Below are 56,833 nucleotides of genomic sequence, written 5' to 3'. Positions count from 1 at the left end.
GAACTTCACGAACGAGCCGTATCCGAGCTCCCACGGATTGAGGTAGTAGTCCTCGATGCTGTCGGCGACGAACGAGCCCGCGAGGGCGTTGATGGCCTCGTAGCCCGTGGCCGGGAGCCACTCGCGGTAGGCGCGCTCGGCGTCCCCGGTGTAGATGGCCGGCAGCGGCGAGGGGATCCAGCCGGACTCGAGGGTGTTCGAGGAGTAGGCCCGCGAGCCGCACGGCTCGATCCCGAACTCGGCCCCCGCGGAGAGCACGGCATCGCGAACGGCTCCGTGCTGGTCGTACGGGCCCCAGATCTCCAGCCCGGGGGCGCCGGCCATGCCGTGGCGGAGCGTGCGGACCGGCTGCCCCGCGATCTCGAGGTGGCCCATGTGGAAGAACCTGACCTTCTCCACCGTGCCGCCCGCGAGCTTCTCGATGACCTGCCACGCGTTGGGCCCCTGGACCTGGAACCGATAGTACTTGCGCGTTACGGCCTGCCCGTAGGGGCGCGAGGGCGAGCGGTCGTCGTAGACGTACTCGACGTCGTACCCGCCGGTCTCGGCGTGGAACTGGAGCCAGTTGGCCACCGGGTTCCGGCCGACGAACACATACTCGTCCTCGGCCTCGTGGAACAGGATCCCGTCCCCGATCACGCCGCCGTTGGAGGCGACGGGGACGAACTGCTTCGCGGTGTCCACGGGGAAGTCGGCGAAGCTGTTGATGCCCGTGTCAGAGAGCAGGCGCAGGGCATCAGGGCCCTTGAGGAAGAAGTTGACCATGTGGTGGGTCTGGTCATACAGCACGGCCGTCTCGCGCCAGGCCTTCTGCTCGCGCCGCCAGTTGGTGAACTCCGCCGGGACCACGGGGTAGATGTAGGTGCCGAGCTGGGAGTTGCGCAGGAGCTCGACGGTTGCCCGGGGCGTGCCGCCCGCGGCGTCCAGCACGTCTTGGAGGTTCTTCGCGGCCATGGCGGCCTCCTTCATGAGGGGTTCACGACGGGATTGGTGACAATAATGTATTGGATGCCTTGACCGCAGGCTAGGGGAGTGGTTGTCTGGCCACAGGAGGCGATCCTGCTATGACCGAATCACTTGCTGACGCCCTGAGCCGGGCCGGCGGTCCCGTCGAACTGCTCCGGAACCAGGACTGGCCGGCCTTCACGTTCCCGGTGGCCCCCGAGTTCACCAACTGGCGCGACGAGCAGCGCGCCTGGAACACGACCGTGGCCCTCATGGACCAGTCGCACCACATGACCCAGCTGTTCCTCGGCGGCGCAGACCTGATCGGGCTGCTCGCATCCATCTCGCCGAACACGTTCGCGACGTTCCGCCCGGGAGTCGCGAAGCAGCTCATCGCCGTCAACCGGGACGGCTACCTCATCGGGGACGGCATCCTCTTCTACCACGCGCCCGCGGCAGAGGACCCCGAGGGCCTCGTGCTCATCGGCCACCACATCCTCATCGACTGGGTCCGCTTCAACATCGAGAAGGCGCAGGCCGCCGGCGAGGACGTCTCGGCGCGGCTCGAACCCAACTCCCACATGCGCCAGGGCCCGCCCACGTTCTACCGCTACGAGCTCCAGGGCCCCCGGGCGGACGAGGTCATGGAGAAGGTGTTCGGCGGCCCGGCCCCGGACCTCAAGTTCTTTCACATCGGCAGCGTCGAGATCGCGGGACGGCCCGTCAGGGCGCTCCGCCACGGCATGGCCGGCCAGCCCGGGTTCGAGTTCTACGGCCCCTGGGAGGACAACGAGGCCGTGCTCAACGCGCTCATGGAGGCCGGGGAGGAATTCGGCATCCGCCGCGTCGGCGCGAAGGCCTACTCGGCCTCCCCGCTCGAGTCCGGCTGGGTGCCCACGCCGTTCCCAGCGATCTTCGACGACGACTTCGCCGAGTACCGCGAGTGGCTTCGCGCGGCTCGGGCCGGCTCGATCGGCGGCTCCCTCTACTCCGAGGATGTCCACGACTACTACATGACCCCCTACGACATAGGCCTCGGTAGGTCCGTCCGGTTCGACCACGAGTTCCACGGCCGCGCCGCCCTCGAGCAGCACGCGGAGAACCAGCGCCGCCGCAAGGCCACGCTGCTGTGGAACGCCGAGGACGTCGCCGCCGTCGTGCGCTCGCAGATGGAGCCGGGAACGCCGGGGAAGTACCTCGACTTCCCCAAGGCCAGGTACGGGCTGTTCCAGATGGACGAGGTGCTCCGGGACGGGAAGCGGGTGGGCATCTCGACAGACGCGGGCTACGTGGCCTTCGACCAGCTCTACATGTCCCTCGCGACACTGGACGCGGACGTGCCGGACGGCGCCGAGGTCGAGGTGGTGTGGGGCGAGAACCCGGTCTCGCGCAAGGCGTCCGTCGACGCCGAGCACCGCCAGATGCGCATCCGCGCCACGGTCGCACCCGCCCCGTACCACGAGTTCGCCCGGACCGTGTACCGGGCCGACGGCTAGCGCCGGGACCAAGGATGGCGCCATGACCGACTTCACCTCGTTCGATGTGGCCCATATGGGCAACGTCGAGCTGCTGACCCCGACGTTCGAGAAGAGCCTGTGGTTCTTCCAGGACCTGCTCGCCATGCGGATCGTGGCCGAGACGGGCGCCGCCGGGAAGCGCTCCGTCTACCTGCGCACGTGGGACGAGTACCAGCTCTACACCCTCAAGCTCACCGCGTCCGACGACGCGGGCGTGGGCCGCACGACGTTCCGCACCTCGAGCGCCGAGGCGCTCGAGCGGAGGGTCGCGGCGATCGAGGAGATGGGCCTGGGCGTCGGGTGGGAGGACGGGGAGGTCGGCACCGGCCGGACCTACGCGTTCCGCGATCCCGACGGGCACGACATGGGGATCTACTACGAGACCGAGCGGTACCAGGCCACGGACGACAGGCCCGCGCTGAAGAACCAGGCCTCGGCCTTCCCCGGCCGAGGCGTGAACGCGCGGCGCCTCGACCACATCAACTACCTCGCGAAGGACGTCGTGGCCAACGGCGAATTCGTGGCGAAGGCGCTGGCCGGGCGCGAGTCAGAGCGCATCAGGCTCGACGACGGCGGCTACGCGGCCTGGTGGTTCCACTTCAACAACAAGTCCTACGACATCGTCTACTCCGACGACTGGCTCAAGCACGGCAACCGCCTGCACCACGTCGCCTTCGCCCCGGACACCCGCGAGGACATCCTCAAAGCCGCGGACATCTTCCTCGAGAACGGGATCCACATCGAGTCCGGACCGCACAAGCACGCGATCAACCAGACCTTCTTCCTCTATGTCTGGGAGCCGGGCGGGAACCGGATCGAGCTCGCCAACGCGGGCGCGAGGCTCCTGCTCGACCCCGACTCGCCCGTGGTCGAGTGGAGCCAGGAGGAGCGCCGGAAGGGCCAGGCCTGGGGGATGAAGACCATCGAGACGTTCCACACCCACGGCACACCCATCGTGAGGCAGTAAGAACCGTCCAACAGGAACAGGTCAGCAAGGAGCCAGGAGGCAGGCCATGACCGAGACACTCAACACCAAGGCACCCGTCACGACGGGGCTGTACATCGGCGGACGCGAGCGCCAGACGGACGCGACGCTCGAGGTGGCGGATCCCGGGAAGCCGGGCACCGTCGTCGGGCACGCCGCCGCCGCGAGCCAGGCCGACGTCGAAGACGCGATCGCCGCAGCGAAGGCCGCGTACCCCGCGTGGAGCGCCCTGAGCCCGCAGGAGCGCGCCGCGCAGATGGCCTCGGCGATCGCCGGGATCGCCGAGGCCCGCGACGAGGACGCGGCGATCCTCTCCCAGGAGAACGGCAAGATCCGGATGGAGGCGTGGGTCGACTCGCTCGTGTTCGAGATCCGGTGGAACCTCGCCCTCGCCCTCGCCGACGAGGTGGATGCGGGCAAGGTGCTCGACCCCGCACCCGGCATCCCGGTCACGACGACGGTCGGGTACCAGCCGCTCGGCGTGGTCACCGTCATCGTGCCGTTCAACTGGCCGATCGCCATCCTCGGCGCCTCCCTTCCACACGCCCTGCTCGCCGGCAACACCGCCATCGTGAAGCCGCCGCCCACCACGCCCCTGGCCACGACGCGCGTCGTCCAGCGCGTGGCGGAGAAGCTGCCGCCCGGCGTCCTGAACGTCGTGACCGGCAAGGACGCGGACATGTCCGCGCTCATCACGAGCCCGGACATCGCGAAGGTGTGCTTCACGGGGAGCGTGGCCGGCGGGAAGCGCATCATGCAGATGGCCTCGGGCTCGCTCACGCGGGTGACGCTCGAGCTGGGAGGCAACGATCCCGCCGTCGTGCTCGAGGACGCCACGCTCGACGACGCGGAGCTCGACCGCCTCTACGCGGCGGTGTTCGACACGATCGGCCAGATCTGCATGAATGCCAAGCGGATCTACGTGCACCGTTCGCGGATGGACGATGTCGTCGCAGGCCTCGCCGCGCGGCTCGAGCGGGCCGTGATCGGCTACGGGCTCGACGAGGGCGCCACGATGGGACCCCTCCACTCGCCCGTGCAGAAGGCGTTCGTCGCCGAGCTCATCGAGGAGGCCAAGGCCTCCGGCGCCGAGGTCCGGGAGTTCGGGGAGCTGCCGTCGGATCCCGAGCTGGCAGGGGGCAACTTCCTCCGCCCGGCGATCGTGATCGACCCCGATCCCTCGCTGCGGGTCGTGACGCACGAGCAGTTCGGGCCGGTCATCCCCGTCCTGCCGTTCGACACCGAGGAGGAGGCCGTTGCGGCAGCGAACGACACGTGGGCGGGGCTCTGCGGCTCCGTCTGGTCCGCCGACCCGGAGCATGCGAACCGGATCGGGCGCCAGCTCGAGTGCGGCTATGTCTGGGTCAACGACCACGGGGCCACCCGGCTCGACCTGCGCGCGCCGTTCGGCGGCATGAAGCAGTCCGGGTTCGGCCGCGAGCAGGGGATCGAGGGCGTCCGGGCGTTCCAGGACACGCGCTCCATCGCCCACCTCGACCCGGACGCGCTCGCCGCGGGCTGAACCGGCCGCCGTTGTGGGCGCGGTGCGGCAAGGGAAGCACCGCGCCCACAACATACCTATGGACATTCCCTATCGACATAGGTAAATTCATCAGGGGGCGCAGTGAGGCGCCTCACAGAAGGAGAGACGGACATGGCCCGCAGTGCATCCACGGCGAATCGCGCCGCATCCCTCGAACTCATGGAGGACTTCTCCCTCGAGATGACCGGCAAGGACGTCCCAGGCCTCCTCGAGGCCAAGGACCGCATCCCCGCCGGGACGAGGATCAACGTCACCTTCCTCGGCAATGAGGACCTCGAGATGCGCGTCGCGGCCGCCAAGGCCGCGCTGGAGAACGGATTCGTCCCCGTCCCGCACGTCTCCGCCCGCCGCCTGAAGTCCCAGGGCCAGCTCGAGGAGTTCCTCGGCCGGCTGCAGGAGATCGGCGCGTCCGAGCGGATCTTCGTGATCGGCGGCGACCCCGTGACGCCCGAGGGCCCCTACCAGGACTCCCACGCCGTGATCGCGAGCGGCGTCCTGCAGAACTTCGGCGTGCGGGAGGTGGGCGTCGGCGGCTACCCCGAGGGCCACCCGGACATCACCCACGACCTGCTCGAGGGCGCCCTCCTCGACAAGGCGGCGGCGCTGCGGGACCAGGGCCTCAAGATGTTCGTAATCACCCAGTTCGCCTTCGACACGGACCCGGTGACGGCATGGATCGACGCCGCGCGCGCCAACGGCATCGACGCGATGATCCGCGTGGGCACGCCCGGCCCCGCGGGAATCAAGCGGCTGCTGAACTTCGCGCGCCGCTTCGGCGTAGGCGCCAACGCCATGATCGTGAAGAAGTACGGCTTCTCGCTCACCAACCTGATGGGCGACGCCGGTCCCGACCGCTTCGTGGACGACCTCGCCGCCGCGCTCGCCTCGCCCCGGAGCGCCGGGCCCGCAGGCGGGGACGCCCTCGCAGGGCCAGCGGCCGGAGAGGGCATCGCCGGCCGGGTCGGCCTGCACTTCTACACGTTCGGCGGCCTCGCGGCCACGGCCGACTGGGCCCGCGCCTTCGTCGCCGAGCGGAGCTGACGCGCAGATGGCGGTGCACACGGAGGCGTGGAAGGACCAGGCCTGCCTGATCGTGCACGGGCCGGACAGGCCCGGCATCGTCGCCGCCGTCGCGGGCCTCGTCACCCGCAACGGGGGCAACATCCTCACCTTGGACCAGTACTCCTCCGACCCGGTGGGCGGTGACTTCTTCCAGCGCGTCGAGTTCGTCCGGCCGGACCTCGCCGCGGCGCTGCCCGAGATCGAGGAGGATCTGGCCCGCACGCTCGGGCCGATGGGGATGGAGTTCACCCTCACCGACCGGTCCGTGCCCAAGCGGATGGCCATCATGGTCTCCACCTCGGACCACTGCCTCCTCGAGCTCCTGTGGCGCCACCGCCGCGGCGAGCTGCCGGTGACCATCCCCATGGTGATCTCGAACCACACGAATACGGCGGAGGACGTCCGCTCGTTCGGCGTCCCGTTCTTCCATGTCCCGTCCTCGGGACCGGACAAGTCGGCCGCGGAGGCCGAGATCCTCAGGCTGCTGCACGGCAACGTCGACTTCGTGGTCCTCGCCCGCTACATGCAGATCATCTCGTCCGACTTCCTCGACCGCATCGGCGTCCCGCTCATCAACATCCACCATTCCTTCCTGCCGGCCTTCATCGGCGCCGCGCCGTACCGCAAGGCCAAGGAGCGTGGAGTGAAGCTCATCGGCGCCACAGCGCACTACGTGACCAAGGACCTCGACGAGGGCCCCATCATCGAGCAGGACGTGGCCCGTGCGACCCACGCCCACACGGCTGCCGATTTGGCGGCCCGAGGGGCCTACGTGGAGCGGGCCGTGCTCTCGCGCGCCGTCCAGTGGCACGCCGAGGACCGGGTCATCCGGCACGGCAACCACACCATCGTCTTCTAGATCCCATCCATCCCAGACAGAACGAGAGGTTCACCGTGGCACCGAAGAATCTGCAGGAAGTCTTGGACGCGTCGAAGAGCACAGTCGACCTCCTGCGCAACTCCCAGATCGGCTCGTACATCTACCCCGTGGTCCCCGCCGACTTCCAGAACTGGATCAAGGAGCAGCAGGCATGGCGCGACACCGCCGTGCTCTACGACCAGTCGCACCACATGGACAACCTGTTCATGAAGGGCTCCGACGCCATCAAGCTCATCACGGCGACCGCGATCAACTCGACCGCGAACTTCCCCGTCAACAGGGCCAAGCAGTACGTCCCGGTGGCCTCCAACGGCGGCGTGATCGGTGACGGCATCCTCTTCCGCGAGGCCGAGGACGAGTACGTGTACGTAGGCCGCTCGCCCGCGGCGAACTGGCTCCTGTTCCACGGCGAGACGGGCGGCTACGGCAACCTCGACATCACCGTGGACCGCCGCTCGCCCTCCCGGCCGTACGGCCACGCCGTGTCCCGGCAGTACTACCGCTTCCAGATCCAGGGTCCTGCGGCATGGCAGGTGATCGAGAAGCTCAACGGCGGCGAGCTCGAGCAGCTGAAGTTCTTCAACATGTCCACCATGGGCATCGAGGGCACCAACGTGCGCACCCTCCGGCACGGCATGGCGGGCGCTCCTGGCCTGGAGATCTGGGGCCCGTACGAGGACCATGACCGCATCCGGGATGCGATCGTCGAGGCGGGTGCAGAGTTCGGGCTCGTGCCCGTGGGCTCCCGCGCCTACCCGTCCAACACGCTCGAGTCCGGATGGATCCCGTCGCCGCTGCCGGCGATCTACACGGGCGAGGCAGAGCGGGCGTACCGCGAATGGCTCCCCGCGGACGGCTACGAGGCCACCGCCACGCTTGCGGGATCCTTCGTCTCGGACCGGATCGAGGACTACTACCTGACCCCGTGGGAGCTCGGCTACGGCTCGTTCGTGAAGTTCGACCATGACTTCGTCGGCCGGGACGCGCTCGAGAAGGTCGATCCCGCCACCCAGCGGCGCAAGGTCACCCTCGCGTGGAACGCCGAGGACATGACGAAGCTCTTCGGCTCCCTGTTCGACGTCGACGGGCCGCACTACAAGTTCTTCGACCTGCCCCTGGCGAACTACGGTTCAGCCAACTACGACTCGGTCGTCGACGCGGGCGGGAACGTCGTCGGCTTCTCGATGTTCACCGGGTACAGCGCGAACGAGCGCACCGCGCTCTCCCTCGGGACGGTCAATCCGGACGTGCCCGAGGGCGCCGAGGTCAAGGTCGTCTGGGGCGAGCCGGACGGCGGCACGAGCAAGGCCGCCGTCGAGCCCCACGAGCAGCTCGAGGTGCGCGCCGTCGTGAGCCCGGTGCCCTACTCGGCCGTGGCCCGCTCGGAGTACCACGGAGGGTGGCGGACGGGCTACAAGACCGCATGAGCCTGCGCTTCGCCCTGCTCGCGCTGCTGCGGGTCGGGCCCCTCTCGGGGTACGACCTGCAGAAGCAGTTCGCCCTCTCGGTGGGTCACGTCTGGCATGCTCCCGACTCCCAGATCTATCCCGAGCTGCGCAAGATGGAGGCCGAGGGCCTGGTCGAGGGCGAGGAGCAGGCGAGGGGCCAGCGCGGCACGCGCCGCGTGTACCACGTGACCGACGCGGGGGAGAGGGCCTTCCAGGAGTGGATGCGCAGCCCTCTCGAGTACGCTCGGGTCCGCGATCCCGCCCACCTGCGGGCCGCCTACCTGGAGGCGAGCACGCCCGCGGCCGCGCGCGAGTTCTTCCGCGCCCACATTGCCCAGTGGGAGGGGGAGCTCGCGCAGTGGGAGGGGGAGCTGAAGCGGATCGCGGCGCTGGACAATCCGATGCTGGCCAGGCGCCTCGCCGCAACTCCGCCGCCTGACCGGGAGCGGACCGTCGCGTTCAAGCGGTTCACGTACGAGGGGCTCGTGGAGCGGGCCCGGGGCGAGATCGACTGGGCGCGTCGCGGCCTCGCGCTCGTCGACGGGCTCGAAGCGGCCGACGGCGAGTGGGCCGGCTCGGGCGCCAACGGCGCCTGAGCCGGGCGATTCCTCTGCGCCCCCTATTCGGTGTTGGCGTGCGCCGCCTTGGCGGCTGCGTTGTCCACGTGCCTCCGGCCGGCCAGGAGCAGGCACACCGCGTCGAGGACCAGATGGGTGGCCTGGTCGAACAGGCTCGAGAGCGGTTGGACGCTCGCAGCCTCGCCGGGCCGGCGGTGCTTGGTGGCGGCGGGGACCACGAGCACCGCTTCGGCCAGCTGCGCGAGGGGAGAGCCGGCGTCGCTCGTCACGGCGCGGACCCGCGCCCCGGCCTCGGCCGCGGCTCGCGCGATCTGGACGGTGTGGCCCGTGGTGCCCGAGCCGGAGACGGCGACCAGAAGGTCCCCCGGGCCGATGGCCGGCGTGGTGCTCTCACCCACCACGTAGGCGGTCAGGCCCAGGTGCATCAGGCGCATAGCGAAGGCCTTCGCCATGAACCCCGAGCGGCCCTCGCCCGTGACGAAGACGCGGGGCGCGTCCCCGAGGGCGAGCACCATCCCCTCAAGCTCGGCGCGGTCGACGCGCTCGAGGACGGGGTCCAGTTCGCGGGCAATGGTGGTCAGCGGATCATCGGCCACTGGGGGTCCTTCCAAGGGTATCGATGTGCTCGCGGAGCTGCTGCGCAGCGGCAAGGGGATCGGCAGCGCCCGTCACGGCGCTGCCCACGATGACGCGCAGGCGCGGGATGCCGGCGAGGGCGGGCAGGTCGTCCGGGCCCAGCCCGCCGGCCAGAGCAAGCCTCCGCCCCTCCGCCCACTCCCCGAGCAGGCTCGCCGGGCCTTCCTGCGCGGACTGGACGTCCTTGGCCACGTGGGCGGCGAGGACGACCTCGTCCGGGAGGTCCGCCGCGAGCTGCGCCCGCCGCTCCTCGGTGGTGGCCATGAGGTCGACGACGGTCTCCGCCCCGTAGTCGCGGGCGGTCCGCACCGCCTTGTCGAGGGTGGCATCATGGGCGACGCCGAGCACGGTCGCGGCCCGTGCCCCCGCCTCGAACGCCATGCGGCACTCGGTCTCGGCGTCGTCGGCCGTCTTCAGGTCGGCCAGGACGGGCGTCGCTCCCGCCGCCGCGACGATCTCCCGGACCAGATCCATGCCGTGCGCCTTGATGAGCGAGGTCCCCACTTCGATCATGTCGGCAGACGGCGCGAGGTCCCCGGCAAGCGCGAGGGCCCTGGCCCGGGGAAGGCGGTCGAGTGCTATCTGGAGCTCCATGCGGGTCCTCCTAGGATGCCGGCGCCAGAGTGGCGGCGGCGATGAAGGCGGCGAGCTGTGCGCGGGTGGGCAGCCCGTCCCGGTCGCCGCGGTGGGTGGTGGCCAGAGCGCCCACGGCGCATGCGCGCTCGAGGGCTGCGGCGTCGCCGAGCCCGTCGAGGTAGGCGCTGATCAGCCCGGCGGCGAATCCGTCGCCGGCACCGACGGTGTCCACGGGCTGGACCCGGAAGCCCGCGTGGTCCAGCCGGCCCGCACCGGTGTGCAGGGAGGCGCCGGCCGCGCCGTCCTTGACGGCGACCCGGGAGGCGCCGAGGGCCAGATAGAAGTCCGCGATGCCGTCCGCGGTGTCCCGCCCGGTCAGCAGCCGCCCTTCCGCGCGCCCGGGCAGGACCCAGTCGGCTCGGGCGGCGACGGCGTTGGTGGCCTCGACCAGCTCGGCCTCGCTGTTCCAGAGGACCGGCCGGATGTTCGGGTCGAAGGAGACCGTGGCCCCGTGCGCACGCGCCACGTCGAGGGCCCGCAGGGCGAACGCGCGGGTATCGGGCGAGAGCGCGAGCGGGATGCCGGTGAGGTGGAGGTGCCGCGCGGAGGCGATGGCCGCGTCCGTCGCGTCGGTCGCCGTGAGCCTGCTGCCCGCCGATCCCTTGCGGAAGTAGCGCACCTCCGGGTCGCCGCCCGGGGCGAGTTCCTTGAGCTGGAAGCCCGTGGGGGCGGTGGCGTCCACGGTGGCTGCCCCCGTGTCCACGCCCTCGGCGCGGAGGGCGTCGAGGGCGTAGACGCCGAACGGATCGTCCCCTACGCGCCCGATCCATCCGCTGCGGTGGCCGAGCCGCGCGAGGCCGATGGCGATGTTGGTCTCCGCGCCGGCCAGTCCCCGCTCGAACGTGGTCACCTCGTTCAACGGTCCCGGCGTGCACGCCATGAACATCGCCATGACCTCGCCGAACGTGATCGCGTCCAGTGTGCCGCTCATGCCGCGGCCTCCTGCCGGGGCCACGCCTGGACGGGATTGCCGATCTCTCCCAAGCCCTCGATGCGCACGGTCACCGAGTCGCCGGGGCGCAGTGCCGCGTCCGCCCCCGGCGCACCGGTCAGGATCACGTCGCCCGGGCCGAGGGGCATGAGCGCTGCGAGGTAGGCGAGGATCTCGCCCGGGTCACGGGCGAGGCCCGCCGTGGAGGCACGGCTGGCCTCGGCGCCGTTGACCGCCACCGTGATCTCGAGGTCTGCCGCCTCGAGGTCCGTGTCGATCCAGGGACCGACGGGGGTGAAGGTGTGCCGGCTCTTCGCCGACGTCCACAGCGGGTCGTCCCGCTGGGCGCGCCGGTCCGTGACGTCGTTGGCCACGGTGACGCCGAGGACGCAGGAGAGCAGCTGCGAGGCCCGCACCCCTGACGTCTCCCGGCCGATCACGAGGGCGAGCTCGCCCTCGGCAACCGGTGTGCCGCCGTCGTCCGCCAGCCGCACGGCGTCGCCCGGGCCGACGACCGTGCGCGCGGCCTTGAGGAAGGCGGCAGGGGGCCGCTCCCTGTCCGCAGCACCGGTGTTGTGGGCCATGCCGACCACCGTGCGGGGCTCGACCGGCGCGAGCAGGCGCGCGGCGCCGGCCGGGATCCGGGTCCCGGTGCGCCTGAGCACGGGCGCGAAGGGATCGGCCAGTTCGGCGAACCCACCGTCCTCCCAGCTCGCGTACCCGATCCTGCCCGCGTCGGCGATCCTGCACAGCCGCATCTCAGGACTCCGCGGTGCGCAGCGAGGACCGGTTCGACGCGGCAGCGCGCGGCCGGACGAGGGGGATGAGCACGGCGGATCCTGCGAGGCTCGCGGCCATGAGCAGGAAGGAGGCGCTGCTCGAGCCTGTGGCGCCGTCGAGCCACCCCACGAAGTAGGAGCCGACGAAGCCGCCGAGGGCGCCGAGGGAGTTCACCAGCGCGATGGCCGGTCCTGCCACGTCGCGGGGCATGAGCTCCGGGATGGCCGCGAAGAACGGCCCGTACGGGGCGTACATGGCCGCACCCGCGATCACGAGGAGCACGAAGGCCGCCCAGAAGTTCTTGGGCCCGATGAGGTAGGAGCCGTAGAACGCGATGGCGCTGACTGCCAGCCATGGCCAGACGTACCGGTTGCGGTGGCCCGAGAGGTCAGAGAGCCGGCTGTTGACCACCATGAAGATCACGGCGAAGACGTACGGGATGGCCGAGATGAGGCCGGTCATCCCGATCCCCTCGCCGCTCGCGGCCTTCACGATCGAGGGCAGCCAGAAGACGAACCCGTAGACGCCGAGGCTCCACAGGAAGTACTGCACCGAGAGGATCACGACGTTGCGGGACCGCAGTGCGCTCCACAGCGAGGCCGCCGGCGCCATCGAACGCTGCTCAGCGTCCAGGGCGTCCTCGACATAGCTGCGCTCGTCCTTGCCGAGCCATGCGGCCTCATGCGGGCGGTCGGCGACGAGCGCCCGGAACACGAAGGCCCAGATGATGGCCGGAACGCCCTCGATGATGAACATCCACCGCCACGACGTGGCCTCGACGAGGTAGCCGGAGACGGCGGTCAGCCACAGGACGGTGACGGGGTTGCCGAGGATCAGGTAGGTGTTGGCCCGGCCTCGCTCGGCCTTCGTGAACCAGTGGCTCAGGAAGATCACCATCGCGGGGAGCACGGCGGCCTCGACGACGCCGAGCAGGAAGCGCACCACCATGAGCCATGGGACGGAGGAGACCACGCCCTGCAGGGAGGCGAGGACGCCCCAGGCGATCAGGCTCCAGAAGATCAGGTTCCGTGCGCTGCGGCGCTCGGCGTAGACGCCCGCGGGGACCTGGAACAGGAAGTAGCCGAGGAAGAACAGGGCACCCAGGAGGGCGGAGACGCCCGCATCCAGGTGCAGGTCCGTCTTCATCCCGCCGGCCACGCCGATCGAGTAGTTCGAGCGATCCAGATAGGCCAGCGAGTACGTGACGAACGCGATGGGGAGGAGCCGCGCCCAGCGCGCGCGGCCCGGCGAAGCTGTGGCCGCGTGGACAAATCCGTGCCGCGTGGCGGAGTGCTCGGTCATGAGATCACCTCAGTGTGATGTTCCATATGTGTGATGTTCCATATGGTGGAATGGCTTGTCGCCACCCGGAATCTAGTGTGCGCGACGTCACCGGGGGCGCACAAGGGGTTTCGGTCATCTTCTTCCATTTTTCGGTATCTGCTCCCATATCGTGGAATGCCTCTGGCATACTGGGGCCATGACCCAGACACCTCCCGACATGGTGGGGAAGGCCCTGCTGCTCCTGACCCTGCTCGGCGACTACCCGGATGGAGCGTCCCTCTCCGAGGTGGCGAGGAGGGCCGGATTCCCGCTGAGTACCGCCCACCGGCTCGCCGCGGCTCTCGTCCGCGACGGCTACGCCGCGGTCGACGACGTCAGCCGGCGCTACAGCCTCGGCCTCCAGACCTTCGCCCTCGCCAGCAGGGTCGCCCACCGCCACGGCTTCGCCGGGTCCGCGCTCCCCGTCCTCCGCGCGCTCGCCGACCGGACGGCCGAGAGCGCTCTGATGTCGGTGATCGACGGCCACCACCAGCTCTACGTCCACCACGTCCAAGGCAGCCATTCGGTCAGTGTCAGCGGCGAGCCCGGCCGGCGCGGCCCGCTGCACTGCACATCGATGGGCAAGGTGCTTGTGGCCTTTGCCCCGGACGCCGCCCGCAAGGAGCTCGTGGAATCCCTCGAACTCACCCCCTACACGTCCCACACCGTGGTGGACCGCGAGCAGTTCCGGGACGAGATCGGCCGGGTTGCGGACCAAGGCTACGCCATCGCGGACGAGGAGCACGAGGCTGGAATCCGGGCGATCGGCGTGCCGGTGGAAAATCCCGACGGCATCGCCGTCGCCGCACTGTCCGTCGCGGCGCCCGCCTATCGGGTGAGCCGGGAGAAGCTCCTGGACTACCTCCCGGCGCTGCGGGAGGCCGCCCGGGAACTGACCGTGCTCCTTCCGCCCCGGTGACGCCCAGCGCCGCCACGGCAGGCGCAGGGGAGTGCTCGAAGAGGGGGTTGACGCGGCCTCGCGAGATTTATAAAATCGAGTTACAAATTAATCGGCCGGCCTGAGAACCCCCAGCACTCAGGCCGGCGCCCGTCAGCAGGTGTCCTGGCAGCCCTCACCCGGAGGCCAGGGCACCGTGCCGACCCGGCTTCCCCGACCGCGCGCACCCCACGGCCTTCCTCTCCTCCTGCGGCTCCGCCGCCCCCCGAAAGACCCCGGCCATGACCACTGAACCAGCACCCCGCGCCGCCCACTCCTACGGTTGGGTCCCGGACGTTCCGGACCAGCGCGACTACCTCTACTCCGTGCCGCGTGAAGTCCTCGGAGCGCTTCCGGCCTCCGTCGACCTGACGCCGGGCTGTCCGCCGGTCTACGATCAGGGCCAGCTCGGCTCGTGCACCGGCAACTCGATCGCCGCGGCCCTCGAGTTCGACGCCGACAAGCAGGGCATCGCGGGGTACACGACCCCGTCGAGGCTCTTTATCTACTACAACGAGCGCGTCATGGAGCACACCGTGGCGAGCGATTCCGGCGCCCAGATCCGGGACGGCGTCAAGTCCGTCGGATCCCAGGGCGCATGCCCCGAGGCCGAATGGGGCTATGACATCACGAAGTTCACGGTCAAGCCGCCGGAGCAGTGCTACATCGACGCGAAGCAGCACCGTGCCATCGCCTATCAGCGCGTGAGCCGGAGCCTTCCGCAGATGCAGGGCTGCCTCGCCGACGGCTACCCGTTCGTCTTCGGCTTCACGGTCTACGAATCCTTTGAGAGCCAGCAGGTGGCGCAGACCGGCGTGGCGCCGATGCCGGGCCCGAACGAGCAGGCCCTCGGCGGCCACGCCGTCCTCGCCGTCGGGTACGACAACGCGAGCCAGACGTTCCGCGTCCGCAACTCGTGGGGCACCGGGTGGGGGCAGGCGGGCTACTTCACGCTGCCGTACCAGTACCTGCTCTCCACCGGGCTCTCGAGCGACTTCTGGACCATCCGCACGCTCAGCTGACCGGCTGCAGCCTCAGCCGACCCGGCCCTCGGGCGGCGAGAGCCGTTCGAGGCGCCGGGCCCAGCTCGGCGCGTGCTCCGGGCGCGGCCCGATGGCGATGAACCGGGCCGGGATCCGCTGGAGGAACCGCGCCCGGTTCAGCAGGCGCAGGGGCAGCGGGAGTGTCGTGGCCGAGGTCGCGAGCGCGCCCCGCAGGGCGCGGTTCACGATGCCGCGGTGGGCCGCCCGTTGGAAGGCCTGCACGAGCTTGGTCGGCAGGAGCCTGCGCTTCTGGACCTGCGCGAGCACCTCCTCCGGCACGGGGCCAGAGGCGTGGCGCATCCATTGGCCGACGATCCGCGACGCGGCGACCGCGTCCTGGATAGCCAGGTTGATGCCCACCCCGCCCACGGGCGACATCGCGTGGGCTGCGTCGCCGATGAGCAGGAGGCCGTCCTGGTACCACTGGTCGAGCAGGTCCACCCTCACGCTGAGGAGCCGGACGTCGTCCAGGGACGCCGGATACTCGTCCAGGCGCTCCGCCATCCACGGCAGGAGCCGCGCGAGGCGGCTGCGGAACGCCGGCAGGCCCTCCGCCCGCAGCGCAGCATCCTGGCCCTTCGCGATGAGGTACCCGCACTGCCACTCGGTGCCGCGGTCGATCATGATCATGAACTCGCGCCCCGAGAGCCGGCCGACCCCGCCGTTCGGGTCGCCTTCCCGGCGAGGCACCCGGAACCACCAGACGTCCACAGGGGCGCCGAACTCCCGTGCCGTGAGTCCGGCCTGGGCGCGGACGGTGGACCAGCGTCCGTCGCAGGCCACGACGAGGTCCGCGGCCAGCGTGTGGTCCTGGGAACCTCCCTCAGTCCCCGGGTAGTCGCGCCACCGCACCCCGGCGACCCGGCCGGCGTCGTGCGTGAGGCCCACCGCCTTCGCCGAGCGGAGCAGCGTGAAGTGCGGCTCGCGCGCGGCGGCCTCGGCGAGCATCTCGAGGAAGTCCCACTGCGGCACGAGCGCGATGTGCGGGTGGAGGCCGGGCAGGTAGCGGACGAGGTCCGCGAGCCGTACGGTGCCGGCGTCGAGCTGGATCTCGACCTCGTCCAAGAGCCGGTGGGGCAGTGCCTCGAACGCGGAGCCGAGGCCGAGCTCGTCGAGCAGGGCCAGGGTCGAGGCGTGGACCGTGTCGCCGCGGAAGTCGCGCAGGAAGTCCGGATGCTTCTCGAGCACCACGGTGTCGATCCCGCCGCGGGCCAGGAGCAGGCCCAGGACCATGCCGGCGGGGCCGCCGCCGACCACTGCCACGCGGGTCCGCTCAGGTGCAGCCATGCCCCCAGAGTACGACGCTCGGAGCCTCAGCCGGAGGGCCCGCACACCCGCAGCCGGAGGGCCCGAGCAGGAAGACGACTGCAGGACGGGACCCCGCACTGTTGTGGGGTCCCGTCCCGCTCACAGTGGGGTCAGTTCTTGATGTAGCCGTTCGGGTTCAGCACGTACTTGGTCGCCGCGCCCTTGTCGAACTCCTCGTAGCCCTGCGGGGCGTCCTCGAGGCCGATGGCCTTGGCGTTGACGTTCTTCCCGATCGAGACGCGGTCGTGGAGGATCGCCATCATCAGTCCGCGGTTGTACTTCATCACCGGGCACTGGCCGGTGGTGAAGGAGAGCGACTTGGCCCACCCGGTGCCGAGGCTCAGGGACAGCGAGCCCTTCTTGGCGTTCTCGTCGATGCCGCCCGGGTCGCCTGTGACGTAGAGGCCCGGGATGCCGAGCGCGCCGCCGGCCGCGGTGATGTCCATGAGGTCGTTGAGCACGGTTGCGGGTGCCTCCTTGGCGCCGGCGCCGTGGCCCTTGGCCTCGAAGCCCACGGCGTCGATGCCGCAGTCCACGAGGGGCTCGCCCAGGATCTGCTCGATGTGCTCCGCCGGTCCGCCTTTCGTTAGGTCCGCCGTCTCGCAGCCGAAGCTGGCGGCCTGCTTGAGCCGGTCCTCATTCATGTCGCCGACGATCACGACCGCGGCTCCCAGCAGGAGAGCGCTCGTCGCCGCTGCCAGGCCCACCGGTCCGGCACCGGCCACGTAGACGGTCGATCCGACGCCCACACCGGCAGTGACTGCCCCGTGGAACCCGGTCGGGAAGATGTCCGAGAGCATGGTCAGGTCCATGATCTTCTCGAGCGCCTGGTCCTTGTCCGGGAACTTGAGGCAGTTGAAGTCGGCGTACGGCACGAGGACGTAGTTCGCCTGCCCTCCGACCCAGCCGCCCATGTCCACGTACCCGTACGCGGAGCCGGGCCGGTCAGGATTGACGTTGAGGCAGATGCCGGTCTTGCGCTCCTTGCAGTTCTTGCAGCGCCCGCAGGCGATGTTGAACGGCACCGAGACGAGGTCTCCGACCTTGATGAACTCGGCATCGGGGCCGGTCTCGACGACCTCGCCGGTGATCTCGTGCCCGAGCACGAGGTTCGGCGGAGCCGTGGTGCGGCCGCGGACCATGTGCTGGTCGGAGCCGCAGATGTTGGTCGCCACGGTCTTGACGATGACGCCGTGGGGCACCTTGCGCCCCACGTTGGCCGGGTTGACACCCGGCCCGTCCTTGAGTTCGAAGGTGGGGTAGTCGATGTCGATGACCTCGACCTTTCCCGGCTCCTTGTAGGCGACTGCCCTGTTCTCGCTTGCCATATCTACCAGGTACCTCTCTGCTCCAGTGAAGCAGGAGCCCCCGCCCCTGCACTTCTGATTCAGCGGAACCGTCTGCGACGCCTGCAGCGGCCTGGGTGGGCTCGCGTGACTAGCGCTGGTGTCGTTGTGGCGGTCCTCCGAACCTAGGCGAGTGGCTCTGGGGGGTCAAGGGTCCGCGGTGACCTAGAGGGCTCCGGCGCCGAGGGGCCAGCCGGTCACCTTCTTGGGACGCGGCGGGGCGTACGTGCGGACCTTCGAGGTGGAGAGCCCCAGCCGGACCAGGCCCTCCGCCACTGACACCGCGGCCGCGACGCCGTCGACCACGGGCACCCCGCAGCGCTCGCGGATCTGGGCGTCGAGACCGCTCATCCCACCGCAGCCGAGCACGATCACCTCGGCCCGGTCCTCGTGCACGGCCGCCTCAGCCTGCGCGACGATCTCCTTCACGGCGCGCTCCGGGTCCAGCTCGAGCTCGAGGACGCCGAGCCCGGACGCGCGCACGGAGGCGCAGCGGGCGTCGAGCCCCGCGAGCCTGAGGCGGTCCTCGATGAGCGGCACCGCGCGGTCGAGCGTGGTGACCACCGAGTACTTGTGGCCCAGGTACATGGCGGTGGCGGCCGCGGCCTCCGTGATGTCCACGACCGGGACGTCGAGCAGTTCCTGGAGCCCCTCGCGCCCGTGCTCGCCGTAGCCGGCCTGGACGACGGCGTCGAACTCGCCGTCGTAGCGGGTCACCGCGTCCATGACGGCCACTGCGGCGAGATAGGACTCGAAGTTCCCTTCGCAGGAGTCAGCCCCGATGGTCGGGGTGATGCCGATGATCTCCGTGCCCGGCGACGCGGCCCCACGGGCGGCCTGGGCGATCGAGTCGGTCATGGACTGGGTGGTGTTGACGTTGGCGACGAGGATGCGCATCGCGGATTCCTTCTGCTGGCAAGGGGCTGTGGTGAGGCACGACGGCGGCGGGCTGGCCGGCGGAGGCGGGGCCGCCGTCGTGCGCTGGGTGCTGACGAGCGGTCAGTGCGCGCTGGGGACTGCGATGGCCTCGCCGTCGACATCCTCGAAGGTGCCGCGCGAGCGGTTGAGGACCACGAAGTTGACGGCCGCGATGCCCGCGCCGAAGAACCAGGAGAAGGAGCTGAGCGCACCGAGGGCCGGGATGAAGGCGATCGCGAGGGCCACGGCCGCCGCGGGGACGAGCGCAGCGACCGCCTTCGGGTTGATGCCCTTCGCGTAGTGGTACGCGCCTCCGCGGTCTTCCGAGTACAGCTGGGGGACGTTGACCCTGCCGCGGCGGACCAGCCAGTAGTCCGCCATGATCACGCCGAACAGCGGGCCGAGCAGGCCACCGAGGCCGCCGAGGAAGTACACGATGACCACAGGGTTGTTGTAGAGGTTCCAGGGCAGGATCACGAGGCCGATCACGGCGGAGACGAGCGCGGCCCTGCGGAAGTTGAGGCGCCGCGGGAAGAGGTTCGTCAGGGCGTAGGTCGGCGCCACGAAGTTGGCCATGAGGTTCACGGCGACGGTCAGGACCAGCAGGGCCGCACTCGCGGCGGCGAGCAGGAACGTGTTGGGGATCGACGCGACCACGTCCGAGGGGCTTTCGATGATCCGCCCGTCGATCTTGAACTGGGCGCCGGCGAGGACGACGGCGATGGCGCCGAAGAGGAGCATGTTGATCGGGATGCCCCAGAAGTTGCCCTTGACGATCGACTTCTTGGACTTTGCCGAGCGGGTGAAGTCGCAGAAGTTCAGGACGAACGTGCCGTAGATCGACACCCAGAGGGCGCCGCCGCCGAGGATGTGCAGCCACATGTCCCCGCCGGAGAGGTCCTTGCCGGTGCTCCAGGCGATCGAGAAGCCGGCCTTGGCGAACATCCACACGGCCAGGGCGAGCATGGTCGCGAGGATGATCGGCCCGGCGAACGCCTCGTACTTGCGGATCATCTCCATGCCGTAGGAGACGATCACGACCTGCACGATCCACAGGCCCACGAAGGCGATCCAGCCCAGTGGCGAGAGGCCAAGGACGGAGCCGGCGTCGAGGGGCTTGAGGCCGGGGGCCACGGCGATGAGGAGGACGCGGAGCACCACGGAGGCGAGGTATGTCTGGATCCCGAACCAGGCCACGGCCACGCCGCCGCGGATGAGGGCCGCGATCTGGGCACCGTGGATGCCGAAGGCGATCCGGCTCATGACGGGGAACGGGATGCCCGTCTTCTGGCCCATGAATCCCGAGAGGTTCAGGAGGGCGAAGAGGAGGACGGCGCCGACCCCGAGGGCGGCGAGGACCTGCCATGCGCCGAGGCCCAGCGCGAAGAGGCCGATGGCGAAGGCATAGTTGCCGAGGCTGTGCACGTCGTTGGCCCAGAGGGTGAAGATCGAGTAGGCGGTCCAGGTGCGGCCCTCACGCTGCGTGGGGGCGAGGTCGGTGTTGTACAGGCGCGGGCTCAGGCCGGCCGGCAGGCTGTGCGCGTGGGCGGTCTCGCGGGCTTCTGCGTGGGTCACGTCGTGGGCCTCCAGCGTGGGGACGACGGTGTCCGTGGTGCTGTCCATGATGAACTCTCTGCGGTCGGGACATGTAGGGGCGCGCAACTTGATGATCCGCCGGCCCATGGGTTGCTCGGGGCGCAGCGGGTCCGTCCGAGGACGTGTGGCGCGAGTCTCGGGGTGGTGTGACCGTCGTCTCGCTTTGGTATTCCAAAGCTAGCGGTTTGGTATCCCAGTCCGCAAGGGTTATCAGTGAAGACCCTTCAGACGCCGAAACGCCGCACCAGGGTCGGCCGGCATTCCGAGGGGAATGGCGGCCGCGCTGATGCGGCGTTTCGGCGTTTCGGGAGGGCCTCAGTGATCAGGCCGGGAGGTGCAGCTGCTGGCCCGGGAAGATCAGGTTGGGGTCCGAGATGACGTTGGCGTTCGCGTCAGCGAGGGCCTGCCACCCGCCCTTCACGTTCAGCTTCTGGGCGATCTGGCTCAGGGTGTCGCCGGCGACGACGGTGTAGGTCGAGCCGCTGACCTGGACGGGCGCGGCGTGGCGGGCGGGAGCCTGCTGCACCGGTGCCTGCTGGACGGGAGCGGCCTGCTTGACCGGTGCCTGCTGGACCGGGGCGGCCTGGACCTGGACGGGCGTCGGGTTGGCGCCGGCCGTGCCGTAGAGGCCGAGCTTGGCCGAGCATGCGGGCCATGCGCCCCAGCCCTGGCCCGCGAGGACGCGCTCCGCGACAGCGATCTGCTGGTCGCGCGTGGCGTTCTGGGGGGCGCCGACGCCGCCATAGGCGGCCCAGGTGCTCGGGGTGAACTGGAGGCCGCCGGAGAAGCCGTTGCCGGTGTTGATGGCCCAGTTGCCCGAGGACTCGCACTGAGCGAGGGCATCCCAAGTCGAGCCGGAAGCGGCGTTGGCCGCGGGGGCGCCGAGGGCGGCAGCGCTGAGCGCGGCACCGCCTGCGGCGACGACGGCGAGGGAACGACGGGCAGCAGTAAGCGTAATCTTCTTCATAAGAGTTCTCAGATGCTCGGGACTCCACCGGCACTCGCCCCGTCCCCGGGACTTCAACGTGCGCCGCCGGCCCCTGACGATTCGAAGGTCAGGTCAATGGTGGCTGCGCAGACGGCGGCGAACGGTGGACGGCAGCACCCGGCATATGTGGCCCACGGCTGCGGGCCGTCGGGCTTTATGTGCCCCGCTGCGGGTTGCAGGGCAGGGGGTTCGTTACCGAACCGATACCTACCGTAGGGTATTAATCCGCCGTTGCAAAATCGTGACCAAAGATCGGGGTCTTCCGGCCCTACTCAAGCAGGCCTCGGACGTCCTCGGCGGTGAGGGACGAGGAGAACATCGCGTCCTCGTCCATGACGGAGGAGAAGAGGGCAGCTTTCTTCTCCTTGAGCTGCATGACCTTCTCCTCGATGGTCCCCTTTGCCACGAGACGGTACGTCATGACGCGGCGTGTCTGCCCGATGCGGTGGGCGCGGTCGACCGCCTGTGCCTCCGCCGCCGGATTCCACCACGGGTCCAGTAGGAAGCAGTAATCCGCCTCAGTCAGGTTCAGGCCGAAGCCGCCCGCTTTGAGGGAGATGAGGAAGACCGGGGCGGCGCCCTCCTTGAACCGCGAGACCACGTCACCGCGCTTGCGCGTGGACCCGTCCAGGTACTCGTAGGCGATCCCCGCCGCATCGAGCCTCGCGGCGGCCTTCTTGAGGAAGGAGGTGAACTGGCTGAACACGAGGGCGCGGTGCCCCTCCGCCACCACGTCGTCCAGCTGCTCGAGGAGGGCGTCGAGCTTCGCCGGGGACACGCCGTCGTGCGCCTCGTCGACGAGGGAGGGGTCCAGCGCCATGAGCCGCAGCAGCGTGAGCGAGCGGAAGACGATGAACCGGTTGCGGTCCAGGTCCTCGACGAGCCCCAGCACCTTCTCGCGCTCGCGCTGCAGGTACTGCTGGTACAGCTTGCGGTGCCGCGGGTCGAGGTCGACGTCGACCCGCTGCTCGAGCTTCTCCGGCAGTTCCTTCGCCACTGCCTCCTTGGTGCGCCGCAGCATGAGCGGCCGCACCCGGCGGCGGAGCCTGGCCAGGCGCCCGGCGTCGCCGCTCTTCTCGATGGGCTTGGCGAACTCCTGCCCGAAGTGGCTGGCGGCCGGGAACAGCCCCGGGGCGACGATCGCGAAGAGCGACCACAGCTCCATGAGGTTGTTCTCGAGCGGTGTGCCCGTGAGGGCGAGCTTGAACGGCACCTCCATGTCACGCGCGAACTGGTGTGCTTTCGTGGCGCGGTTCTTGAGGAACTGCGCCTCGTCCATCACCACGCCCGCCCAGGGGAGCGCGGCGTACGCCTCGTAGTCGAGGCGGAAGAGCGCATAGCTTGTCACGACGATGTCGGCCCCGGCTGCGGAGTCGGCGACCGGTGTACCCGACTTGCCCTGCGTATCCGTGAGCGCCACGGTGCGCAGTCCCGGAGCGAAGCGCGCGGCCTCCGCCTCCCAGTTCGCGACGACGGAGGTCGGGGCCACGACCAGGAACGGGCCGCTCCCGCTCGGGGCCGATCCCTGCTCCTTGGCGTGCAGGATGAGCGCGAGCGTCTGGAGGGTCTTGCCCAGGCCCATGTCGTCCGCGAGGACGCCGCCGAGGCCGTGGCGCCACAGGAAGGCGAGCCACTGGAAGCCGTCGTCCTGGTAGGGCCGCAGCGTGGCGTTGAGGCCGTTCGGCACCGGCACGCGGTCCAAGGCGTCTGGGTCTAGCAGCCCGGAGACCGTCTGCTTCCACCGCGGAGCCTCGACCGTCTCGCCCGCGAGTTCGGCGATCTCGTCCCACAGCCCGGCCTGGAACACGCTCAGCTTCGGCGCATTCTTCCCCGACGGGCCCTCCACGCGCCACTCGCGCAGCTCGTGCGAGGAGTCGATGAGCTCCTTGAGGCGCTGGATCTCGGGGGTGTCGATGCGGAACCAGGACTTGTCCGGCAGCATGACCTTGCTGCGGCCCTTCGCCAGGGCCGTGAAGACATCCTGGAACGGGATGCTGCGGCCCTCGATCGTGACCATGAGGCCGAGGTCGAACCAGTCGTTCTTGTCGGACTCCACGGTGCTCAGCACGAGCTTCGGGGTCCCTTCGAGCTGGCGGTAGTCCGGCCGTGTCCCCTCGATGCGGACCTCGACCCCCTCGAGGGCCGCGAGTGCCGGCAGAGTGTTCTCGGACGCCTCTGCCGTCGCGAGCCCCTCGAGCCGGGCAGGTCCGATCGGGTTCCCGCGCAGGGGGCCATCGTCGAGGACCGCGGCCACCCTGAGGGCGGTGGCCGCCTCGGCTGCGGCGTCGCGGCGGATGCCCTCGCCCGGGGCCGGGACGAGCGGCAGCTGCCGGGCGCCGTCGCCCGCGGGGTACTCCCAATGCCACGCGAGGCGCAGCACGTCACCGGGTTCGAAGGCTGCGGTGAGCACGAGCACGGGCGGCAGGACCGGCGGAAGGTCGAGCGCGGCGTCGGCCGTGAGCGCCACCGACCGCGCGAGGTCCGGGTAGAACTCGGCGAGGAACGCGTCGCGGTCCGCGGCGGGGATCTGCACACCCTCGGGCGCCGTGAGCAGCGCCCGGTCCCGCTCGCCGAGGCGTGACTCGGACTGGGCGAGGATGATCGCCTCCTCGCGCTCCCCGGTGCGCACGACGGCGTACACGCCGTGGTCGGCGATCGTTCCGGCGTGCTGGATCGGCACCGGGACGCCGTCCACCGTGAGAGTCGGGACCAGGCGGAGCGCGCCGTCGTCCTCTCCGGGGAGCGCGTCGAGCCCCACGGCCGCCGTGCCCTCGCCGAGGAGGACGGTGGTGCCCTTCGCCGCGCCGAGGAGCTCGACGCCGACCGAGCGGCCCGCATCCAGGAGCGTCCACAGGAGGGGGCTCGTGAACTCGTCGAGGTAGAGCCAGGGATCGTTGCCGTTCCAGTAGCCGGAGGCGGTGCCGAGACGCAGGGCCTGGATCTCGCGGAAGAGCTCGAAGTGCGGGGCGAAGAAGGCGCCCAGATGGTCGGGGCGCCCGAACGTGGTCCAGGAGATGTCCCCCCGCAGCCACCTGCCCGTGGTGGGGTTCAGCTCGACCGGCCGCACGCCCAGCCGGTAGTCCGGGCGGCTCCTCGAGGGGGACCGTCCGAAGCGGCTGCCGAGCCGGGCCTGGAGGTCGCGGAGCTCGAACTGGAGCCCCAGGCGCCGTGCTGCGCCGCGCCGCTCTCCCTCGGCCCCCGGGTCGATGATGCGCCGGAGCTCGCGCATCCACTCCGGCTCCGCCTTGCGGGCCGCGTTCTCCCTGGCCGCGTCCGCCCGCAGCCGCTGGGCGTTCCCCGTGAGGACGACGGCGGCCATGTGCTTGCAGTCCTCCGTGACCGGGCACGTGCACCAGCCCCCGGCGTAGCGGTAGGTGCCGTGCTGCGGCTGCAGGTACACGCCGACCTCGTACGGCTCGTCCTCCGTGCCGAACACCTGGGCGGTGACCTCGTTGATCTCGGGGTGCCAGGCGAGGTGCTCCACACGGCCCTCCCGCGCGTAGGCATGGGCGCGGGACATGGCGGCGGCGCCGACCCGGTTCACCATTCCGGCGACGTCCACGAGCGGAGGGACGCCCTGCGCGCCCGTGCCCGAGGGGGAGGGGTACGGGATGGAGGCCATGCCTTCATCGTCCCATGGGCGGCCGACAGTTCTGGATCCGGGGCTGGCCACCCGCGGGGTGCGCGGCGCCGAGGGCCGTGGCAACTTAACCACGGGTTGTGGACCTTGCCCCACGCCGTGGCGCGGGGCAAAGTCCACAACCTGTGGTGGAATGCCGACTAGCCACAGCCTGGGCCGACGGGGTTGGCGGCGCAGTCGTCGGCGTAGAGCTTGACCTCGGAGCGCCAGACGCTGAGGGCCTTCGACGCACTGGGAACCCGGGCCGTGCCGGCGACCGGTTGGAACGCTCCGCCGTCCACCGAGAACTCCCCGGTGAAGACGGTGGCGAGGCCAACGCTCACGTCACCCGTCTGCGTATAGGCGTGGCTTGTCACCGTCTTCTCTCCCCACCGGGCCTCGGGGATCGGGCCGCCCGGGGCGCTTGTGACGAGGGAGGCGCCGTCGCCGTAGGACCAGTGGTATTCGGTGGCCTTGACCCTGATCTCGACCTTCCGGCCCAGGATGTCGATCGTGAAGGACTGGTCTGCCGGCTCGGCGTAGATGTTGGTCTCCGCGCCCTTGAGCGTGTGGCGGCCCGGCTGCGAGCCCAGTTCCGGGGCCTTGATGGGCAGCTCGCGCAGCTGCTTCTCGGTCACGGTGATGACGACGTCGCCCGGCCGCTCCGGCGGCTTCCCCGGATACAGGCACGCCTGCTCGAGCCGCTCCCACGCTGCGCCGGGCGTCCGGGTGTCGAGCCTCTCCCAGACGACCATCCGGCCGTCCGGTTCGGCGCTGCAGCGGGCGTCGAGTGCGGCGCAGGCGGTCCCGCTGAGCGTATCGGTATTCTGTGCACAGGCAGGAGCATAGGAATATACGAAGGTCTCGGCGACGCCTTCAGTTTTGGGGAACTCAACCTTTGCGGTCCCGTCTCGCGTCCCATTTAGCGCAGCTGTTTGATTGTCAAAGTAGCCATCAATTTCTGCTGCATTTGCTGTGGAGTTGATGCAGGTAGTGGTTAGCGCTATGGCGAGGAAGAATAGGACAAAGCGCCTCACGCTTGCCCCAGCTGACGTGCGGTCCAAGCCCCATTCGTATAAGACGCATAGATCGCCTTCGGCTTTCCGTTGTTTCCACCGCTTCTTTCTTTGGTAAGCTTCCCATCAGCATCGAACCACCTTGAGGTCCCTTCCTCCAGCATGAAGTAACCGACCGCTTGCCCTGCTGGGTCGAGCTTCATATCGGAGCTGAATCCAGTCGAGAGCCACCGCGGTCCGACGGTCCAGCCTCCTGCCCGAGAATCGGCCAGATATCCGTTACATACTTTGCAGCCGGAGTCGGAAATGGCTTCGAGCGGCCCCGAATCGCCGGTCTCGAGAGAGTACGTTGCCGTGTCGAACCAGTACTGCGTGAATGCCTTGAACCCCGCCTCGGTGTTCTCTTTGGCGGCTGCGGGCAGTTCCGGCTTGGGGAGATTGCGGGCCGGCCCGGTGGAGCTGGCCGGCGTCGGCCGCGCGTCCGGGGCAGGGGACGCGGTCCCCGAGGCCGCGGCGCTCGGCGTGCCCTGCGCTTCGGGGCCGCTGGTGCCGGCGCCGCAGGCGGTCAGCCCGAGGGTTCCGGCAAGGGCGAGAGTGGACAGGGCAGAGCGAAGTGTGCGGCGACGGTTCGCCATTGACATCCCCCGAGGTCGTTGGTGTGCCGCCGGAGCAGGTGCGGTGCGCCGGGGCGGGTCTTCGGCAGTCTACAAGGATGTGACTATCCGAGTTGCAGGTTATCCACAGGCTGGGTCCGCAGGCCCGTGCCGAGCCCAGAGTAGTCCCAGCCCGCCGCTCGCCACGCCGCCGGGTCAAGGGCATTGCGCGCGTCCAGGATCACGGGGCGCCGCACGAGTGCGCCCGCGGCGACGGGGTCGAGCGCCCGGTACTCTGCCCATTCCGTCAGCAGCAGGACGAGCTCCGCGCCGTCGAGCGCCCCGGCGGGGGAGGGCTCGAACTGCAGCTGCGGGAACCGCATCCAGGCGTTGTTGATCGCCCGCGGGTCGGTGACCACCACGTGCGCGCCGGCCGCTGCGAGCCGCAGGGAGACGTCCAGAGCGGGCGAGTCGCGGATGTCGTCGGTGTCCGGCTTGAACGCGGCGCCGAGGACGGCGACGCGGCGTCCCGCCAGAGAGCCCCCGCAGAGCTCTGCCGCCAGATCCGCCACCCGTTCGCGCTGCCCCACGTTGATCGAGTCCACGAGTCCCATCCACTCGTCCACCGAGTCAACGGCCAAGCCGCGAGCCTGCGCACGGAACGAGCGGATGTCCTTCGGCAGGCACCCGCCCCCGAACCCGAGGCCAGCGGCGAGGTAGCGCTGCCCGATCCGCGGGTCGAGCCCCATCGCGGCGGTGAGCTGGGTGACGTCCGCCCCCGCGGCGTCGCACAGCTCGGCCATGGCGTTGACATAGGAGAGCTTGGTGGCCAGGTAGGCGTTCGCCGCCGACTTGATCAGCTCCGCCGTCGCGAAGCTGCACACGATCCGCGGCACCCCCGCGTGCAGCAGGGGAGCGTAGACCTCGTCGAGGATCCGCACGGTGCCCTGGCCCTCGTACGCCTCCTCCACCCCGTATACGAGCCGGTCCGGCACGAGGGAGTCCTTCACCGCGGTGCCCTGACGCAGGAACTCGGGGTTCCATGCGAGCTCCACATCCGCACCGCCGAGCCACTCGCGCACCTTCTGCACCGTCCCGACGGGCACCGTGGACTTGCCCACGACGGCGGCCCCCGGCTTCGCGAGCCGCCCCACCTCCCGTGCGGCGGACTCGAGGTAGGTCAGGTCCGCCACGTCGCTGGTCTTGGACTGCGGGGTGCCGACGCAGAGGAAGTGCACGTCGCAGTCGGCGGTGAGGGACATGTCCGTGGAGAAGACGAGGCGCCGGGCCGCGCGGCCGTCCGCGAGGAGGTCCTCGAGTCCTGGCTCGAAGAACGGCGCGAACCCGCGCGCGAGGTGCCCCACCTTCTCGGCATCCGTGTCGATGCCCACCACGTCGTGGCCCATCGAGGCGAGGGTGGCCGCGTGGACGGCGCCGAGGTATCCGCAGCCGATGACGGAGATCTTCATGGTGTTCCCTTCCGTGGGTCAGCCAGCGCTGGTCTCGAGTCCGCTCACCGCGCGCTGGGAGATGACGTCTTCGTAGTGGTGGATGAGCTGCTCGCCGATGGCGCGCCAGGACCGGCCCTGCACGCTGCGCCACGCTGCCTCGGCGAACGCGGCTCTCTTCGCGTCGTCGCCGAGGAGGTCCAGCGCGTAGGCGCGCAGCTGCCCCAGGTCGCCCGGGGTGTACAGCCAGCCCGTCTTCGAGTTCTCGACGAGGTCCAGCGGGCCGCCGCGCCCGGTCGCGACCACGGGCACGCCGGATGCCATGGCCTCCTGGATGGTCTGGCAGAACGTCTCGAACTCGCCGGGGTGCACGAACAGGTCGAAGCTCGCCACGATCCGCGCGAGGTCCTCACCGCCGCGGAAGCCTGCGAAGTGGGCGCCGGGGAGCTGGCCCTCGAGCTGGGCCCGCAGCGGGCCGTCTCCCACGATGACCAGCCGGGTGCCGGGAATGTCGGCGAGGACCCGAAGGTCCTCGACCTGCTTCTCGGCCGCGAGGCGGCCCACGTAGCCGATGATCTTCGGGGGCGTCCCCGCCCCGGCCGAAGACGTCACAGAGGCCCGCCACGCGGCGTCGCGCTTCCCCGGGTGGAACCGGACCGTGTCCACGCCGCGCCGCCAGAGGTCGACGTCGAGGATCCCGCGCCCGCGCAGCTGGTTCAGGGCGAACGTGGAGGGCGCGAGGGTGAGGTCGGCGAGGAGGTGGATCGCCTCGACCCGCTGCCACGCCCAGTTCTCCAGGAACGGGACCCCGTATCGTGCGGCGTAGCCCGGCACCTCCGTCTGGTAGACGGCCACGGTGGGGATGCCCAGCTGGTGCGCCGCCCGAACTGCACGCCAGCCGAGCTCGAAGGGCGAGGCCAGGTGCAGGATGTCAGGGGCAAACGCCTTGAGTGCCCGACGCACGCGGGGGACGGCGCCGAACGCCACGCGCACCTTCGGGTAGCCCGCCATGGGCAGCGCCGGCATCCGCACGACGTGCGCGCCGGTCACGGTCTCCGGCAGCGGGAAGACGCCGGAGGCGCCCTCGCCGGACGGGGCGATCACGAGGACGTCGTCGCCGCGCTCCTGCAGGTGGTCGAGGACCCGCAGGATGGAGTGCGTCACCCCATTCATCTGCGGCAGGAACGACTCGGCAGCGATCGCGATCCTCACGCCTCAACCATTCTGTGACCGTCTGGCCGGTTGGCAGAGGACGCGTGACGCGCCGCCGAAGGGTGGGTTAACGGCGGGTGCGCCCGGGCACCGCGGCCGCCGCCACGGCCACAGCCGCGGCGAGCGCGGCGAGGCCCCACCCCAGCCCGGCGCCCACGGCGACGGCGCCGACGAGGAGCGGGCCCCCGGCGTCGCCCGCCTCCCGGCCGAGCTCGGCGCTGCCCATGGTGCGCCCCATCCGCTCGGCGGGAGTCGCGTCGGCGAGGTGCGCGAAGGCGAGGGGGGTGGCAGTGCCGATGCCGGCGCCGATGAGGAGCGCGGCGAGGTAGACCACGACGGCGCCGAGCTCCACGGGCGCGGACGGCACGAGGGCGGCCGCGGCGGCGCCGAGCACGATGGCGCCGAGGCCCGCGAGGATCCCGCTCCGGTCGGTGAGGCGCCCCGCGTCGCGCAGCCGCCCGATCCGCGGCTGGATGAGCGACGACGCGAGTGCGAGGACCGTCACGGCCGCCACCGCGGCCGCGGTCGGCAGCCCGATGTGCGCCGCGAGCGCGGGCAGGAAGCCCACCGCGGCGCCGAGGGAACCGGTCGCGGCCGCAAGCACGATGGTGGGCCCGAGGAACGAGCGCTCGCCGAGCTGCCGGGCCAGGTCCGCGAGGGTGTACCGGGGCCGGGGGAGTGGCTCGAGCCGGGGCATCGCGACGGCCACCCAGACCGCCACACCCACCCCGAGCAGCGCGAGGACGCCGAAGAGGGCAGCGAATCCGCCGAGGTAGAGTGCGGCGGCGCCGAGGAGGGGCCCGAGGGCGTAGCCGAGGCCCTTCCACGAGCCGTATCTGCCGAAGTACCGCCCCGTGAGGGGGCCCGCCAGCCGGGCCACGCTGGCCGAGGAAGCCGGCGAGAAGGCCGACGCGGCCGCGCCCTGGCCGAGCCGTGCCACTGCCAGAGTCCACGGCTCCTGGAGGACGGCGCCCACCAGGGAGGCGACGGCGAAGGCGAGCAGCCCCCCGACCACGACGGGCTTGGCCCCGATGCGGTCCGAGAGGGAGCCGAAGACCGGCTTGAGGAACACCTCGGCGAGGTCGTAGAGCGCGAGCAGGGCGCCGAGGGCGAGCAGGTTCAGCCCTACCTCACCGCTCTCGGCCCCCAGCCCTGCGGCGATGCTGTGCGCGCCGAACGCCGTGGTGAAGCCGGCCGCGTAGAGCGGCACGACGGCGCGGGCCGCAGGTGGGCTCGCGGGAGGGCGGGGGAGCGGATCCGGCACGGTGACGAGTGTAGGTGACGAGTGTAATGGTGCTGAATACGGTGCGTCGGAGTGCGCGTTGGAATGCCCGGGCGCCGCTTGCCGTTGCGCATCGTATGACCCTTCAGGACACCGATTCCGCCCTGCCCGGCCCCGCTTCCCCGCTCTCGAGCCTCTTCACCCCCTTCGACCTGGGCCCCCTGCGGCTGCCCAACCGCTTCGTCATGGCCCCGATGACGCGTGAGTTCTCGCCGGACGGGACCGTGACGGACGACGTCGCGGGCTACTATGAGCGCCGGGCCGCGGCCGGCGTCGGGCTCCTCATCACTGAGGGCGTGTACGTGTCGGAGGACTCGGGCCCGAGCACCCGCGTACCCCGTCTGTTCGGCGAGGCCCAGCTCGCGGCGTGGCGCGGACTCGTGGCACGCGTGCACGAGGCCGGAGGCAGGATCGTCCCGCAGCTGTGGCACCTCGGGGCGGCCCGCGGCGACCACGCCGAGTTCAACCCGGAACTGCCGAGCCTGAGCCCGTCCGGGATCGCACCGAACGGCAGGACGCGCGGCCGTGCGGCCACCCTTGAGGAGCTCGCCCGGATCCGCGACGACTTCGCCCGCGCCGCGGCGGCGGCCAAGGAGGCCGGGTTCGACGGCGTGGAGCTCCATGGCGCCCACGGCTACCTGCTCGACCAGTTCCTCTGGGCCGGGACCAACCGGCGGGACGACCAGTACGGCGGCTCGCTCGAGGCGCGCCTGCGCTTCCCCGCCGAGGTCGCCGCTGCCGTCCGTGCCGCCGTCGGCCCCGACTTCCCCGTCATCTTCCGCTTCTCCCAGTGGAAGTCCGGCGACTACGGCGCGCGCATCGCCGAGAGCCCCGAAGAGCTCGGCGTCATCCTCCGCACGCTCGCGGCGGCCGGCGTCTCCGCCTTCCATCCCTCCACCCGCCGCCACTGGGAGCCCGCGTTCCCTGACGTGGCCGAACCGGCGGACGCCCGCCTCGGCCTGGCGGGCTGGACCAGGAGGCTCTCCGGGCTTCCGGTCATCACGGTCGGCTCGGTCGGCCTGGACAACGAGTTCGAGGTGACGTGGCAGGAGGGGGGCCGCTCGGAGGTGCGCGGCCTCGAGACGCTCCTCGAGCAGTTCGCACGCGGTGAGTTCGACCTCGTCGCGGTGGGCCGCGTCCTCCTCTCGGACCCGGCGTGGGTCGCCAAGGTCCGCGACGGACGCACCGCTGAGATCCGCCCCTTCAGTGCCGAGGACAGGCTGAGCCTCTCCTGACCCTCACCCCCGGTGCGCCTGCCCAGGCCTGGGCGGCGCCCGTGGCACAGTGGAGGACGATGAAACTCAGCGCCGACCAGTCTGGACTCCGCGGTCTCCCCATGCCGCTGTGGCTCCAGGGGGTCGTGGAGTCGGTCCAGGCGATCCTGATCTCCGCCATGCTGACCCTTGTGGCTGTGTTCGGCGTGTGGGCCACGGGTGGCCTCGGACCGTGGCCGCCGGAGGCAGTCGCCCGGCTTGCCGGGCAGACGTGGCTCCTCGTCCATGGCGTCCCGCTCCACTTGAACCTCACCTCGGGTACCGGCGAGGCCGCCCAGTCCGTGTCGGGGACGCTGTCCCTGATCCCGCTCGGGCTCACGCTCGTGCCCGTGCTGCTCTCGTGGCGCGCGGGGCGCAGGCTCGCCCGCGCGTCGTACGCGGACACGCTCTGGCAGGGACTCGCCGGCGCGGCGGGCATCTACGCGGCGTTCGGCTTCGCCACCGCCTTCGTGTGCCGTACGCCGGAGGTCGGGGTGGGCATGGTCGCCGCGACGCTCATCCCACTCATCCCCGTGGGGCTCGGGCTCGTGGTCGGCGCCCGGCGGGAAGCCGGCTCCTGGGTCAGGCTCTTCGGGGTCGACGCCGTCGACTGGCTCGCCCGCACGGGACAGTACTCCCGGTGGGCCGGCACCTACGCCTGGGCCGTCGTGCGGGCCGGATTCCTGGCTGCGGTCGCGGCGCTCGGGCTCTCCGCGGCCCTGCTCGGCGTGGACCTGTTCTGGCGCTGGGCCGAGGCGGTGACCGTGTACGAGGGGGTCAGCGCCGGTGGTGTGGGCGGTGCCGCCATGACCCTCGGGCAGCTCGGCTACCTGCCGCACCTCGTCGTGTGGACGCTGGGCTGGGCCTCCGGGGCGGGTGTGACGCTCGGGACCGGTTCCACGGCGGGTGCCCTCGCCACGGCCGTGGGCCCCCTCCCGCCGGTCCCCGTGCTCGCCGCGGTCCCCACGGGGCCGCTCGTGTGGGCGCCCGCCGCGCTCGTCGTCCCGGTGCTGGCCGGGCTGCTCGGAGGATGGTGGTTCGTCCGGGAGGGCGAGGACCACTTCGACGAGTGGCTCTCCATCAAGGTCCGCGCACGGTGGTTCTCCGCGCCGGTCTCAGCGGTCTTCCTCGGCCTGTGCGTGGGAGCCGTCGCGGGCGCCTTGGCGGCAGGGCTCGCGTGGCTCACGAGCGGCTCCCTCGGCATCGGCCGGTTCACCGAACTCGGAGTCAGTTCCCTGTGGATGCTCGTCTGGGTCGGTGCGGAGACCGCCGTCGGAGCCTGCCTGGGCTACGCCCTGGGACCGTGGCTCGAGCGGTCGCGGACCGCCGAGGAGCCACGTCGCTCCCGCGTCCCCTGACCGCCGGGGCGCCGGTAAGGTGGACGCCATGCGCATCGTGGTCCTCGTCTCCGGCACCGGTTCCAACCTGCAGGCCGTCATCGACGCCGTCAAGGCCGGCGAGCTGGACGTGGAGATCGCCGCCGTCGGCGCGGACCGCGAGGGCACGTACGGCGTGGAACGCTCCGACGAGGCGGGCTTCGAGACGTTCGTGGTGAACTTCAACTCGTTCCCCACACGGGCCGAGTGGGATGCCGCCCTCACGGAGAAGGTCGCCTCGTATGCGCCGGACGTGGTGGTCTCGAGCGGCTTCATGCGGATCGTCAGCGAGGACTTCATCGCGCGCTTCGGCGGCCGGTACCTCAACACGCACCCGGCCCTGCTGCCGGCATTCCCTGGCGCGCACGGCGTGCGGGATGCGCTCGCCTACGGCGTCAAGGTCACCGGCTGCACGGTCCATTGGGCCGACGCCGGCGTGGACACCGGCCCGATCGTCGCCCAGGAGGCCGTCGCGATCGCCGACGGGGAGGACGAGGACACCCTGCACGAGCGCATCAAGGTCGTGGAGCGGCGGCTGCTCGTCGACGTGCTGCGCCGGCTCGCCGCCGGCGAGCTGAAGCCGCCCGCGCCCGCCCCCGCGGCACTCTGAGCTGCGGGCTCGGCACCCGGATCTCCCGGGCTGCCGGACCGCGGGGTCTGGACCACAACGGACGACGGCGCGTCCCCGCCGAAGCGGGCACGCGCCGTCGTGCGTCTGATGGGTTCAGAAGCTGCTGCCGGTCTGCGGACCGGAGTCGACGTCGCCGCGCCAACCGCCGGTCGCGCCGTTCGACTCGACGAACTCCTTGAAACGCTTCAGGTCCTTCTTGACCTGGGCGTCGTCGGCGCCGAAGGCGGCACCGATCTTCTCCGTCGCTGAGTTGGGATCCCACTGGAACTCGACGGACACGCGGGTCTCGCGGTCGCTGAGCGGCTGGAAGGAGACCACGCCGGCGTGGTCCACGCCGTCCGTGCTCTTCCAGGCAATGCGCTCGTCCGGGTGCTGCTCGGTGATGACCGTGTCGAACTCGCGCTCCTGTCCGCCGACCTTCGTGGTCCAGTGCAGGTGCGTGTCGTCCTGCTGGACTATGGACTCGACCCCGCCCATGAACTCCGGGAAAGACTCGAACTGGGTCCACTGGTTGTACGCCGTGGACACGGGGACCATGACATCGATCGCTTGCTGAACGGTGGACATGCGGTGCTCCTCGCCGATAGCGGTTTGGTGGACCTCAGGGGGCTACCCGCCCAGCTGCCGCCCAAACACCGCTCCTCTCCGCGATCAAACACCGCTCCTCTCCGCGATCAGTCGAGGGACTGCTGCCGAGTCTCCGGCGCGGACGCTGCCATCCACGCCACGGACAGCAGCACGAGGGCCCCCGCAAGGGCGAAGGAGACCGCCAGACCGAGGGCCGGCCAGAACCAGGCGGCGAACACGAGCGGTCCCACGCCCGCCCCGATCCGCGAGAAGGTCGAGGCCCACCCGAATCCCGAGCCCCGCAGCTCGGTGGGATACAGCTCGGAGACGTACGCGTACAGCACCGGGATGGCCACCTGCACCACGAAGCCGAACGCCAGGAGCCAGCCCACCGCGGCGGCCGGGACATCCACTACCCACGCCACGACCACGAGGGTGAGCGCCGAGAGCGGGCCCGTGATGGCGAGGATCCACTTACGGCCCACGCGCTCCACGAGCAGTGCGGCGACGATGACGCCGAGGAGGCCGACTGCCGCCATCCCCGCTGTGGTGAGGAACGCCCGGTAGTCGGCGAATCCCGCACCGATGAGGATCTTGGGCATCCACGTGAGCGCGAGGTAGTAGACGAGCAGGACGCTGAAGAACAGCGCCCAGGCAACCCCCGTGACCTTCCAGTCGTACCGCCAGACCCGCACCAGCTGGGTGACCCAGCTGCCGGGGGAGAGCCTCGGCACCTCGTGGGGCTCCGGGAGGCGGTACTCCACCGCCTCGGCGCCCGTCCGGGCCACGAGGGCGTCGATCACGGCCCGGGCCTCCGCCGCGCGGCCCTTGCGGAGGAGGAACAGCGGCGACTCCGGCACGCCGCGGCGCACCCAGAACACGAGGAGTGCCGGCAGCACCATCACCAGCAGCGGAAGCCGCCAGTCGGCGAAGGTCCCCACGAGCCACGCCGACACGAACCCGCACAGCGCCGCCCCCACCGGCCACCAGCCGTCCATCGCCGTCAGCACGCGGCCGCGCTCGCGCCTGGGCGTGAACTCGCCCACGAGCGCGTAGTCCACGGGGACGCAGCCGCCGAGGCCGAACCCGGCAAGGAACCGGAAGACGCTGAACCAGACGATGTCAGGGCTCAGCGCACCGGCGAGGGTGAAGACCGAGAAGATCAGCAGGGTCGCGGTGAACGCGGCCTTGCGGCCGACCGTGTCCGCGATGGTCCCCCAGGCGAACGCTCCCACCGCCATGCCGATGAGGTTGGCGGTGCCGATCCACGCGGCGTCGGCCGGCGCGAGGCTCCAGTGGGCCGAGAGCAGGGGGATCAGGACGCCGTTGAGCGTCACATCCCAGGCGTCGAACATGAATCCCAGGCCGCCGACCACGAAGATCCGGCCCTGGACGCCCCAGCGCCACGGCAGGCTCTGCACGACGGCGTCGCCCGTGGGCAGCGCGGTGGAGGTGCTCATGGGAGAACTGTAGGCGAGCCGCTGCGGCGCGCGCCCCCTCTGCCCGGCTGGCTACTGTGCGGCCTTCGCCTTCGCCTTGGCCTTCACGGTGGCGGCCTTGGCCTTCGCAGCCTCGACCTTCGCCTTCGCGGGCCGGCGCTTCCGGTCGACCAGCAGGGCCGCCCCGATCGCTGCGAGCCAGACGTCCTTGGCCATCGCGGTGCCGGCCTGCGTGGGGCGGACGCCGTCGTCCTGCGTGAGGCCGGGCGTCTTGGCGTAGACGGCCAGCAGCCCGCCGGAGAAGGCCGTCAGGCCCAGGGCGGCGAGCCTCGTCGGCACGAACGGGGCCAGGAGCGCCGCCCCGAGGACGATCTCGCCCGATGCGACGGCCTTGCCGAACTTCTCCGGCGGGACCTGCTCGGCCTGGGGGAAGGCGTTGGCCGTCATGTCCCGCAGGCCTTCCGCGCGCTCGGCGTCCAGCTTGAGCTTGGACACGCCCGAATTGAGGATGAACGCTCCCGCGGCTGCGCGGAGGATGGCGTGGCTGAGGCTGAATCCCATGATGGCCCTTCTCTGGTGGCGGTGGTGCGCGGAGGTTCTCGCCCACCCAGACTATTGGCGCCAGACAAGCACGGGCACTCCGGGGCGTCAATCCTTCCGGCGATAGAATGGCTGCGCCTACCCCCCATGCGCCGAGAGAGACGAGTGCCCTGTGATCCAGCTTGACCGTGTTCCCATCCGACGTGCCCTGATCTCGGTCTACGACAAGACGGGCCTCGAGGAGCTCGCGTCCGGTCTGCATGCTGCAGGGGTCCGCATCGTCTCCACCGGCTCGACCGCCAAGAAGATCGCCGCGGCGGGCGTCCCGGTGCAGGAGGTCGAGGAGGTCACCGGATCGCCGGAGATGCTCGACGGCCGGGTCAAGACCCTCCACCCCCGGGTGCACGGCGGCATCCTCGCGGACCGCCGCGTCCCCGAGCACATGGAGACCCTCGAGCGCATGGACATCGAGGCGTTCGACCTCGTCGTCGTGAACCTGTACCCGTTCGTCGAGACCGTCCGCTCCGGCGCCGGCATGGACGAGGTCGTCGAGCAGATCGACATCGGCGGTCCCGCGATGGTGCGCTCGGCCGCGAAGAACCATGCCGCCGTCGCCATCGTCGTGGACCCGGGCTTCTACGGCGACGTCGTCTCCGCCGCGCAGTCCGGCGGCTTCGACCTGCGCACCCGTCAGCGGCTCGCGGCAAAGGCTTTCGCGCACACCGCCGCCTATGACACGGCGGTGGCGACGTGGACGGCAAGCCAGTTCCCCGATGAGGACGAGAGCGGCGCGGTGCACTGGCCCGCGTACGCCGGGCTCGCCCTCGAGCGCTCCGAGGTGCTCCGCTACGGCGAGAACCCCCACCAGCCGGCCGCGCTGTACGTGGACAGGGCCGCCCCGGCGGGCATCGCCCAGGCGGACCAGCTGCACGGCAAGGCCATGAGCTACAACAACTTCGTCGACGCCGACGCCGCCCTGCGCGCCGCGTTCGACTTCGACGAGCCCGCCGTCGCGGTCGTCAAGCACGCGAACCCCTGCGGCATCGCCGTCGCCACTCCCGGCGCCGAGGACCCGATCGCGGACGCGCACCGCAAGGCCCACGCGTGCGATCCCATCTCGGCATTCGGCGGCGTGATCGCCGCGAACCGCACGGTGACGCGCGGGATGGCCGAGACGGTGGCCGGCATCTTCACCGAGGTGGTGATCGCCCCGGACTTTGAGCCGGAGGCGGTGGAGATCCTGTCGAAGAAGAAGAACATCCGCCTGCTCGCGCTTCCCGAGGGCTACAGCCGCTACCCCACGGAGATCAAGCAGATCTCCGGAGGCGTCCTCGCCCAGGTCGCCGACACGTTCGCGGCCGACGGCGATTCCCCCTCGGCCTGGACGCTCGCCGCCGGCGACGCGGCCGACGACGCGACGCTCGCCGACCTCGCCTTCGCCTGGCGTGCCTCGCGCGCCGCGAAGTCGAACGCGATCCTGCTCGCCAAGGACGGGGCCTCGGTGGGCATCGGCATGGGCCAGGTCAACCGGGTCGACTCGTGCCGCCTCGCCGTGGAGCGGGCCAACACGCTGGGAGTCGAGGTCACGTCCGACGTCGACTCGGCCGGCGGTGCGTCCGGCACCGGCGGTTCCGGCTCGGCGCCGGAGCGGGCACGTGGCGCGGTCGCGGCGTCGGATGCCTTCTTCCCGTTTGCCGACGGGCTCCAGATCCTCATCGATGCGGGAGTCAAGGCGGTGGTCCAGCCCGGCGGCTCGGTGCGGGACGAGGAGGTCGTCGAGGCTGCGAAGGCGGCCGGGATCACGATGTACTTCACGGGGTCGCGCCACTTCTTCCACTGACACGCGCCGAGGGGGGCCTGACGTGGCCAGGCCCCCTCGTGCCCTTCCTGCACACACGGGGGAGGGAGCCGGGACGGCCCGGCTCCCTCCCTCATGTTGTCAGCCCTGAGAGACGTAGACCGACTGGTACGCGAGGCTGTTTGCCGACGAACAGATGGTCATGACGTTCGCGGCCAAGGACGTGTTCGAGGCGAGGACTTCGGCGAAATTGAAGTCGCCGAGGAGGGTCTCGCGTCCGGGCAGCAGCTCGGCGGACTCGGCGGCGAGCTCAGAAACGGTGATCGTGGTCATGGTGATCAACTCCTGCTGATGAAGGGGGTGTGTGTTCGGGACGGGTCAGTGCTGGAACGCACCGATGATCTGCACGGCGTCCGCGTTGGCGACGGAGCCGATGGTTGCTGCGTTGACCGCGATCGCCAGGTTGACGGCGACGATCGGGGCCACATTGATGTCGATGAGCATGGTGTCGCGCTGCGGGAGCAGCTCGGCGAGCTCGTCGGTGATCTCTGCCGGGGCGAGAGGCGTCATGGATTCCTCCTCGAGTGGGGCTGTCGGTGGGGTGCTCGGCGCCGTGGGGAGCGACGCCGAGCGCCCAGACCGGCGGGGTTCTAGTACTGCGTGATCGAGACGGCCTGGAGAGCGCCGCTGTTGGCGACCGAGCCCCAGGTCTCGGCGTTGATGGCGTATGAGGCGTTCTGAGCCTGGACCAGCGCCATGTTGAGGTCGAACACGAGGGTCTCGCGGGTGGGGAGCATCTCCACCGACTCGGCGGCGAGCTCTGCGGGGGTGAGCTTCTGCATGGTTGTCACCTCCTTCCAAGGATCGGTGGGGTTTCCTTCAGAACGTGGTCAGCTGTGGTGGCCGAAGGGGAACCAGCGGGTCGTGTGGCGGCGTGCCGTGGCATGGGCCGCGGCACCCTGGGCGCGGGCCGGAGGCGGCGGGTGAGGGCGGCGATGATCTGGAGCGCGACGTTTGACAGGACCAGGACGGCCCCGAGGGCCGGAAGGGCGAGCATCACCATCGCAAGGGCGGAGAGCGCCGCGTCCACGGGGCGCCCGGTGGTGGCCGCAGCGACGAGGTGCTGGGCATGCAGCACGGCGGCCCCTGCGGCCTGCTGGACGATGAACGGCAGGCTGATGGCGAGCCATACCAGGACTCCGAGGAGGAATGGCACCACGATCAGGACCCAGGAGGTCACGATCCAGCGCGACACCGGCCTCAGCTCCAGCACGCGGGGATCCGCCGGCCGCCCGGGCAGGAGGCTCCGCAGTACCGGGCCAACCCTCGAGAACAGGTCGGGGACTCCCGCGAGGTCGGCGAGGACGAAGTAGCCGTCGAGCCGGATCGTGGGCGGCAACTGCTGGACCATCTGCAGCTGGGTCAGGACCACGAGGAGGAGCAGCAGCGGGCTGTGGGACATCAGGAAGCCGGCTCCGGCTGTGAGCACCCAGAGCATGTGGAAGTAGAGGCCGCCGAGGTCGGTGCGGAGGCGGGCGCCTCTCGAGAGACGGTACGAGTCGGTGACGTCCGTGTAGAAGGCGGGGAAGACGAGGTAGAGGCCCACTCCGATCACTCCCGGGGTCGCGCCGCCATATCTGCAGGCGGTTGCGTGGCCCAGTTCGTGGACTAGGGCCCCCACCGTCATGAGGGCGAAGAGCATCAGGAGCATCGACGGAGTCACGAGGACATCCATCAGGGCGCCGATGGCATTCGCCGAGAGGAGCAGCTTGAGGTCGAGGGCCACGAGGCTCGCGCACGCCAGGATGACCACGGGTGGCCAGTACAGCGGGCTCAGGAGATAGGAGAGGCGCTCGACTGCACGCCGGGGGAAGATCGTGGTCTTCCCCCGCAGGGCCAGGAGCGGAGTGGCGCGCGGCGCTGCTGCGGGCACAGCAGCGGCGTCCGGCTGGACCAGGAGTCCGAGCGGGGCCAGCTTCTGCTCGGCAAGGAGGGAGAGCCCATCGGCGTCGAGCTCGCGGCCGAAGGCGTGGCTCACGCGCCGGGCGAGTTCCTCGAGGGGCAGGGGGGTGGTTGCCTTGGCGACGATGATGTTCAGCAGTTCGCTGAGCTGGACTACTTGACCGTCTCCACGCCGGACCAGATAGGTGCTGTGGTTGAGGCCGGACCCGGAGACTGGCCCGAGCAGCTCGAGCCCCTCGGGGCGCTGCCACCGGACGTCCGGGACGGCAGCGGACACTGAGGCCAGTTCCTGTGTCATGGTCTCCTCCTGCGGGAAGGTTGGAGCGTGCTTTGCGGGTGGGCCAAGCGGGGGTGGGCCGGGGGCGGCGGGCTGAAGGAAGCCGTCCCCGGCTGCCCAGGGGACGTCAGGACTGCGTGACGTAGATCGTCTGGACCGCAGCGCTGTTGGCCTGCGAGAAGAGCGTGCCGACGTTGAGCGCGAGGGACGAGTTGGTCGCCCAGATGCCCACTGTGTTGTAGTCCCACAGCAGGGTGTCGCGGCCCGGCAGGAGCTCGACGGTCTCGGCGGCCAGTTCGGCGGTGGTGATCTTGGTCATATGACTCATCTCCTTGGTGGGTGAGCGATTGCGTGTCAATCGCCGCAATAAGTACATCGAATGGAGTGTTATCTCCGCGTTATCGATCCATTACCGAGCCGGCGTGCGGGAACTCCTTCGCTGGCATTCGTCCGCTGGCATGGCAGAGGCCCCGCGCACAGGATCTCTGCGGGCGGGGCCTCGAGCGGTCGGGAGCGCGGGGGGAGGGCGCTCCTCAGGAGCCGGAGTCGACCTGCAGGCGCGTCTCCACGGCAGCCCCGGTGTCTGCGGCGATGACAGCGCGAGCCCGCTCTACGGCGTCGTGCGCTGAGGATTGCGCGCGAGCCGAGAGTATGGCGGCGGGGGCCGAAGCGGCCGCATTCAGGTCGACGCCGAGGGCCTGCTCGATCCCGAGCACGATGCTCCGCGCGGACGGCGAGAGGTCACGCTGCTGCCGGCCGACGAGGATGTACTGGATAGCTACGGTCTGGGTGTTGCAGCCCGTGCAGCCTTCGTTGACGGCGATTGAGCTGTTGTTGGCGATGATGGAGCGAGCGTCCGCTGTCGCGATGATCTGGACTGACACAGCGGCCGACGACGCCCAGTCGCCTGTCGTGTAGGCAGTGGCCAGATTGTTCGCGGTAAGGGTGGAGGCACCGGGAGACGTGAGGACCTGCAGCGTCACCGCCGTGCCGGAACAGCCTGCGCACGAGTTCTCCACGGAGGCAGAGGCGGACGCCGGGCCGCCGTTGGGTCGGAGCGGACCCACCACGACGGCAGAGTCGACGGCATTCGGGCGGTGGGGGCTGGGGATGGCTCGGGAGGCGACGTGCATATAGCGCCCCCAGGCGATCCCCGGGGGCGGGCCAGCGGCAGCGGATGCCGGGAGGGCCGGGGCGGCCCAGAGGGCGGCGGCAAGGGTCCCGGCGGCCACCGCCCTCACGAGCGCGAACGCAGGGGACAGGGAACGTCGGTTCTGGGCAGGGCGCATTGTTCAGCTCTCCTTCTGGGGCTGCCTGTACATCGCTTGCTGGGGCTGCCGGTACATTGTGGTGACCGCGGCGGGTCCCGACGCAGCCAGGGTCCGCCCGTTCCCGAGCTGCTCGTCGGTGACAAGCCTCTCGAGTCTCGTGGAGGGCTCGATGCCCATCTCCTCGGCGAGGCGGCGGCGGAAGTCCTCATAGGTGCGCCGCGCGCCGGCCCCGTTTCCAGCGCTCATCTGCCCGCGGATCACGAGCGCCTGCGCTGATTCCCGCAGTGGCTCGATCGCGGCGGCGCTCATCGCGGCCGCCACCGCAGCTTCGGGGCGGTTCTCGCCCAGATGCCGGCGGGCCATGGATTCCAGCGCGGCGATCCGGAGCTGCCGGAGACGCTCCTGCTCGAACAGGAGCCAGTCGTCATACCACCCGGGAAGGAGCTCGGCGGAGTACAGCAGGTCTGTGAGTCCCGGGGCCGGCTCCGCCCCCGTGACGGCACTGTCAACGGCGTCACGGAGACGGTCGAGGTCGACGTTCACGTTCTCTGCCAGACTGAGCGGGTCAGTGGTCTCGGCGAGGAGGCCCGGGAGCTGGTGCCTGATCTTGAAGACGGCGACTCGGAGGCTGCTCGCGGCCTGATGCTCGCTGCTTTCGGGCCACAGGAGGCCCGCGATGTAAGTGCGTGGCCTGGGGCCGAGAAGCGCGAGCGCTGCGATCACCCTCTGCTGGCGGCTGCCGACGGACTGCGACGTCCCTCGCCGAGTCAGCTGCCAGCGGCCCAGAAGATGCAGTTCCCACGACATCGCTCACGCGCCCCTATTGACGAAAGCCCTCGGGTGGCTCCGTCCCCCATCGTGGCGGGAGGTTCGGCGCGCCCTGACGAACGATTCCAGTGTGACAATGCCGAGATAATCCAGTCAATGGATTTATCCACATCAACCGGATTGTCAAGCAATGGGAAGCGTGCTGTCGAGTCGGAACGCTCGTCTCGTCAGCGCCCATCCTGCACGGCATGGGCCGCCGAGCGGCTCAGTCGCCCTGCTGCTTCTCCAGCCATGAGCGGACCGCGGCGACAGCGGAGTCGACGTCGGCGACCACGGCCGAGGACGCCGGCTCGCGCGGACCCTCGGACGTGAGGACCCGGACCCTGAGCCCGTGTGGCGACGAATCGGGCTCCCGCCACACTCGGAGTACCAGCGTTCCCAGCTCGTCGAGTGCGTTGTCGTGCGCGTCGCCGTGCTCGGCGGCGGCGGAATGCTGTCCCAATGATCTCCCCTGAATGCCTACAGCCTCAATGCTCCTGCGGCCTGCGCAAGAGCCTTCTGTCCCCTCAGGGGAAGTGTAGGGCCAGCAGCGCCGATGATCGCGCGGCCATCCTTGACACGAGCGTGCTTCGGTGATCGTCTCTGTGCCTCTCGTCACGAAACCGGCCGCCGCCGCGGCACTCCGGTAAGTTAAGGATGTTGACATAGCAGCACCCACGCACACTGCGGCGAATGCCCACGCGCACATCGAACGCCGCGGTCTGCCCCAGCGTTCGCAGGAGGCGCCCACCCATGGCCACCATCATCTACACGCACACGGACGAGGCGCCGATGCTGGCGACCCACTCGTTCCTGCCGATCGTCAAGGCCTACTCCTCGGCTGCGGGCGTCGACATCGAGACGCGGGACATCTCCCTCGCGGGCCGCATCATTGCCGTCTTCGGCGACTACCTGACGCCGGAGCAGCAGCAGCCGGACGCGCTTGCCGAGCTGGGTGCGCTCGCGAAGACGCCCGAGGCCAATATCATCAAGCTCCCCAACATCTCGGCGTCGATCCCGCAGCTCAAGGCAGCGATCGCCGAGCTCCAGTCCCAGGGCTACGCCCTCCCGGACTACCCGGACAACCCCTCCTCCGACGAGGAGACGGACATCCGCTCGCGCTACGACAAGGTCAAGGGCTCCGCGGTCAACCCTGTGCTCCGCGAGGGCAACTCGGACCGCCGCGCGCCACTGTCGGTGAAGAACTACGCGCGCAAGAACCCGCACTCCATGGGGGCATGGAGCGCTGACTCGAAGACGAACGTCGCCACCATGGCCGCTGACGACTTCCGCTCCAACGAGAAGTCTGTGGTCCTGCCCGCGGACGACTCCCTGACCATCCAGCTCGTGCTCCCCGACGGCGCCGTCAAGGAGCTCAAGAAGGGCATCTCCGTGCTGGCCGGCGAGATCGTGGACGGCACGTTCATGAGCGCCGCTGCCCTCGACGACTTCCTGAGGGCCCAGGTCGCACGGGCCAAGGAAGAAGGCGTCCTCTTCTCCGCGCACCTGAAGGCCACGATGATGAAGGTCTCGGACCCGATCATCTTCGGCCACGTCGTCGCGGCGTACTTCTCGGAGCTGTTCGAGACCTACGGCAAGCAGCTCGCCGCGGCGGGCCTCAGCCCCAACAATGGCCTCGCCTCCATCCTCGCGGGCCTCGATGCCCTGCCCGAGGATGTCCGCGACGGCGTGAAGGCCCTCATCCAGAAGGGCCTCACTGACGGACCCGACCTCGCCATGGTCGATTCGGACAAGGGGATCACGAACCTCAACGTGCCCTCCGACGTGATCGTGGACGCGTCCATGCCCGCCATGATCCGCATCGGCGGCCACATGTGGGGTCCCGACGGCAAGGAGCACGATACGCTCGCCGTCCTCCCCGACTCCTCCTATGCGGGCGTGTACCAGGCTGTGATCGACGACTGCCGCGAGCATGGCGCCCTCGACCCCACGACGATGGGCACCGTTCCGAACGTGGGCCTCATGGCCCAGGCTGCCGAGGAGTACGGCAGCCACGACAAGACGTTCGAGATCCCGGCCGACGGCACCCTCCAGGTGGTCAACCGCGCCGGCGATGTGCTGATCGAACACCGCGTGCAGGCCGGGGACATCTGGCGCGCGTGCCAGACCAAGGACGTGCCCGTCCGCGACTGGGTCAAGCTCGCCGTGAACCGCGCCCGCGCCACGGACACTCCGGCGGTGTTCTGGCTCGATGAGACCCGTGCCCACGACCGCAACGTGATTGCCAAGGTCAAGGAGTACCTGGCCGAGCACGACACCGAGGGCCTGACCATCAAGATCCTCGCCCCGGCCGAGGCCACCACGTACACGCTCGAGCGCCTCCGCAAGGGCGAGGACACCATCTCCGTCACGGGCAACGTGCTGCGCGACTACCTCACGGACCTCTTCCCGATCCTCGAGCTCGGCACGAGCGCGAAGATGCTGTCCATCGTTCCCCTTATCGCGGGCGGCGGCCTCTTCGAGACCGGCGCGGGCGGCTCCGCGCCGAAGCACGTGCAGCAGCTCATCAACGAGGACTACCTCCGCTGGGACAGCCTCGGCGAGTTCTTCGCCCTCGTGCCCTCCTTCGAGCTCTACGCCGAGCAGGCTGGCCAGCCGGCCGCCAAGGTCCTCGCCGACACTCTGGACCGCGCCACCGGAACCTTCCTCGAGGAGAACAAGTCTCCGGGCCGCAAGCTCGGCACCATCGACAACCGCGGCTCGCACTTCTACCTTGCCCAGTACTGGGCGCAGGAGCTTGCGAAGCAGACGGACGACGCCGCGCTCGCAGCAGCCTTCGGCCCCGTCGCCGAGGCGCTGACCTCGCAGGAGGAGACGATCGTCTCCGAGCTCCTCGCGGTGCAGGGCCACCCGGTGGACCTCGGTGGCTACTACCACCCCGACGAGGCCAAGGCCTCCGCGGCGATGCGCCCATCGGCGACCCTCAACGCGGTGGTGGACGGCATGGGCAAGTAGCAGTCCGGTCCAATAGCGTTCGACGGCGCCCCCGCCGCCGGTGAGATCCCTCGCCGGCGAAGGGGGCGCCGTCGTCATCGGGTCGTCATCGGCTTTGACACTCGCTGCTGGATCAGAGAGCATTAGTTGAAACTTCAATTGAAAATTGGAGTAGCTTGGCCGCATTCCGGCCCCTCGTCCACCGACAGGAAGGGACCCTATGTCCTCCTCGCGCAGCGTCGCCTCAGATATCGCCCGTACTGTGCTCCGCGTTGCCCTCGGCGCCGTGTTCTTCGCCCACGGCTGGCAGAAGTTCTTCGAGTACACGATCCCCGGCGCCCAGGGTGCCTTCGCCCAGATGGGCGTTCCTGCTGCCCAGCTCGCCGCGCCGATCTCGGCCGGACTCGAGCTCATCGGCGGGGCGCTCCTCGTCGTGGGCCTCCTGACCCGGGTGGCCGGTGCGCTCCTCGCCGTCGAGATGCTGTCGGCGCTCTTCCTCGTCCACATCTCGGCAGGCATGTTCGTCGAGAAGGGCGGCATGGAGCTCGTCCTCATCCTCGCCGCAGCCTCGGCCGCTGTGGCCCTCGTCGGTCCGGGGCGCCTCTCGCTCGATGCCGCGCTGTTCGGGCGCCGGACCGGCAAGCTCGCCCTGCTCGCTGCCTGACGCGTTCCCTAGACGCAGCGCTGCGCCCCGCGCCCCCGGTGATCTTCTCGCCGGAGACGCGGGGCGTCGTCGTGCGCGGGCAACGGGACTAGACGGACGCCATGGCTAGACCGACGCCATGGCGGGGGACCGGTGACGACGGAGGAGCGTCCCCGTGCCGAGCCCGGCTCCCAGGCCCAGGATGAGCGCCGCTGCCGCGAGCAGCAGGGCCATGGGCAGCGTCACGTTGCCGGCGAGGTCCTCCGCGAGCGCGGCCAGGCACACGCCGGGCGTCTGCGTCGCGTGTGCCGCCTGAGACGGCTCCGGAACCGAGGCGCCCGCCGACCGACGTGCGTCCGCCGACTCTCGTGTGCCGGGTGCCGACGCCGACGAGGCAGTGGCGGACAAGGCCTGTGCCGGCACGACGGCCGCCGGTGCAGGCGCCGCACCCTCCCGGATTCCGCCGGCTGCGGGGCCGGACGGGGCAGAGGCGGGGTTCTGCGCCGGTGCTGTGTCCGCGCAGTCGGCGGTTCCGGAGTCGGCACTGCCGTTGGGGGCGCTGCCGGTCACGGTGCCGTCACCGGGCGCAGCAGCGTCGTCGTCGGCCACCGTCCCGGTCCCTGTCCCGCTGCCGGGGAGGGTAGACCCACCCGGTGCGGTGCCGGCTCCCGGGGCGGTCGCGTCACCGGGAACAGTGATTCCCCCGGGAACGGTGACGCCACCGGGCGCAGTGCAGCCGCACGGGGTGGTGCCGCCAGCCTGGGCCGGGGGAGTGGATGGGCTGGTGCCCTCAGTGCCGCAGCCCCCTGCCGGAAGCGTCGCGCCCGACCCTCCGACGTTCACGGCGAGAGGCACGGTGAGGCACGCCTGCGGCTCCGTCGCGATCGCGATGCCGCCGACTGTGCCGCCTGTTCCGCTGTGCCCGATGCCGCCCGCTGTGATCACGGTGGGAGCGGCCAGTGCGAGGGTCGGGTCCGTGACGGCGGTGATGCCGCCGCCAAGGGCGGGAGCCCCGTGGCCAGTGGTCGGGTGGCTTCCCGTCCCGTTGACTGCGGGCCCCGGCGTGGGCACGGCGGGTGCCGGCACAGGGGCGGCGGGTGCCGGCGCCGTCGTGCCTCCGGGCACTCCGCCGATGGTCACGGCGGTAGGCGCTGACAGCGCGACGGCAGGTGCGGTGACGGCGGTGATGCCGCCGCCTGAGACCGGGGCGCCGCCCGCATCGATGGCGCCAACCGTGACCGCGGTCGGTGCGGTGAGCGTGAGCACGGGGTCGGTGGCAGCCGTGAGCAAAGGCGAGGTCACGGTGTGTTGGGCCGGATCGGGTCCGGCGGGGTCGGTGGCCGCGCTCGCGTTGGCAGCGACCTGGCCCAGGCCGAGCAGGCCTCCGGCCACCAGCGTGCCGAGCATGGCTCGGCGCATGAGGGTGTTCATGGTTGGTACTCCTGACAAGATGATGGATGGCGCGCGTGGCGCCGGGGAACGAGGTGCCTGCCACAGGGCAGGCCTGTCCCCTCTAGTCGGGAGTAGAACCGGGGTCGAACGCTGGCGGCTCGGGCAGCCGGCCGGGTGCAGAGGGCAGGAGTAGACCGCGACGCGCCATCAGTATCAGGCCGAACGCGCCAGCGGCGAGGGCGAGGCTCGCTCCGCCGCTCGTCTGCCCCGATGCCTGGTCTCCGAGCGAGATCGGCGCCAGTGGCAGCACCGGGGCGGTGGGGGCTGCGGGCGCGGGAAGTGACAGGGCCGGCAAGACGGCAGCGGCACGATCGACAGCGATCACAGCATCCACGACGGGCACTGCGGCACCTTCAAGGAGCGCGCGGACGGCCTCAGCCTGGGTGGCCGGGGCGGGAGCCTCGCCTGCGGAAGGCTGCTCGGGGGGGCCCGCATCTGGCCTCGATGACTGCGCGGAATCGGCGGAGACCGCAGTGGCCGGGGACTGGGTGACAGCGGCTCCAGGAGCGCTTCCGGGGGGCTCGGCCTGCGGTTGCAGGACGGCCGCCATGGGAGCAAGGACTGGTGTGAGCACCGTATCGGCGCGCTCGGTGATTCCTGCCACCGTTCCGCTGACTGTCCCCACAGCCGTCGACGCCGTGGACGCAACCTCGGTCAGGACGGGCTCGACCGCCGGTCCGAGGGAGGAGAGCGCACCGCCGGTGACCGGAGCCGCCGACGAGGCGACGCTCTGGACGGTCGAGACGACGGGGGCGGTCTGGACAGTCGTCTGGGCGGTCGAGACGACGGGGGCCGTGACTGCGCCGGTGAGGGTTGGAACAGACCCGGCCGGATCCGGGACGGCCACGGGCGCCGGCTGCGCGGCGGCTGGCGCGGTGGCGGCTGAATCGATGAGGTTGCCGACGGGGGTTGCAGCCTGGGCGCCTGCGCCGGAGAGGACCAGCCAGACGAACGCGAGGCCGGCGGCGGCAGCCGCGTGGCGGGCAGCCGAGACGAGCCACGCGCGCCACACCGCACCGCTGCTCATCCGTGCCCTCCTCCCCAGCAAGGCAGGCCTGCTCTGGCAGGCCACTCGCCGGTCATCCTAGGCATGGCATTCCGGCGTCGTCCAGACCCGGATCAGGCCCGTTGGTCGTTCGGGTACCTGATCCCGAGCTGGTGGCGGACCCCGTCGAACAGGCGCATCGTGTCCAGGGAGTGGCGCCACGGCATGGTCGGGCTCTCCGTGAGGCCCTGCTGGATGCACCGGACGGCCTCGCGCAGCTCATACACGTAGCCGCGGCCCACCACCTCGATCCGTTCCGCCCGGGGCGGATCCCAGCCGCGGCGCACCACGAGCTCCGTCGGGTTGTTCACGCTGCCCACGCTCGTGAGGACGCCCTCGGTGCCTGCAACCGTGGCGGTGCGAGAACCGTGCGCGACGAGAGAGGAGACGAGGGTCGCGAGCTGGCCGCCGCTGTAGGAGAGCGTGAGGATGTTCTGCTCATCCACGCCCTCCTCGTTGAGACTCCCGACGGCGGTGAGCGAGTCCGGGAACCCGAGCGCCCCCACGGCCCACAGCAGCGGGTAGACGGTGAGGTCCAGCAGCGCACCGCCACCCGCGACGACCGCCCAGATCCTGTTCAGCGGGTCCTTCGGCGCTGGGAATCCGAGGTCCGCCGACACCCACTGGACCTCGCCGATTTCCCCGGACTCGATGATCTCGAACGCGCGGAGCATCCCCGGGACGAACCGGCTCCAGACGGCCTCCATGAGGAACAGGCCCTTCGCCGCGGCGAGGTCTACGAGCTCCTGGGCCTCGTGGGCGTTGACGGTGAAGGACTTCTCGACGAGAACACCCTTGCCGGCCTCGAGGGCGGCCTTGGCGACGAGGTGGTGCTGGCCGTGCGGCGTCGCGACATACACGATGTCGACGTCGGGATCCTCCACGAGCTGCATGTACCCCGGGGTCCCGCCCTGGTCCGCGTACGCGTGCGCGGCGCCGAACTCGCGGGCGAACGCGAGCGAGCGCTCGTGGTACCTCGAGCTGACAGCATGCAGGGCGGCGTCGGGCAGGAGTGCGAGATCCCGAGCCACGGTCCGGGCGATGGCCCCCGTGGCCACGATGCCCCAGCGGACGGTGCGCCCGGTCGGCTCGAGCGGGTCGTCGTTGCGCTGGAGCGACAGCCAGGGCCGTTGGATGTGGCGCGTCATGGGGCCATCCTTCCACGCGAGGGGAGCCTCGCCTCGCTGGACGCGCACCCCTCCGGCGGGCAGGATCAGAGCATGGGGATCCTCCGTCTTGTGCGCGCCTACCCGGCTGTGGCCGCGGCCCTCCTCGTCCTCGCCGTCTCGCTCGTCCTCGCGGCCTCAGGCCAAGGCGTGGCCGCCCAGGCGGTGGCGACAGCGTTCGCGGGGGCGATGGCTGCCTGGACGCTCGTGGGCATGGTCCGCGAGATCCTCCGGGGGCACTGGGGCCTGGACATCCTTGCCGTCACGGCGATTGTGGCCACGCTCCTCGTCGGCGAGTACATCGCCGGCGTGATCATCGTCCTCATGCTCTCCGGCGGCGAGGCCCTCGAGGACTACGCGGCCGGCCGGGCGCGGCGGGAACTGACAGCGCTCCTGGACCGCGCGCCCCGCGCGGCGCACCGCCAGCTCCCCGATGGCACGGTTGAGGACATCCCCCTCGAGGGCGTGGCACCGGGCGACCTCCTCGTGGTCCGGCCTTCAGAGGTGGTCCCCGTCGACGGCGTCCTCGAATCCGAGGCGGCCACCTTCGACGAGTCCTCCCTCACCGGAGAGAGCCTGCCCGTGGACCGGATGGCGGGGGAGCCGGTCCTGTCCGGCACGCTCAACGGCACGGTCGCCGCTGTGATCCGGGCGAGTGCCACGGTGGCCGACAGCCAGTTCTCGCAGATCGTCGCCCTTGTGCGGGAGGCCGCCGAGAGCCGAGCCCCCGTGGTGCGCCTCGCGGACCGGTACGCCGTGCCATTCACCCTCCTCGCGCTGGCCCTCGCCGGTCTGGGCTGGTGGCTCTCCGGGGATCCCCACCGGTTCGCCGAGGTTCTCGTCGTGGCGACCCCGTGCCCGCTGCTGATCGCCGCGCCCGTCGCGTTCATGGGCGGCATGAGCCGTGCCGCGAAGAACGGGGTGATCGTGAAGGGTGGAGCGGTCCTGGAGCTGCTGGCCCGCGTCAGGACCGCGGCGTTCGACAAGACGGGCACCCTCACCCGCGGGCGCCCCGAGCTCGTTGCCGTCCGTCCTGAGCGCGGGTTCGACGCCGAGGAGCTCCTCACACTCACGGCCTCCGCGGAGCAGTACTCGTCCCACGCGCTGGCAGCCTCTGTGGTCGAGGCTGCTGCCGCGCAGGGCGTCGACCTCCTGCCCGGTTCGGGGGCCGAGGAGGCAGCGACGAACGGCGTGCTCGCGCAGATCGGCGGCCAGCGCATCCTCGTGGGCAAGCGTGCCTTCGTCGCGCAGGAGACCGGCGCCGCGGTGGCCGAGCCCCCGCTCGAGCCGGGTGAGCTCGCCGTCTACGTGGCGGTGGACAGGGCGTTCGCGGGCGTCGTCGTGCTCCGCGACCAGGCGCGCCCGGAGGCCCGCGCGACGCTCGCTCGGCTGGGCGAGCTCGGCGCGCGCCACACGCTCATGCTCACGGGCGACGGCGCCTCGACCGCCCACGCGATCGCGCGCCAGCTCGGGGTCTCGGACGTGCGTGCCGAGCTCCTGCCGCTGGACAAGGTGGAGATCGTACGGGCGGCGGAGCCGCGCCCTGTGCTCATGGTGGGCGACGGCGTCAACGACGCCCCCGTGCTGGCCGCCGCGGACGTGGGGATCGCGATGGGCGCGCGCGGCTCGACCGCCGCGAGCGAGTCCGCGGACGCGGTGATCCTCGTGGACGACATCTCCCGCACCGCCGCCGCCATCGAAATCTCCCAGCACACGGTGCGCGTGGCCCTGCAGTCGATCTGGCTCGGCATCGCGCTGAGCGTGGGCCTCATGCTCGTCGCGCTGACCGGGGTGCTGCCGGCCGTCGCCGGTGCACTGCTCCAGGAGCTCGTGGACCTTGCCACCATCCTCAATGCGCTGCGGGCCGTGGGCGGCGGCCGCCTCACGGCAGCGGCGGCCGCCCCCGTGAAGGGGACGGCCGCCGCCGTGGGTGCTGGCGGGGACGGCTAGGGTGTCACCGTCGCCATGAACACGTCTTCATCCGGCCCCGCGGCACTGCTGTTGCGGGTGTCGGACCAGACGGTATTCGCCGCCCGGCCCTCCCCGCCCGTAAAGATCCGGATCTGACTTTGCCTCTCCCACACGCAGAGGCGGCCGCCCCCGCGAAGGGGACGGCCGCCGTCGTGCGCTGATCGGGACAGACTACTGGGTGAGCTTGCTCAGCGTCGGGTCGTTCGCGTACGCCTCCTTGGCGTTGGCCTTCGTGACGATGACCGGCGGGAGCAGGTACGTGGGGACGGTCTTGACGCCGTTGTTGTAGGACTTGGTGTCGTTGATGTCCGGCTGCTGCCCGGCCTGGAGCTTGCTGACCATGTCGATGGCCTGCTTCACGAGGTTGCGGGTGTCCTTGTTGATGGTCGAGTACTGCTCGCCCGCCATGATCGACTTGACCGACTCCACCTCGGAGTCCTGGCCGGTCACGACCGGGATCGGCTTCCCGGCGCTCTTCACAGACGTGATGATCGCCCGGGCCAGGGTGTCGTTGGGGGAGAGGACGCCATCGAGCGGAGCGGTGGTGTAGTTGGCCGCGAGGATCGTGTCCATGCGCTTCTGCGCGTTCTCGGCCTTCCAGCCCTGCGTCACAGCCTGCTCGAACGACTTCTGGCCCGAGAGGACGTGGAGCGTACCGTCATCGATCTTCGGCTTCAGCACGCTCATGGCGCCGTCGAAGAACACCTTCGCGTTCGCGTCGTCGGGGGAGCCGGCGAACAGCTCGACGTTGTACGGGCCGTTCGCCTTCTTCGCCTTCATGCCGTCCAGGAGCGCCTGGCCCTGGAGCTGGCCGACCTTGAAGTTGTCGTAGGCCACGTAGTAGTCCACGTCGTTGGTGTTCTCGAGGAGGCGGTCATAGGCGATGACCGTGGCGCCCGCATCCTTGGCCTGCTTGAGCTGCGTGCCGAGCTGCTTGCCGTCGATCGCGCCGACGATGATGACCTTGGCGCCCTTGGTGACCATGGTCGAGATCTCGTTCTGCTGCTCCGAGACGCCGCTGTTCGCGAACTGCACGTCCGGCTTGAAGCCGGCGTTCTTGAGGCCGTCGTTGAACAGCTGCTCAGCCAGGACCCAGTTCTCCGAGGTCTTCTGGGGAAGGGCGACGCCGATCAGCGAGTCCTTCGCGAACCCGCCGGCGCTCCCGCTCGCCCCGGCGCTCGACTCCGAGCGGCCGCAGCCCGTGAGCGCGAGCGCCGCGATGGCGACGACGGCAGCCGCCGTCTTGGTCCTCGACGAGGCCTTCCCTGCTATGCCGAACCTGCGCATTGTGCCTGCTTTCTGTGGTGTGTACGGGTGATCCGAAAGGGGGTAGGGGTCTGTGATGGCCGGGGTGCACGGTGAGGGGCGCGCACGACGGCGAGGGGCCGGCGTCGTGCGTCAGGCCTCCTTGGCGAGCACCTCGGTGGTCTTGGTGGTCTCGTCGGGCTGGAGCGGAGTCCCGCCGCCGGCGCGCTCGCCCCCGCCGCGGCCGCCGCCGGCGCCGCGGATGAGGAGGCCGATGATGGACCGCTTGCCCTGCATCTTGTTGTAGACATCGAAGGCGACGGCGGCCAGGAGCACGAGGCCCTTGATGATCGCCGTGAGGTCCGCGCCGACGCCGAGCAGCTGGAGGCCGTTGTTGAGCACGGCCATGACGAGGCCTCCGACGATCGAGCCGATCACCGTGCCGACGCCGCCGGTCACCGCGGCGCCGCCGATGAACACGGCCGCGATCGCGTCGAGCTCCCATCCGGTGCCGTCGAACGGGCCGGAGGCGGTGGAGCGGGCCACGAAGACCATGCCCGCGAGGGCGGAGAGGATGGCCATGTTCATCATCACGAGGAAGTTGACCTTCTTCGACTGCACGCCCGAGAGCTCGGCCGCGTGGCGGTTGCCGCCGACGGCGTAGATGTGGCGGCCGATCACGGTCTTGGACGAGATGAAGCCGTAGATGAGGACGAGGACACCGAGGATGATGCCCGGGACCGGGAAGGACGTACCCGGGCGGCCGGTCGCGAAGAGGTACGTCGCGTACAGGATGGCCGCGCAGATGAGCACGACCTTGGTCACCATGACCCACGTCTCGGGCACTTCCGCGCCGAGGGCCTTCGCCTGGCGGCGCGAGCGGAGCTCGAAGAAGACGACGAGCGCCGCGCCGATGATGCCGAGCAGCAGCGTGAGGTTGTTGTAGCCGGTGTCCGGGCCGATCTCGGGCAGGTAGCCGTTGCCGATCTTCTGGAAGTCGGCGGGGACCGGGACGGTGTTGGACTTGCCGATGTACTGGTTCACGCCGCGGAAGATGAGCATGCCGGCGAGCGTGACGATGAACGCCGGGATGCCCACGTACGCGACCCAGAAGCCCTGCCAGGCGCCGATCAGGGCGCCGATCGCGAGGCCGAGGAGGAAACCGGCCCACGAGGGCAGTCCCCAGTCCCGCATCGTGATGGCGACGATGATGCCGACTGCAGCGGCGATCGAGCCGACGGAGAGGTCGATGTGGCCCGCGATGATCACGAGGACCATGCCGATCGCGAGGATGAGGATGTACGAGTTGCCGTTGAACAGGTTGATGACGTTGTCCGACGTCAGCGTGAGGCCGCCGGTCAGGATCTGGAAGAGGATGATCAGGGCCACGAGGGCGAAGATCATGCCGAATTGGCGGGTATTGCCGCCGAAGAGCTTCTTGAGCGCGTCCATGGTGGGTCTTTCTACTTCTCAGGCTGCCTTGCGGGACTGGGTCATGAGCTTCATGAGGCTTTCCTGGGTGGCCTCTTCCTTGGTCAGGACGCCCGTGATGGCGCCCTCGAAGATCGTGTAGATGCGGTCGGAGAGGCCGAGCAGCTCGGGCAGCTCGGACGAGATGACGATGACGCCCTTGCCCTGGCTCGCAAGCCTCTGGATGATGCCGTAGATCTCGTACTTGGCGCCCACGTCGATGCCGCGGGTGGGCTCGTCCAGGATGAGCAGCTCGGGGTCGGTGAACATCCACTTCGCGAGGACGACCTTCTGCTGGTTGCCGCCGGAGAGCTTGGCGACGCCCTCGTCCACGTTGGGGGTCTTGGTGCGCAGCGACTTCCGGTACTGCTCGGCGACCTCGTACTCGCGGTTGCGGTCGACGACGAGTCCCCGGGTGATCTTCTTCAGCCCGGCGGAGACGGTGGTCGTCTTGATGTCGTCGAGGAGGTTCAGGCCGAGGGACTTGCGGTCCTCCGTGACGTAGCCGAGGCCGGCGTCGATGGCCTGCGCCACCGTGTTCATCCGGACCTCCTTGCCGTGCATGTAGGTGTGGCCGGAGATGAACTTGCCGTACGAGTGGCCGAAGATGCTCCGTGCCAGTTCGGTCCGCCCGGCGCCCATGAGCCCGGCGAAGCCGACGATCTCGCCTTCGCGGACGAAGAAGCTCGAGCCCTTGCAGACGAGGCGGTCCGTGATGACCGGGTGCTGGACCGTCCAGTCCTTGGCCTCGAAGAGCACGTTGCCGATGGTCGGGGTGTGGTCGGGGAAGCGGGACTCGAGGGTCCTGCCCACCATGCCCTTGATGATGCGGTCCTCGTCCACGCCGTCGCGCGCCACGTTGAGGGTCTCGATCGACTTCCCGTCGCGGATGATCGTGATCTCGTCGGCGATCTGCTCGATCTCGTTGAGCTTGTGGGAGATCATGATGCTCGTGACCCCGCGGCCCTTCAGGCCCACGATGAGGTCGAGCAGGTGCTGCGAGTCGGACTCGTTGAGCGCGGCCGTCGGCTCGTCGAGGATGAGCAGCTTGACGGACTTGTTCAGGGCCTTGGCGATCTCCACGAGCTGCTGCTTGCCCACGCCGATCTCCTTGATGGGCGTGTCCGGATCATCCTTGAGCCCGACCCGCGCCAGGAGCTCCAGGGAGCGGCGGCGGGCTTCCTTCCAGTCGATGACGCCGCGCTTGGACGGCTCGTTGCCCAGAAAGATGTTCTCCATGATGGACAGCTCGGGGATGAGTGCGAGTTCCTGGTGGATGATCACGATCCCCGCGGCCTCGCTGGCCCGGATGTCCTTGAACTCCTGGACCTTGCCCTGGTAGACGATCTCGCCCGCGTAGGACCCGTGCGGGTACACCCCGGAGAGCACCTTCATGAGCGTGGACTTGCCGGCGCCGTTCTCGCCGCAGATCGCGTGGATCTCGCCGGCCATCACCTTGAGGTTCACATCCGAGAGGGCCTTCACCCCGGGGAACTCCTTGGTGATGGACCGCATCTCGAGGATCACCGGTGCGTTCGCAGCCATGCGTCCCTTGCCTCCTGGTCGTGGGTCGAACTTCGTTGTCCGGCGGCCGTGAGGCGCCGTCTGGGTAGAAAGTAAACAGTCAGTCCAGCCTTGTCGTCAAGGCTTGAACGCAAGAATTGTCAGGCGTGGTGGGCGATGTCGGCGTTCTGGAAGACGAGCGCGGCGGCCCCGAGGACCTCCGCCCGGGCGCCGAGGGCTGACATGGTCAGGGCGGTGGTCTCTCCGATCACGGGGACGGCGTGGCGCAGGAGCCCCCTCCTGATCGGATCCAGGAGCTGTTCCCCCAGGTCTGCGAGCGGGCCCCCGATGACGATCACTTCGGGGTTGATGAGGTTGGCGACGGCGGCGAGGGCCCGCCCCACCGCCAGCCCCGCGTCGTCGAGCACCCTCAGGGCCGCTGCCGAGCCTGCCCGTGCCCGGCGCACGATCTCGTCCGGCCCGAGCGGCTCGGGCTCCCCACGCCCGAGGAGTTCGCCCATGATGGTCGTCGAGGCCACCGTCTCGAGGCAGCCGCGGTTGCCGCAGCGGCACACGAGGCCGTGCTCCGCGATCGTCGCGTGTCCGATCTCGCCGGTGATGCCCACGTGTCCGTAGAACGGCGCGCCGTTGAGGATGAGCCCCGCCCCGATGCCCGAGCCGATCTTGACGAAGACGAGGTTCCCCACGCCGCTGTGGGGACCCCACGTGACTTCGCTGAGGGCTCCGAGGTTCGCGTCGTTGTCCACGAATACGGGCAGGGCGAGCCGGTCCTCGAGCCGGGCGAGGATGTGGAAGCCCACCCACTCCGGAAGGATCGCCCCCTGCACGACCGTGCCGGACCGGTGGTCGATGGGCCCCGGGATGCCGGCCC

The 56,833-nt window shown here is 70.3% G+C and carries 51 protein-coding genes (2 of these 51 running past the window's edge); 16 read left to right on the top strand and 35 right to left on the bottom strand.

What is annotated here, in order from left to right; genetic code table 11:
* A protein-coding gene (ligM, locus tag IE231_RS08725; RefSeq protein WP_189693546.1) for a vanillate/3-O-methylgallate O-demethylase crosses the window boundary here: on the bottom strand, positions 1–954 show its 5' portion. The gene continues 462 nt to the left of window position 1, outside the view; 954 of the gene's 1,416 nt are visible here — the first part of the coding sequence; its start codon is at positions 952–954; the stop codon falls past the left edge of the window.
* A 110-nt stretch (positions 955–1,064) separates the two neighbouring features.
* Here ligM (IE231_RS08725) and IE231_RS08720 point away from each other — a divergent pair, with 110 nt between their 5' ends.
* The 7 genes from IE231_RS08720 to IE231_RS08690 all read left to right on the top strand — a co-directional run bounded on the left by IE231_RS08720 (position 1,065) and on the right by IE231_RS08690 (position 8,976).
* The gene (locus tag IE231_RS08720; protein WP_189693545.1) at positions 1,065–2,441 is read left to right on the top strand and encodes an aminomethyl transferase family protein; all 1,377 of its coding nucleotides are present in this window, start codon (positions 1,065–1,067) and stop codon (positions 2,439–2,441) included.
* A gap of 22 nt (positions 2,442–2,463) precedes the next feature.
* Entirely contained in the window at positions 2,464–3,429 is a 966-nt protein-coding gene (locus IE231_RS08715; RefSeq protein WP_189693544.1) for a VOC family protein, read from the top strand.
* Between the two features lie 46 nt (positions 3,430–3,475).
* Entirely contained in the window at positions 3,476–4,969 is a 1,494-nt protein-coding gene (locus IE231_RS08710; RefSeq protein WP_189693543.1) for an aldehyde dehydrogenase family protein, read from the top strand.
* A 132-nt stretch (positions 4,970–5,101) separates the two neighbouring features.
* A complete protein-coding gene (locus IE231_RS08705; protein WP_189693542.1) occupies positions 5,102–6,031 on the top strand; it encodes a methylenetetrahydrofolate reductase in 930 nt (309 codons plus the stop codon).
* A gap of 7 nt (positions 6,032–6,038) precedes the next feature.
* A complete protein-coding gene (purU, locus tag IE231_RS08700) occupies positions 6,039–6,911 on the top strand; it encodes a formyltetrahydrofolate deformylase (RefSeq protein WP_189693541.1) in 873 nt (290 codons plus the stop codon).
* A 35-nt stretch (positions 6,912–6,946) separates the two neighbouring features.
* Entirely contained in the window at positions 6,947–8,359 is a 1,413-nt protein-coding gene (gene ligM, locus IE231_RS08695) for a vanillate/3-O-methylgallate O-demethylase (RefSeq protein WP_189693540.1), read from the top strand.
* A complete protein-coding gene (locus IE231_RS08690; protein WP_189693539.1) occupies positions 8,356–8,976 on the top strand; it encodes a PadR family transcriptional regulator in 621 nt (206 codons plus the stop codon). Before ligM (IE231_RS08695) ends, IE231_RS08690 begins: the two co-directional genes overlap by 4 nt.
* A 23-nt stretch (positions 8,977–8,999) precedes the next feature.
* Here IE231_RS08690 and hxlB read toward each other — a convergent pair whose 3' ends face one another.
* The 5 genes from hxlB to IE231_RS08665 are packed head-to-tail and all read right to left on the bottom strand — an operon-like array spanning position 9,000 to position 13,243.
* Positions 9,000–9,554: a 6-phospho-3-hexuloisomerase gene (gene hxlB / locus IE231_RS08685; RefSeq protein WP_201896875.1), complete on the bottom strand. Its 555-nt coding sequence runs from the start codon at positions 9,552–9,554 to the stop codon at positions 9,000–9,002.
* A complete protein-coding gene (locus IE231_RS08680) occupies positions 9,544–10,188 on the bottom strand; it encodes an orotidine 5'-phosphate decarboxylase / HUMPS family protein (protein ID WP_189693538.1) in 645 nt (214 codons plus the stop codon). Before IE231_RS08680 ends, hxlB begins: the two co-directional genes overlap by 11 nt.
* Before the next feature lie 10 nt (positions 10,189–10,198).
* A complete protein-coding gene (locus IE231_RS08675; RefSeq protein WP_189693537.1) occupies positions 10,199–11,161 on the bottom strand; it encodes a sugar kinase in 963 nt (320 codons plus the stop codon).
* Entirely contained in the window at positions 11,158–11,919 is a 762-nt protein-coding gene (locus IE231_RS08670) for a fumarylacetoacetate hydrolase family protein (protein WP_189693536.1), read from the bottom strand. The genes IE231_RS08675 and IE231_RS08670 overlap by 4 nt, the downstream gene beginning before the upstream one ends.
* A gap of 1 nt (position 11,920) precedes the next feature.
* Positions 11,921–13,243: an MFS transporter gene (locus IE231_RS08665; RefSeq protein WP_189693535.1), complete on the bottom strand. Its 1,323-nt coding sequence runs from the start codon at positions 13,241–13,243 to the stop codon at positions 11,921–11,923.
* 178 nt (positions 13,244–13,421) lie between these two features.
* Here IE231_RS08665 and IE231_RS08660 point away from each other — a divergent pair, with 178 nt between their 5' ends.
* The gene (locus IE231_RS08660; protein ID WP_229866594.1) at positions 13,422–14,183 is read left to right on the top strand and encodes an IclR family transcriptional regulator; all 762 of its coding nucleotides are present in this window, start codon (positions 13,422–13,424) and stop codon (positions 14,181–14,183) included.
* A 260-nt stretch (positions 14,184–14,443) separates the two neighbouring features.
* The gene (locus IE231_RS08655; RefSeq protein WP_189693534.1) at positions 14,444–15,223 is read left to right on the top strand and encodes a C1 family peptidase; all 780 of its coding nucleotides are present in this window, start codon (positions 14,444–14,446) and stop codon (positions 15,221–15,223) included.
* 12 nt (positions 15,224–15,235) lie between these two features.
* Here IE231_RS08655 and IE231_RS08650 read toward each other — a convergent pair whose 3' ends face one another.
* The 11 genes from IE231_RS08650 to IE231_RS08600 form a co-directional block, all read right to left on the bottom strand.
* Positions 15,236–16,531 (bottom strand): FAD-dependent oxidoreductase, encoded by a 1,296-nt coding sequence (locus tag IE231_RS08650; RefSeq protein WP_189693533.1) that lies wholly within the window; start codon positions 16,529–16,531, stop codon positions 15,236–15,238.
* Between the two features lie 131 nt (positions 16,532–16,662).
* On the bottom strand, positions 16,663–17,880 hold the full coding sequence (gene fdhA, locus IE231_RS08645; protein ID WP_189693532.1) for a formaldehyde dehydrogenase, glutathione-independent: 1,218 nt from the start codon (positions 17,878–17,880) through the stop codon (positions 16,663–16,665).
* Between the two features lie 183 nt (positions 17,881–18,063).
* Complete coding sequence (locus IE231_RS08640; protein ID WP_189693531.1) at positions 18,064–18,795, bottom strand: aspartate/glutamate racemase family protein; 732 nt, start codon at positions 18,793–18,795, stop codon at positions 18,064–18,066.
* Between the two features lie 102 nt (positions 18,796–18,897).
* Positions 18,898–20,439, bottom strand: a complete 1,542-nt coding sequence (locus tag IE231_RS08635) for an NCS1 family nucleobase:cation symporter-1 (RefSeq protein WP_189693530.1) — start codon at positions 20,437–20,439, stop codon at positions 18,898–18,900.
* A gap of 295 nt (positions 20,440–20,734) precedes the next feature.
* Entirely contained in the window at positions 20,735–21,379 is a 645-nt protein-coding gene (locus IE231_RS08630; RefSeq protein ID WP_189693529.1) for a LysM peptidoglycan-binding domain-containing protein, read from the bottom strand.
* A 289-nt stretch (positions 21,380–21,668) separates the two neighbouring features.
* A complete protein-coding gene (locus tag IE231_RS08625) occupies positions 21,669–25,022 on the bottom strand; it encodes a DEAD/DEAH box helicase (protein WP_189693528.1) in 3,354 nt (1,117 codons plus the stop codon).
* A gap of 158 nt (positions 25,023–25,180) precedes the next feature.
* Positions 25,181–25,774: a hypothetical protein gene (locus IE231_RS08620; protein WP_189693527.1), complete on the bottom strand. Its 594-nt coding sequence runs from the start codon at positions 25,772–25,774 to the stop codon at positions 25,181–25,183.
* A 278-nt stretch (positions 25,775–26,052) separates the two neighbouring features.
* Positions 26,053–26,670 carry a DUF6318 family protein gene (locus IE231_RS08615; RefSeq protein ID WP_189693526.1) on the bottom strand — a complete coding sequence of 206 codons (618 nt, stop codon included), beginning with the start codon at positions 26,668–26,670 and terminating at the stop codon, positions 26,053–26,055.
* 83 nt (positions 26,671–26,753) lie between these two features.
* Complete coding sequence (locus IE231_RS08610) at positions 26,754–28,097, bottom strand: UDP-glucose dehydrogenase family protein (protein ID WP_189693525.1); 1,344 nt, start codon at positions 28,095–28,097, stop codon at positions 26,754–26,756.
* A gap of 18 nt (positions 28,098–28,115) precedes the next feature.
* Positions 28,116–29,288, bottom strand: a complete 1,173-nt coding sequence (locus IE231_RS08605; protein ID WP_189693524.1) for a glycosyltransferase family 4 protein — start codon at positions 29,286–29,288, stop codon at positions 28,116–28,118.
* Positions 29,289–29,355: 67 nt separating this feature from the next.
* On the bottom strand, positions 29,356–30,552 hold the full coding sequence (locus IE231_RS08600) for an MFS transporter (RefSeq protein ID WP_189693523.1): 1,197 nt from the start codon (positions 30,550–30,552) through the stop codon (positions 29,356–29,358).
* A 95-nt stretch (positions 30,553–30,647) separates the two neighbouring features.
* Here IE231_RS08600 and IE231_RS08595 point away from each other — a divergent pair, with 95 nt between their 5' ends.
* The 3 genes from IE231_RS08595 to purN are packed head-to-tail and all read left to right on the top strand — an operon-like array spanning position 30,648 to position 33,809.
* On the top strand, positions 30,648–31,805 hold the full coding sequence (locus IE231_RS08595; protein WP_189693522.1) for an NADH:flavin oxidoreductase: 1,158 nt from the start codon (positions 30,648–30,650) through the stop codon (positions 31,803–31,805).
* Positions 31,806–31,864: 59 nt separating this feature from the next.
* Positions 31,865–33,181: a cell division protein PerM gene (locus IE231_RS08590; protein ID WP_189693521.1), complete on the top strand. Its 1,317-nt coding sequence runs from the start codon at positions 31,865–31,867 to the stop codon at positions 33,179–33,181.
* Between the two features lie 28 nt (positions 33,182–33,209).
* Positions 33,210–33,809, top strand: a complete 600-nt coding sequence (purN, locus tag IE231_RS08585) for a phosphoribosylglycinamide formyltransferase (protein WP_189693520.1) — start codon at positions 33,210–33,212, stop codon at positions 33,807–33,809.
* Positions 33,810–33,923: 114 nt separating this feature from the next.
* Here purN and IE231_RS08580 read toward each other — a convergent pair whose 3' ends face one another.
* From IE231_RS08580 to IE231_RS08570, 3 genes are all read right to left on the bottom strand, one after another.
* Positions 33,924–34,397 (bottom strand): SRPBCC family protein, encoded by a 474-nt coding sequence (locus tag IE231_RS08580; protein WP_189693519.1) that lies wholly within the window; start codon positions 34,395–34,397, stop codon positions 33,924–33,926.
* A 107-nt stretch (positions 34,398–34,504) separates the two neighbouring features.
* Complete coding sequence (locus tag IE231_RS08575) at positions 34,505–35,857, bottom strand: MFS transporter (RefSeq protein WP_189693518.1); 1,353 nt, start codon at positions 35,855–35,857, stop codon at positions 34,505–34,507.
* Positions 35,858–35,908: 51 nt separating this feature from the next.
* Complete coding sequence (locus IE231_RS08570; protein WP_189693517.1) at positions 35,909–36,397, bottom strand: DoxX family membrane protein; 489 nt, start codon at positions 36,395–36,397, stop codon at positions 35,909–35,911.
* 154 nt (positions 36,398–36,551) lie between these two features.
* Between IE231_RS08570 and purH the strand changes: the two genes are divergently transcribed.
* Positions 36,552–38,216 carry a bifunctional phosphoribosylaminoimidazolecarboxamide formyltransferase/IMP cyclohydrolase gene (gene purH / locus IE231_RS08565; RefSeq protein ID WP_189693602.1) on the top strand — a complete coding sequence of 555 codons (1,665 nt, stop codon included), beginning with the start codon at positions 36,552–36,554 and terminating at the stop codon, positions 38,214–38,216.
* 99 nt (positions 38,217–38,315) lie between these two features.
* Here the strand turns inward: purH and IE231_RS08560 are convergent, their stop codons facing one another.
* From IE231_RS08560 to IE231_RS08525, 8 genes are all read right to left on the bottom strand, one after another.
* Positions 38,316–38,507, bottom strand: coding sequence for a hypothetical protein (locus IE231_RS08560; protein ID WP_189693516.1), 192 nt, complete (start codon positions 38,505–38,507; stop codon positions 38,316–38,318).
* Between the two features lie 45 nt (positions 38,508–38,552).
* Positions 38,553–38,744: a hypothetical protein gene (locus tag IE231_RS08555; RefSeq protein WP_189693515.1), complete on the bottom strand. Its 192-nt coding sequence runs from the start codon at positions 38,742–38,744 to the stop codon at positions 38,553–38,555.
* Between the two features lie 80 nt (positions 38,745–38,824).
* Entirely contained in the window at positions 38,825–39,016 is a 192-nt protein-coding gene (locus IE231_RS08550) for a hypothetical protein (protein WP_189693514.1), read from the bottom strand.
* Between the two features lie 5 nt (positions 39,017–39,021).
* Positions 39,022–40,434, bottom strand: coding sequence for a hypothetical protein (locus tag IE231_RS08545; protein WP_189693513.1), 1,413 nt, complete (start codon positions 40,432–40,434; stop codon positions 39,022–39,024).
* A gap of 106 nt (positions 40,435–40,540) precedes the next feature.
* Positions 40,541–40,732 carry a hypothetical protein gene (locus IE231_RS08540; RefSeq protein ID WP_189693512.1) on the bottom strand — a complete coding sequence of 64 codons (192 nt, stop codon included), beginning with the start codon at positions 40,730–40,732 and terminating at the stop codon, positions 40,541–40,543.
* A gap of 214 nt (positions 40,733–40,946) precedes the next feature.
* Positions 40,947–41,702, bottom strand: a complete 756-nt coding sequence (locus tag IE231_RS08535; RefSeq protein WP_189693511.1) for a hypothetical protein — start codon at positions 41,700–41,702, stop codon at positions 40,947–40,949.
* Positions 41,703–41,705: 3 nt separating this feature from the next.
* Positions 41,706–42,491 (bottom strand): AfsR/SARP family transcriptional regulator, encoded by a 786-nt coding sequence (locus IE231_RS08530; RefSeq protein WP_189693510.1) that lies wholly within the window; start codon positions 42,489–42,491, stop codon positions 41,706–41,708.
* A gap of 226 nt (positions 42,492–42,717) precedes the next feature.
* Positions 42,718–42,954 carry a hypothetical protein gene (locus tag IE231_RS08525; RefSeq protein WP_189693509.1) on the bottom strand — a complete coding sequence of 79 codons (237 nt, stop codon included), beginning with the start codon at positions 42,952–42,954 and terminating at the stop codon, positions 42,718–42,720.
* A 290-nt stretch (positions 42,955–43,244) separates the two neighbouring features.
* On the opposite strand from IE231_RS08525, the gene IE231_RS08520 reads away from it, so the two are divergent.
* Positions 43,245–45,467, top strand: a complete 2,223-nt coding sequence (locus tag IE231_RS08520; RefSeq protein ID WP_189693508.1) for an NADP-dependent isocitrate dehydrogenase — start codon at positions 43,245–43,247, stop codon at positions 45,465–45,467.
* 199 nt (positions 45,468–45,666) lie between these two features.
* Positions 45,667–46,110, top strand: coding sequence for a DoxX family protein (locus IE231_RS08515; protein ID WP_189693507.1), 444 nt, complete (start codon positions 45,667–45,669; stop codon positions 46,108–46,110).
* A 105-nt stretch (positions 46,111–46,215) separates the two neighbouring features.
* Here the strand turns inward: IE231_RS08515 and IE231_RS08510 are convergent, their stop codons facing one another.
* From IE231_RS08510 to IE231_RS08500, 3 genes are all read right to left on the bottom strand, one after another.
* Complete coding sequence (locus tag IE231_RS08510) at positions 46,216–47,520, bottom strand: MotB domain-containing protein (RefSeq protein WP_189693506.1); 1,305 nt, start codon at positions 47,518–47,520, stop codon at positions 46,216–46,218.
* A gap of 82 nt (positions 47,521–47,602) precedes the next feature.
* Entirely contained in the window at positions 47,603–48,568 is a 966-nt protein-coding gene (locus tag IE231_RS08505; RefSeq protein ID WP_189693505.1) for a hypothetical protein, read from the bottom strand.
* Positions 48,569–48,660: 92 nt separating this feature from the next.
* Positions 48,661–49,734 (bottom strand): Gfo/Idh/MocA family protein, encoded by a 1,074-nt coding sequence (locus IE231_RS08500; RefSeq protein ID WP_189693504.1) that lies wholly within the window; start codon positions 49,732–49,734, stop codon positions 48,661–48,663.
* Positions 49,735–49,806: 72 nt separating this feature from the next.
* Here IE231_RS08500 and IE231_RS08495 point away from each other — a divergent pair, with 72 nt between their 5' ends.
* Positions 49,807–51,702, top strand: coding sequence for a heavy metal translocating P-type ATPase (locus tag IE231_RS08495; protein WP_189693503.1), 1,896 nt, complete (start codon positions 49,807–49,809; stop codon positions 51,700–51,702).
* A 192-nt stretch (positions 51,703–51,894) separates the two neighbouring features.
* Here IE231_RS08495 and IE231_RS08490 read toward each other — a convergent pair whose 3' ends face one another.
* The 4 genes from IE231_RS08490 to IE231_RS08475 form a co-directional block, all read right to left on the bottom strand.
* Positions 51,895–53,010: a substrate-binding domain-containing protein gene (locus IE231_RS08490; protein WP_189693502.1), complete on the bottom strand. Its 1,116-nt coding sequence runs from the start codon at positions 53,008–53,010 to the stop codon at positions 51,895–51,897.
* 111 nt (positions 53,011–53,121) lie between these two features.
* Positions 53,122–54,420: a multiple monosaccharide ABC transporter permease gene (gene mmsB, locus IE231_RS08485; RefSeq protein WP_189693501.1), complete on the bottom strand. Its 1,299-nt coding sequence runs from the start codon at positions 54,418–54,420 to the stop codon at positions 53,122–53,124.
* An 18-nt stretch (positions 54,421–54,438) separates the two neighbouring features.
* Entirely contained in the window at positions 54,439–55,983 is a 1,545-nt protein-coding gene (gene mmsA, locus IE231_RS08480) for a multiple monosaccharide ABC transporter ATP-binding protein (protein ID WP_189693500.1), read from the bottom strand.
* A 119-nt stretch (positions 55,984–56,102) separates the two neighbouring features.
* Positions 56,103–56,833: the 3' portion of an ROK family transcriptional regulator gene (locus IE231_RS08475; RefSeq protein WP_189693499.1), read on the bottom strand. It continues 463 nt past the right edge of the window; 731 of the gene's 1,194 nt are visible here — the last part of the coding sequence; its start codon lies off the right edge, out of view; it ends in the stop codon at positions 56,103–56,105.

The organism is Sinomonas cellulolyticus, assembly GCF_014656475.1.
In the GTDB taxonomy this organism is placed as follows: Bacteria; Actinomycetota; Actinomycetes; order Actinomycetales; family Micrococcaceae; genus Sinomonas; species Sinomonas cellulolyticus.
The sequence above is the reverse complement of the archived record's forward strand: the minus strand, read 5'-3'. Positions and strand labels throughout refer to the sequence as shown.

Coding starts and splice junctions, on each gene's coding strand:
- IE231_RS08670 (WP_189693536.1), bottom strand. CDS start 11,919: ATGCGGCTGTGCAGGATCGCCGACGCGGGCAGGATCGGGTACGCGAGC.
- IE231_RS08690 (WP_189693539.1), top strand. CDS start 8,356: ATGAGCCTGCGCTTCGCCCTGCTCGCGCTGCTGCGGGTCGGGCCCCTC.
- IE231_RS08495 (WP_189693503.1), top strand. CDS start 49,807: ATGGGGATCCTCCGTCTTGTGCGCGCCTACCCGGCTGTGGCCGCGGCC.
- IE231_RS08625 (WP_189693528.1), bottom strand. CDS start 25,022: ATGGCCTCCATCCCGTACCCCTCCCCCTCGGGCACGGGCGCGCAGGGC.
- IE231_RS08665 (WP_189693535.1), bottom strand. CDS start 13,243: ATGACCGAGCACTCCGCCACGCGGCACGGATTTGTCCACGCGGCCACA.
- IE231_RS08490 (WP_189693502.1), bottom strand. CDS start 53,010: ATGCGCAGGTTCGGCATAGCAGGGAAGGCCTCGTCGAGGACCAAGACG.
- IE231_RS08655 (WP_189693534.1), top strand. CDS start 14,444: ATGACCACTGAACCAGCACCCCGCGCCGCCCACTCCTACGGTTGGGTC.
- fdhA (WP_189693532.1), bottom strand. CDS start 17,880: ATGGCAAGCGAGAACAGGGCAGTCGCCTACAAGGAGCCGGGAAAGGTC.
- IE231_RS08640 (WP_189693531.1), bottom strand. CDS start 18,795: ATGCGCATCCTCGTCGCCAACGTCAACACCACCCAGTCCATGACCGAC.
- IE231_RS08680 (WP_189693538.1), bottom strand. CDS start 10,188: ATGGAGCTCCAGATAGCACTCGACCGCCTTCCCCGGGCCAGGGCCCTC.
- IE231_RS08510 (WP_189693506.1), bottom strand. CDS start 47,520: ATGAACACCCTCATGCGCCGAGCCATGCTCGGCACGCTGGTGGCCGGA.
- IE231_RS08610 (WP_189693525.1), bottom strand. CDS start 28,097: ATGAAGATCTCCGTCATCGGCTGCGGATACCTCGGCGCCGTCCACGCG.
- IE231_RS08535 (WP_189693511.1), bottom strand. CDS start 41,702: ATGCGCCCTGCCCAGAACCGACGTTCCCTGTCCCCTGCGTTCGCGCTC.
- IE231_RS08570 (WP_189693517.1), bottom strand. CDS start 36,397: ATGGGATTCAGCCTCAGCCACGCCATCCTCCGCGCAGCCGCGGGAGCG.
- IE231_RS08590 (WP_189693521.1), top strand. CDS start 31,865: ATGAAACTCAGCGCCGACCAGTCTGGACTCCGCGGTCTCCCCATGCCG.
- IE231_RS08635 (WP_189693530.1), bottom strand. CDS start 20,439: ATGGACAGCACCACGGACACCGTCGTCCCCACGCTGGAGGCCCACGAC.
- IE231_RS08550 (WP_189693514.1), bottom strand. CDS start 39,016: ATGCAGAAGCTCACCCCCGCAGAGCTCGCCGCCGAGTCGGTGGAGATG.
- purN (WP_189693520.1), top strand. CDS start 33,210: ATGCGCATCGTGGTCCTCGTCTCCGGCACCGGTTCCAACCTGCAGGCC.
- IE231_RS08515 (WP_189693507.1), top strand. CDS start 45,667: ATGTCCTCCTCGCGCAGCGTCGCCTCAGATATCGCCCGTACTGTGCTC.
- IE231_RS08575 (WP_189693518.1), bottom strand. CDS start 35,857: ATGAGCACCTCCACCGCGCTGCCCACGGGCGACGCCGTCGTGCAGAGC.
- IE231_RS08500 (WP_189693504.1), bottom strand. CDS start 49,734: ATGACGCGCCACATCCAACGGCCCTGGCTGTCGCTCCAGCGCAACGAC.
- IE231_RS08715 (WP_189693544.1), top strand. CDS start 2,464: ATGACCGACTTCACCTCGTTCGATGTGGCCCATATGGGCAACGTCGAG.
- IE231_RS08555 (WP_189693515.1), bottom strand. CDS start 38,744: ATGACGCCTCTCGCCCCGGCAGAGATCACCGACGAGCTCGCCGAGCTG.
- IE231_RS08660 (WP_229866594.1), top strand. CDS start 13,422: ATGACCCAGACACCTCCCGACATGGTGGGGAAGGCCCTGCTGCTCCTG.
- IE231_RS08545 (WP_189693513.1), bottom strand. CDS start 40,434: ATGACACAGGAACTGGCCTCAGTGTCCGCTGCCGTCCCGGACGTCCGG.
- IE231_RS08675 (WP_189693537.1), bottom strand. CDS start 11,161: ATGAGCGGCACACTGGACGCGATCACGTTCGGCGAGGTCATGGCGATG.
- IE231_RS08630 (WP_189693529.1), bottom strand. CDS start 21,379: ATGAAGAAGATTACGCTTACTGCTGCCCGTCGTTCCCTCGCCGTCGTC.
- IE231_RS08650 (WP_189693533.1), bottom strand. CDS start 16,531: ATGGCTGCACCTGAGCGGACCCGCGTGGCAGTGGTCGGCGGCGGCCCC.
- IE231_RS08710 (WP_189693543.1), top strand. CDS start 3,476: ATGACCGAGACACTCAACACCAAGGCACCCGTCACGACGGGGCTGTAC.
- IE231_RS08705 (WP_189693542.1), top strand. CDS start 5,102: ATGGCCCGCAGTGCATCCACGGCGAATCGCGCCGCATCCCTCGAACTC.
- purU (WP_189693541.1), top strand. CDS start 6,039: ATGGCGGTGCACACGGAGGCGTGGAAGGACCAGGCCTGCCTGATCGTG.
- IE231_RS08580 (WP_189693519.1), bottom strand. CDS start 34,397: ATGTCCACCGTTCAGCAAGCGATCGATGTCATGGTCCCCGTGTCCACG.
- IE231_RS08560 (WP_189693516.1), bottom strand. CDS start 38,507: ATGACCACGATCACCGTTTCTGAGCTCGCCGCCGAGTCCGCCGAGCTG.
- IE231_RS08615 (WP_189693526.1), bottom strand. CDS start 26,670: ATGGCGAACCGTCGCCGCACACTTCGCTCTGCCCTGTCCACTCTCGCC.
- IE231_RS08505 (WP_189693505.1), bottom strand. CDS start 48,568: ATGAGCAGCGGTGCGGTGTGGCGCGCGTGGCTCGTCTCGGCTGCCCGC.
- IE231_RS08520 (WP_189693508.1), top strand. CDS start 43,245: ATGGCCACCATCATCTACACGCACACGGACGAGGCGCCGATGCTGGCG.
- IE231_RS08620 (WP_189693527.1), bottom strand. CDS start 25,774: ATGGTCGTCTGGGAGAGGCTCGACACCCGGACGCCCGGCGCAGCGTGG.
- IE231_RS08540 (WP_189693512.1), bottom strand. CDS start 40,732: ATGACCAAGATCACCACCGCCGAACTGGCCGCCGAGACCGTCGAGCTC.
- IE231_RS08595 (WP_189693522.1), top strand. CDS start 30,648: ATGACCCTTCAGGACACCGATTCCGCCCTGCCCGGCCCCGCTTCCCCG.
- IE231_RS08530 (WP_189693510.1), bottom strand. CDS start 42,491: ATGTCGTGGGAACTGCATCTTCTGGGCCGCTGGCAGCTGACTCGGCGA.
- IE231_RS08720 (WP_189693545.1), top strand. CDS start 1,065: ATGACCGAATCACTTGCTGACGCCCTGAGCCGGGCCGGCGGTCCCGTC.
- mmsB (WP_189693501.1), bottom strand. CDS start 54,420: ATGGACGCGCTCAAGAAGCTCTTCGGCGGCAATACCCGCCAATTCGGC.
- mmsA (WP_189693500.1), bottom strand. CDS start 55,983: ATGGCTGCGAACGCACCGGTGATCCTCGAGATGCGGTCCATCACCAAG.